The sequence below is a fragment of the Leucothrix mucor DSM 2157 genome (assembly GCF_000419525.1).
Taxonomy (GTDB): Bacteria; Pseudomonadota; Gammaproteobacteria; order Thiotrichales; family Thiotrichaceae; genus Leucothrix; species Leucothrix mucor.
On record NZ_ATTE01000001.1, the window covers coordinates 4,830,028 to 4,875,000 of the forward strand.

Annotated in this window: 40 protein-coding genes (2 of these 40 cut by a window edge); 22 read left to right on the plus strand and 18 right to left on the minus strand. The window is 47.8% G+C overall.

Annotated elements, in window-relative coordinates:
* On the plus strand, window positions 1-16 hold the 3' portion of the coding sequence (locus LEUMU_RS0122170) for a cytochrome b/b6 domain-containing protein (protein ID WP_022954494.1). 650 nt of this gene lie to the left of the window's left edge; 16 of the gene's 666 nt are visible here — the last part of the coding sequence; the start codon falls outside the window, past its left edge; its stop codon occupies window positions 14-16.
* Window positions 17-31: 15 nt separating this feature from the next.
* Here LEUMU_RS0122170 and LEUMU_RS0122175 read toward each other — a convergent pair whose 3' ends face one another.
* The 4 genes from LEUMU_RS0122175 to LEUMU_RS27325 form a co-directional block, all read right to left on the minus strand.
* Window positions 32-1,474 (minus strand): cryptochrome/photolyase family protein, encoded by a 1,443-nt coding sequence (locus tag LEUMU_RS0122175; protein ID WP_022954495.1) that lies wholly within the window; start codon window positions 1,472-1,474, stop codon window positions 32-34.
* Between the two features lie 54 nt (window positions 1,475-1,528).
* Window positions 1,529-2,014: a c-type cytochrome gene (locus tag LEUMU_RS0122180; protein ID WP_022954496.1), complete on the minus strand. Its 486-nt coding sequence runs from the start codon at window positions 2,012-2,014 to the stop codon at window positions 1,529-1,531.
* Between the two features lie 117 nt (window positions 2,015-2,131).
* A complete protein-coding gene (locus tag LEUMU_RS0122185) occupies window positions 2,132-2,923 on the minus strand; it encodes an SHOCT domain-containing protein (protein WP_022954497.1) in 792 nt (263 codons plus the stop codon).
* A 15-nt stretch (window positions 2,924-2,938) separates the two neighbouring features.
* Complete coding sequence (locus LEUMU_RS27325) at window positions 2,939-3,772, minus strand: proteasome-type protease (RefSeq protein ID WP_022954498.1); 834 nt, start codon at window positions 3,770-3,772, stop codon at window positions 2,939-2,941.
* A 375-nt stretch (window positions 3,773-4,147) separates the two neighbouring features.
* Here LEUMU_RS27325 and LEUMU_RS0122195 point away from each other — a divergent pair, with 375 nt between their 5' ends.
* The 3 genes from LEUMU_RS0122195 (at window position 4,148) to LEUMU_RS0122205 (ending at window position 10,034) form a co-directional block, all read left to right on the plus strand.
* Window positions 4,148-5,584 carry a circularly permuted type 2 ATP-grasp protein gene (locus LEUMU_RS0122195; protein ID WP_022954499.1) on the plus strand — a complete coding sequence of 479 codons (1,437 nt, stop codon included), beginning with the start codon at window positions 4,148-4,150 and terminating at the stop codon, window positions 5,582-5,584.
* An 82-nt stretch (window positions 5,585-5,666) separates the two neighbouring features.
* Window positions 5,667-6,662, plus strand: coding sequence for an alpha-E domain-containing protein (locus tag LEUMU_RS27330; protein WP_022954500.1), 996 nt, complete (start codon window positions 5,667-5,669; stop codon window positions 6,660-6,662).
* On the plus strand, window positions 6,663-10,034 hold the full coding sequence (locus LEUMU_RS0122205) for a transglutaminase family protein (RefSeq protein ID WP_022954501.1): 3,372 nt from the start codon (window positions 6,663-6,665) through the stop codon (window positions 10,032-10,034).
* Window positions 10,035-10,124: 90 nt separating this feature from the next.
* Here the strand turns inward: LEUMU_RS0122205 and cobB are convergent, their stop codons facing one another.
* Complete coding sequence (gene cobB, locus LEUMU_RS0122210) at window positions 10,125-10,838, minus strand: Sir2 family NAD+-dependent deacetylase (protein WP_022954502.1); 714 nt, start codon at window positions 10,836-10,838, stop codon at window positions 10,125-10,127.
* A 149-nt stretch (window positions 10,839-10,987) separates the two neighbouring features.
* On the opposite strand from cobB, the gene LEUMU_RS0122215 reads away from it, so the two are divergent.
* Complete coding sequence (locus LEUMU_RS0122215; protein ID WP_022954503.1) at window positions 10,988-12,352, plus strand: UPF0149 family protein; 1,365 nt, start codon at window positions 10,988-10,990, stop codon at window positions 12,350-12,352.
* A 12-nt stretch (window positions 12,353-12,364) separates the two neighbouring features.
* Here LEUMU_RS0122215 and LEUMU_RS0122220 read toward each other — a convergent pair whose 3' ends face one another.
* Together LEUMU_RS0122220 and LEUMU_RS0122225 are read right to left on the minus strand one after the other, a co-directional pair.
* The gene (locus LEUMU_RS0122220; RefSeq protein ID WP_022954504.1) at window positions 12,365-14,302 is read right to left on the minus strand and encodes a RelA/SpoT family protein; all 1,938 of its coding nucleotides are present in this window, start codon (window positions 14,300-14,302) and stop codon (window positions 12,365-12,367) included.
* 40 nt (window positions 14,303-14,342) lie between these two features.
* Entirely contained in the window at window positions 14,343-15,185 is an 843-nt protein-coding gene (locus LEUMU_RS0122225; protein WP_022954505.1) for a phytanoyl-CoA dioxygenase family protein, read from the minus strand.
* A gap of 95 nt (window positions 15,186-15,280) precedes the next feature.
* Here LEUMU_RS0122225 and LEUMU_RS0122230 point away from each other — a divergent pair, with 95 nt between their 5' ends.
* The 3 genes from LEUMU_RS0122230 to LEUMU_RS0122240 all read left to right on the plus strand — a co-directional run bounded on the left by LEUMU_RS0122230 (window position 15,281) and on the right by LEUMU_RS0122240 (window position 18,493).
* Window positions 15,281-16,084, plus strand: a complete 804-nt coding sequence (locus tag LEUMU_RS0122230; protein ID WP_022954506.1) for an RnfABCDGE type electron transport complex subunit D — start codon at window positions 15,281-15,283, stop codon at window positions 16,082-16,084.
* Window positions 16,081-17,370, plus strand: coding sequence for a DUF2330 domain-containing protein (locus LEUMU_RS27335; protein ID WP_022954507.1), 1,290 nt, complete (start codon window positions 16,081-16,083; stop codon window positions 17,368-17,370). The genes LEUMU_RS0122230 and LEUMU_RS27335 overlap by 4 nt, the downstream gene beginning before the upstream one ends.
* Window positions 17,371-17,545: 175 nt before the next feature.
* Window positions 17,546-18,493: a 2-hydroxyacid dehydrogenase gene (locus tag LEUMU_RS0122240; RefSeq protein ID WP_022954508.1), complete on the plus strand. Its 948-nt coding sequence runs from the start codon at window positions 17,546-17,548 to the stop codon at window positions 18,491-18,493.
* A 412-nt stretch (window positions 18,494-18,905) separates the two neighbouring features.
* Here LEUMU_RS0122240 and LEUMU_RS0122250 read toward each other — a convergent pair whose 3' ends face one another.
* The 6 genes from LEUMU_RS0122250 to LEUMU_RS0122275 form a co-directional block, all read right to left on the minus strand.
* Entirely contained in the window at window positions 18,906-19,262 is a 357-nt protein-coding gene (locus LEUMU_RS0122250; RefSeq protein ID WP_022954510.1) for an HVO_A0114 family putative DNA-binding protein, read from the minus strand.
* A complete protein-coding gene (locus tag LEUMU_RS0122255; protein WP_022954511.1) occupies window positions 19,259-19,624 on the minus strand; it encodes a toxin-antitoxin system TumE family protein in 366 nt (121 codons plus the stop codon). Before LEUMU_RS0122255 ends, LEUMU_RS0122250 begins: the two co-directional genes overlap by 4 nt.
* A gap of 205 nt (window positions 19,625-19,829) precedes the next feature.
* Window positions 19,830-20,777, minus strand: a complete 948-nt coding sequence (locus LEUMU_RS0122260; protein WP_022954512.1) for a dimethyl sulfoxide reductase anchor subunit family protein — start codon at window positions 20,775-20,777, stop codon at window positions 19,830-19,832.
* An 11-nt stretch (window positions 20,778-20,788) separates the two neighbouring features.
* The gene (locus LEUMU_RS0122265; protein WP_022954513.1) at window positions 20,789-21,484 is read right to left on the minus strand and encodes a 4Fe-4S dicluster domain-containing protein; all 696 of its coding nucleotides are present in this window, start codon (window positions 21,482-21,484) and stop codon (window positions 20,789-20,791) included.
* The gene (locus tag LEUMU_RS27340; RefSeq protein WP_022954514.1) at window positions 21,481-24,459 is read right to left on the minus strand and encodes a molybdopterin oxidoreductase family protein; all 2,979 of its coding nucleotides are present in this window, start codon (window positions 24,457-24,459) and stop codon (window positions 21,481-21,483) included. The genes LEUMU_RS0122265 and LEUMU_RS27340 overlap by 4 nt, the downstream gene beginning before the upstream one ends.
* A 191-nt stretch (window positions 24,460-24,650) precedes the next feature.
* Window positions 24,651-25,451: an autoinducer binding domain-containing protein gene (locus LEUMU_RS0122275; RefSeq protein WP_022954515.1), complete on the minus strand. Its 801-nt coding sequence runs from the start codon at window positions 25,449-25,451 to the stop codon at window positions 24,651-24,653.
* 136 nt (window positions 25,452-25,587) lie between these two features.
* On the opposite strand from LEUMU_RS0122275, the gene LEUMU_RS28390 reads away from it, so the two are divergent.
* Entirely contained in the window at window positions 25,588-25,947 is a 360-nt protein-coding gene (locus LEUMU_RS28390; RefSeq protein WP_022954516.1) for a transposase, read from the plus strand.
* A 118-nt stretch (window positions 25,948-26,065) separates the two neighbouring features.
* Here LEUMU_RS28390 and argS read toward each other — a convergent pair whose 3' ends face one another.
* A complete protein-coding gene (gene argS, locus LEUMU_RS0122285) occupies window positions 26,066-27,799 on the minus strand; it encodes an arginine--tRNA ligase (protein WP_022954517.1) in 1,734 nt (577 codons plus the stop codon).
* 180 nt (window positions 27,800-27,979) lie between these two features.
* Here argS and LEUMU_RS29360 point away from each other — a divergent pair, with 180 nt between their 5' ends.
* From LEUMU_RS29360 to hslO, 5 genes are all read left to right on the plus strand, one after another.
* Window positions 27,980-28,102, plus strand: coding sequence for a hypothetical protein (locus LEUMU_RS29360; RefSeq protein WP_281169942.1), 123 nt, complete (start codon window positions 27,980-27,982; stop codon window positions 28,100-28,102).
* A 101-nt stretch (window positions 28,103-28,203) separates the two neighbouring features.
* On the plus strand, window positions 28,204-28,491 hold the full coding sequence (gene gatC / locus LEUMU_RS0122295) for an Asp-tRNA(Asn)/Glu-tRNA(Gln) amidotransferase subunit GatC (RefSeq protein ID WP_022954519.1): 288 nt from the start codon (window positions 28,204-28,206) through the stop codon (window positions 28,489-28,491).
* Window positions 28,492-28,499: 8 nt separating this feature from the next.
* Window positions 28,500-29,957: an Asp-tRNA(Asn)/Glu-tRNA(Gln) amidotransferase subunit GatA gene (gatA, locus tag LEUMU_RS0122300; protein WP_022954520.1), complete on the plus strand. Its 1,458-nt coding sequence runs from the start codon at window positions 28,500-28,502 to the stop codon at window positions 29,955-29,957.
* Window positions 29,958-29,961: 4 nt separating this feature from the next.
* Entirely contained in the window at window positions 29,962-31,395 is a 1,434-nt protein-coding gene (gene gatB, locus LEUMU_RS0122305; protein ID WP_022954521.1) for an Asp-tRNA(Asn)/Glu-tRNA(Gln) amidotransferase subunit GatB, read from the plus strand.
* Window positions 31,396-31,422: 27 nt separating this feature from the next.
* On the plus strand, window positions 31,423-32,292 hold the full coding sequence (gene hslO / locus LEUMU_RS0122310; RefSeq protein WP_022954522.1) for an Hsp33 family molecular chaperone HslO: 870 nt from the start codon (window positions 31,423-31,425) through the stop codon (window positions 32,290-32,292).
* Here hslO and LEUMU_RS0122315 read toward each other — a convergent pair.
* From LEUMU_RS0122315 to LEUMU_RS0122325, 3 genes are all read right to left on the minus strand, one after another.
* Window positions 32,289-33,086: a DeoR/GlpR family DNA-binding transcription regulator gene (locus LEUMU_RS0122315; protein WP_022954523.1), complete on the minus strand. Its 798-nt coding sequence runs from the start codon at window positions 33,084-33,086 to the stop codon at window positions 32,289-32,291. The genes hslO and LEUMU_RS0122315 overlap by 4 nt on opposite strands.
* 118 nt (window positions 33,087-33,204) lie before the next feature.
* Window positions 33,205-34,500 carry an L-rhamnose catabolism isomerase gene (gene rhaI, locus LEUMU_RS0122320; RefSeq protein ID WP_022954524.1) on the minus strand — a complete coding sequence of 432 codons (1,296 nt, stop codon included), beginning with the start codon at window positions 34,498-34,500 and terminating at the stop codon, window positions 33,205-33,207.
* A 15-nt stretch (window positions 34,501-34,515) separates the two neighbouring features.
* Window positions 34,516-36,630, minus strand: coding sequence for a bifunctional rhamnulose-1-phosphate aldolase/short-chain dehydrogenase (locus LEUMU_RS0122325; protein WP_022954525.1), 2,115 nt, complete (start codon window positions 36,628-36,630; stop codon window positions 34,516-34,518).
* 268 nt (window positions 36,631-36,898) lie between these two features.
* On the opposite strand from LEUMU_RS0122325, the gene rhaS reads away from it, so the two are divergent.
* From rhaS to LEUMU_RS27350, 6 genes are read left to right on the plus strand one after another with little or no spacing between them, the layout of a single operon-like run.
* Window positions 36,899-37,894 carry a rhamnose ABC transporter substrate-binding protein gene (gene rhaS / locus LEUMU_RS0122330; RefSeq protein WP_022954526.1) on the plus strand — a complete coding sequence of 332 codons (996 nt, stop codon included), beginning with the start codon at window positions 36,899-36,901 and terminating at the stop codon, window positions 37,892-37,894.
* Window positions 37,803-39,515: a sugar ABC transporter ATP-binding protein gene (locus LEUMU_RS0122335; protein ID WP_211223052.1), complete on the plus strand. Its 1,713-nt coding sequence runs from the start codon at window positions 37,803-37,805 to the stop codon at window positions 39,513-39,515. Before rhaS ends, LEUMU_RS0122335 begins: the two co-directional genes overlap by 92 nt.
* The gene (locus LEUMU_RS0122340; RefSeq protein ID WP_022954528.1) at window positions 39,499-40,482 is read left to right on the plus strand and encodes an ABC transporter permease; all 984 of its coding nucleotides are present in this window, start codon (window positions 39,499-39,501) and stop codon (window positions 40,480-40,482) included. Before LEUMU_RS0122335 ends, LEUMU_RS0122340 begins: the two co-directional genes overlap by 17 nt.
* A gap of 10 nt (window positions 40,483-40,492) precedes the next feature.
* Window positions 40,493-41,485 (plus strand): ABC transporter permease, encoded by a 993-nt coding sequence (locus LEUMU_RS0122345; RefSeq protein WP_022954529.1) that lies wholly within the window; start codon window positions 40,493-40,495, stop codon window positions 41,483-41,485.
* A 3-nt stretch (window positions 41,486-41,488) separates the two neighbouring features.
* The gene (gene rhaM / locus LEUMU_RS0122350; protein WP_022954530.1) at window positions 41,489-41,803 is read left to right on the plus strand and encodes an L-rhamnose mutarotase; all 315 of its coding nucleotides are present in this window, start codon (window positions 41,489-41,491) and stop codon (window positions 41,801-41,803) included.
* Window positions 41,800-43,203: an FGGY-family carbohydrate kinase gene (locus LEUMU_RS27350; RefSeq protein ID WP_022954531.1), complete on the plus strand. Its 1,404-nt coding sequence runs from the start codon at window positions 41,800-41,802 to the stop codon at window positions 43,201-43,203. Before rhaM ends, LEUMU_RS27350 begins: the two co-directional genes overlap by 4 nt.
* Here the strand turns inward: LEUMU_RS27350 and bcp are convergent.
* A complete protein-coding gene (gene bcp, locus LEUMU_RS0122360; protein WP_022954532.1) occupies window positions 43,200-43,670 on the minus strand; it encodes a thioredoxin-dependent thiol peroxidase in 471 nt (156 codons plus the stop codon). The two genes, LEUMU_RS27350 and bcp, sit on opposite strands and share 4 nt — an antisense overlap.
* Before the next feature lie 175 nt (window positions 43,671-43,845).
* Here bcp and dapA point away from each other — a divergent pair, with 175 nt between their 5' ends.
* Together dapA and bamC are read left to right on the plus strand one after the other, a co-directional pair.
* Window positions 43,846-44,730 carry a 4-hydroxy-tetrahydrodipicolinate synthase gene (dapA, locus tag LEUMU_RS0122365; protein WP_022954533.1) on the plus strand — a complete coding sequence of 295 codons (885 nt, stop codon included), beginning with the start codon at window positions 43,846-43,848 and terminating at the stop codon, window positions 44,728-44,730.
* 18 nt (window positions 44,731-44,748) lie between these two features.
* Window positions 44,749-44,973 carry the beginning of an outer membrane protein assembly factor BamC gene (gene bamC / locus LEUMU_RS0122370; RefSeq protein ID WP_022954534.1) on the plus strand. 408 nt of this gene lie beyond the right edge of the window, so 225 of the gene's 633 nt are visible here — the first part of the coding sequence; its start codon is at window positions 44,749-44,751; its stop codon lies beyond the right edge, outside the window.

Here is a 44,973-nt window from a genome sequence, read left to right on the forward strand (position 1 = left end):
GTTAGCGGGCTACTAAAGCACAGCTCTACACTTATTCAGGCTTTTCGCTTTTACGAATCACTGCATACGCGTCTAGCGCTCGTTGGCGCGTAGCAGAGAGATCAACAATCGGTTCTGGGTACTTCGAGTTAGCCAATTGAGTGGCTGGAGCCAACCAAGGCTCATGAATAAACTTATCATTCATTGCGCGCAGCTCTGGAATCCAGCGGCGAATGTAATCACCTTTAGGGTCAAACTTCTTAGACTGAGTCACTGGGTTAAAAATCCGGAAATAGGGCGCAGCATCTGCCCCGCAACCTGAAGCCCATTGCCAGCCAAATGCATTACTGGCGGAGTCGGCATCAACCAAGGTGTCACGAAACCAAGCCTCTCCAACTTGCCAGCTGATCAGTAAATTCTTAGCGAGGAACGAGGCAACAATCATTCGAACCCGATTGTGCATCCAGCCTGTCGCCCAAAGCTCACGCATACCCGCATCAATAATTGGGTAGCCTGTTTTGCCATGCTGCCATGCTGCTAAATGCTCAGTAACTTCATCACCTGTTCGCCAAGGGAAGTTATTAAATTGCGGGTACATGGCTTGCTGTTGAGTTTCGGGGAAGTGGTATAGCACGTAGTAGGCAAATTCTCGCCACACAACTTCCTTTAAAAATGTCTCAGTGCCTTTATCCAACTCACTCAATGGTATTTCTTGCAAAGTGCGATAGATAATTTGGCGCGGACTGATTTCACCAAAGTGTAGGTGTGGTGATAAGCGTGAGGTCCCTGATGTTGCAGGAAAATCTCTTACATCTTTATAATCTTGAGCACCGGCTTTTTCCAGGAATTCGGTCAGGCGCGAATCTGCAGCGGCTTCGCCAATCTCCCAAGACTTAAGCATAGTGTCGCCCCAGGGTCTGTCGGGCAACAGCGATAAATCATCCAAGCTGATTGCTTCAATGATATCTAGTTTGGGTGGCTTAGGAATGTCACTTGGAGTAGGCGAGGGTAATCGCTCTAAGCCCGCAGCATGGACTTGCTTCCAGTAAGGCGTATACACCCGATACGGTGTACCATCCTTTTTTAAAATCTGCCAAGGCTCATTCAGTAAGGAGGCATTTTCACTATGGGCCAGAATCGACTCTGCCTTAAGCGCAGCCTTAATCGCCGTATCACGTTCAATGCTGTGCGGATCATAACAACGATTCCAAAGCACGGCTTCAGCATCCAGTTGAGAGACCAGCTCCATAAGAATGGCTTTTGCGTCACCTTGGAACAGCAGAAGGTCGCTGTGGTGATCTTGCAGCGAGTGCTTTAACTTATCCAAGCTATGATGCAACCACACACGACTGGCTTCACCGAGTGGCAAATCTTGCGTGGAGTAGTCATCAATATAGATCGGCAGAACCTGTGTATATTGCTCACAGGCTTGCAAAAAAGCGGGGTTGTCGCTCAGGCGTAGATCCTGACGAAACCAAAAGATAGCGGTACTCATAAAACAGCCGGACCTGCTGTTAAAGCACAAGTCCGGCGTTGAGCAGTGTGGTGCTTATTCTTTTTCACGGAAACCAGTATGGCAGCCTTTGCAGGTCTTTCCCGCATCAACGAATGCGGCTTTAGTTTTATCCATATCACCGGCTTTAGCGACTTCTGCTAGTGCTGCTGCTGCCGTTTGAAACTCAACCATCTGCTCATCAAAATCGGCTTTGTTATCCCAGATTGCTGCTTTCGCGCGAGTGTCGTCAGAAACGCCCGCTACCTCAAAACCAAAAGGCGCTAATTGCGATAGGGCAGCCAGTGCATCAGCATTTTTGGAGAATGTGTCTTTATCGAATTCAGTTTTTCCTTTAACCATGTCACCCATGGTGCCGAAGTGGTGGCCAACCATTTTATAGGTACTTTGGCGGTATTCAGCGGCATCTTCCTGAGCTTCTTTACTTGCGCCGTGGCTAGCGGCAAACGCGATGGTGCTGGCTGCGGCTAAGGTGCATAGAGTTACAACGGTAGCGATCGAGTGCTTGCGTAATGCGTTCATGTTGACCTCGGAATTGAATTAATTAAGAACAGATATAGCAACATTATTGTGAGCGTTTTACCAGCCACACAACCTTACCATTTAATGAAATCTAGAGAAAATTGTGTGGTTTTATACTTAGGATAAACGGCTAAGTAGCTCTGCCTTTTTGGTAGAGAACTCGTCTTCTGTCAGAATGTCCTTTTTACGCAACTCAGCCAATTGCTCAATAATTCTGAACACGTCATTGCTGTCGGTTGTGTTTTGTGGCGCTGCGTTTTGGGTCTGATTCTGTACCGGCTCAACATACGGTGTTTGTGTGTTGGCAGGTGGATTAACCGGTGGGTTATAGACTGGCTCCGGTGCGACAGGCGCTTGGCCATTCACAGAAATTAGCGGCAAGTTCAGGGTAGAGAACGACCCGTACTGACTGCTGAACGTCATGCTGTTATTGTCGCCTTGTTGCTGCGAAACGCCACCAATTTGGTGATCCAGCGTGTCATAAATACTGACTTCGCCATTCACATCAACCGCCAAGCGATGAGAGCTTGGGAAGTACGCATAGCGTGTGTTGTTCTGCCCGCCAGATGATGAAGGAGAGCCTAGGTCGGCGCGCCACCAGTTATCGTTTACAGAAGGTTGTGCGGGTGCTTCAAACATATTCTGTGAGCTAGCTAACAAGTTAGACAACTCGCTGCACAAGCCATTTACTTTCGATTTAATGCCATAGTTAAACATATCGCCAACCATGGTCATTCCGCCTTGCATCCACTGGCCTGAGCCACCCAGCTCCGGATGGCTGAATTGCGCCATCGTTCCGCCGCCGTTTATAACAGCGTTGAGCATGGTCAGGACGGCATCATAAGATAGCCCGTAACGCTGAGCTAAACCATTAATGATGTCGTGTCCCTGAGGGGTAAGTTGTTGCATAACAATTAGTCCAAATTAGTTTGGTAGTTGTACGGGCTCGATATCGGGCTGCGTACTATTTACAGGTTCTGAAACGGGTGCTGGTGGTGCAAAAGTGGGAGACAAGGAGGCTTTAGTCGGGCCGGATAGCTCGGGCAGCTTTGGCAATTTGCCGAAGGCTTCCAATAAGGTTTCACCCCAACGGGTCCGCAACAAACGTAAGTACGGATCACTGTTTCTGAAAATTCGATAGTCGCCTTGTACCAAGCTATTGCTGGTGTAGCTGAATATTTCGATCGGTGGCCCAACTGTCACATTACTGCGCATGGTGGAGTCCATCGAAACCATCGCGGCACGAATTGCGTCATCTTCTGAAGTATCTTCCTGAATCACCCGATCCAGTAACGGCTTGCCATACTTGATTTCACCAATCTGTAAGAAGGGCGTCATCGTTGGGCAAGTGATGTGATTACCTTGCGGATAAACCATAAAGATTTCAGGCGGGTCCATGCCAATCTGGCCACCAATAATAAAACTGGCTTCGGCATTAAAGCCGGAGTTCATTTGATTATTGTGCTTATTTTGCATCATTTGACTAACGCGCCCGATATAGTCGGCCGCATCAGATAAGTATTTGACATTGTGCAGGTTGGTTTGTTCACTTTCGCGTATATCGCGATTTACCTGCATCACCACATCTTGTGTTGTGGCAAGGTTTCCAGCACTCAGTAATACAAACTGCCGCTCACCCGGAATCCCCCAGCTAAACATTTTGCTATAGGCATTGACGTGATCAGGGCCGGCATTGGTTCTTGAATCGGATGCGAATACCAAATGGGTATGTGTTTTGATGGCTATACAGTAAGTCATGGAGTGCTTGTCGTTATAAGTTCTAAAAAGGTAGACCCTGAAGGGAATATCATCCACTTTGTATCATATTTGCAACAATCATGCTTCAGATCAAGAGTGCGCTGACCCATTCTGATATTGTTTTAACAATTGGACTTGAGATCATTGAGACAACAGGGTATTACTAGTAGTGCGGTTTCATTGCTAACCATAGTACCCGCAAATCCCCTATTTTACTCTATATATCTAGAGAGTTTATCGCAATAGTTTGATCTAATAAGCCAAGCTTAGACAAGTGGCATAAAGCTTGCTACTTTCTCTTAGCAGCCTACAAAACACCGATGGCGCAATTCATGGCCTCGCAGCCCAAAACAATATGAATAAGGAAATCGTTCTATGAAGTGGAATACGTACGACCCAACTCCTTTTTATGATGAGGTGCTCGAAAATAGCGAAGATCCTCGTCCAGTGGCTGACCAATTATTTACGTATTTAAAATCATTGGATAATCCAGAGCTTCAAGCGCGCAAAGCCGCGTCCAAGTTATGCATTGAAGAGATGGGAGTGTCGTTTACCATCTATTCAGAAGGAAACAATATTGATAGAGATTGGCCGTTTGACGTAATTCCTCGTCCGATACCTGCTGACGAATGGAAACTGGTCGGAGAAGGTTTGAAACAGCGAATGAGGGCGCTGAATCTTTTTATAAATGACGTTTATAATGAACAGAAGATTCTGGAAGTTGGCATTGTGCCACGTCACTTAATCGACGGTTCCACGAATTTTCTGAAAGCTTGTAAAGGTATTACGCCTCCGCATGGGGTGTGGGCTAATATCTCAGGCACCGATTTGGTGCGTGATGGTGAAGGTGTGTTCCGGGTGCTTGAAGATAACCTTCGAGTGCCGTCCGGCGTTTCTTATATGATTGAGAACCGTCAGGTCACAAAACGCATCTTCCCGGAGGTCTTTAATGAACAAAGCATTTTGCCTGTTTCAGACTACCCAACTCACCTGTATGAAATGCTGGCTTCGTTGTCGCCTCGTGAAATGGAGTTTCCCGTCATCGTCGTGCTAACACCGGGTATTTATAACTCCGCGTACTTTGAGCACTCTTTCTTGGCACAGGAAATGGGTGCAGAGTTGGTGGAAGGTGCCGATCTGTTTGTGGATACAGACGACTGTGTTTATATGCACACAGTGGATGGCAAACAGCGTGTGGATGTGGTCTACCGCCGTGTGGATGATACATTCCTTGATCCTGAAGTCTTTAATGAGCATTCCATGTTGGGTGTGCCGGGCATTATGCGTGCCTGGAAAAAAGGGAATGTCGCGATTGCGAATGCACCAGGTAGTGGCGTGGCGGATGACAAAGCCGTCTATGCTTATGTACCTGCCATGATTAAGTACTACCTTGGCGAAGAGGCCCTGCTGCCAAACGTTAAAACCTACCTTTGCCACATTGAAGAAGATTGCAAATATACCCTCGAAAATCTCAATAAGCTGGTTGTTAAGCCGGTGAATGAGTCTGGCGGGTATGGCTTGCTGATCGGACCTCGTGCCAGTGAAGAGGAGCTTGAGAAGTTTAGGAAACTGATTAAAGCCAATCCTCGTAACTATGTGTCGCAGCCGACGCTGGACCTATCCACTGCGCCGGTCATTACGGATGAGGGATTATCACCTCGCCATTTAGACTTGCGACCCTTCATTTTGCAAGGCAAGGATTGCTGGGTAACGCAGGGTGGTTTGACGCGAGTTGCAATGATCGAAGGTTCCTTAGTCGTTAACTCATCACAAGGCGGCGGCAGTAAAGACACCTGGATTGTCGAGACCTAAAGGCATTGCCTGAGTCAGTGACATTTTGTGGGGAGTCAAACAGTACTCCCGATCTCACACTTAAAGAATAAGGAAGACTGCAATGTTATCCAGAAATGCAGAACGCGTATATTGGCTGGGGAGATACATAGAGCGAACCGAGGATACAGCTCGGTTGCTTAATGCATTTTCGCACGTAATGATGGATTTACCTGCGTCCAGCAAGTTAGATTGGAATGTGTTACTCCAGATTCTGTCTGTTGAGGAACAATTCAAAAAGAAACATGGCGATGATGCCAGCGAAGAGAACGTGATTAGCTTTTTGGTCACAGACTCCGAAAACCCCGGCTCCATTCGCTCAGCGATTCGCGCAGCTAGGGAGAATGCCCGTACCGTGCGCGATAGATTGCCACTGGAAGGCTGGGAAATACTGAATGACCTGAACCTGTTTGTTAAAAAACGGGAAAAAAACCTGGCTCAAAACCCGGTCAAACTGCGTAATCGTTTTCAGTTTTTGAAGGACGTAGTCGCCAAAAGCCAGCAATTTAATGGCATGGTTCAGAGCACGCTGAGCCGTAATCAGGCGTATGACTTTATCTCCTTTGGCCGCTTTATTGAGCGTGCCGATATGACGACCCGTATGCTGGATGTGGTTGCTGATATTTTGCTGCGTCGTCCCGAAGATGTGAGCGCGTTTGACTCGCACATTTGGATGGAGTTTATGAAGGCGCAAAATGCGGTGATGATGTATCGCGCAGAGAATGGCCCTCGTATTTCGGCCAAGTCGGTATTACACTTCTTACTGGGGCAGGAAGATTTTCCTCGCTCGATTAAATCGTGTTTACAAGAAATGACCCGTCTATCTCAGCAGCTGCCTCGTAATGAGGCTTTCATTGCTGAAACACAAAAGCTGATGCTGACCTTAGAAGATTATCAAAAGCACGCTGAAATAGTGCCGGCTGAATTGCGCGTGATGTTTGACGACACTCAAAAAGGCTTGAATCAGCTGCACAGTGTTATTGCCGACACATGGTTTCTAGGGGCTGCGGCAGCGCCTGAATCCGAAACACAAACTCAAACCCAAACAGAGAGTTCATAGATGACTATTCAAGTCGCACTTAATCACAAGACGAGCTATGAATATGATCGGCCGGTGACCCTTTCGCCGCATGTGATCCGCCTGCGTCCGGCGTCGCATTCCCGTACACCGATCAAAGCATACTCGCTGAAAATAGAGCCTGCAGACCATTATATCAACTGGATGCAGGACCCTTACGGTAACTACGAAGCACGGATAGTATTCCCTGAGAAGACTAACCATTTCTCGTTTGAAGTGGATTTGCTTGCCGATATGACAGTAATCAATCCCTTCGAATTCTTCGTAGAGTCCTATGCTGAAAACTATCCGTTCACCTATGAGAAAACCCTCAAGGCTGAACTTGCGCCATACCTGAAGAAAGGTCGATTGGGCAAAAAGCTAAAAGAGTGGCTTTCGACGGTGGATGTGTCAGAAGTTCGCGTTCAGGATTTCCTCGTGGTATTGAACCAACGTCTGCAAAAAGACATTGGCTACAATATCCGTATGGAGCCAGGCGTTCAGAGCTGCGAAGAAACACTCACTAAAGCGACTGGCTCATGCCGTGATACGGCTTGGTTGTTTGTAAATATTTTACGTCAACTTGGTTTGGCTGCGCGTTTCGTGTCTGGCTACTTAGTACAGCTGACGTCAGATGAAAAATCATTGGATGGCCCATCCGGCCCTGAAGAAGATTTCACTGACTTACACGCTTGGTGTGAAGTGTTTATTCCGGGCGCGGGTTGGATTGGTTTGGATGCAACCTCTGGTCTATTCGCCAGTGAAGGCCATATTCCATTAGCCTGTACGCCTGACCCTTCAGGTGCTGCGCCAGTGACTGGCGGCATGGAAAAATGCGAAGTTATCGACTTTGAATTTAGCAATACCGTGCAGCGCTTCTTTGAAGATCCACGGGTTACCAAGCCGTATACCGAAAGCCAATGGGATGCGATTAACGCACTCGGCGAGCAAGTTGACCAAGAGCTGATTGCCGGCGATGTCCGCCTGACCATGGGTGGCGAACCGACATTCGTATCGATTGACGATATGGAAGATGAGCAGTGGAATACTGGCGCGTTGGGTGACGATAAGCGTCGCTTAGCCGGTGAACTGTTCCTGCGAATGAACAAGCGCTTTGCCAAAGGCAGCTTGCTGCATTACGGACAAGGTAAATGGTATCCGGGTGAAGAAATCCCACGTTGGGCGCTGAGCTGTTTCTGGCGTAATGATGGTGTGGATATCTGGAAAAATCCTGATCTGATCGCCCAAGACAATACCGACTACAAGCACGATGAAAAGACGGCTGAAGCCTTCGGTAATATGCTGATTAAGCATCTGGGATTGGATGAGAAATATCTGGTTCCTGCCTTTGAAGACAAGATGTACTTCTTGTGGAAAGAGGGTACCTTACCGGCAAATCTGAATTCTCAAAAAGCTGACCTGAAAGATCCGCTGGAGCGTCAGGCGATTGCTCGGGTATTGGCGCGTGGACTGGATACGCCATCCGGATACGCTCTGCCACTCAGCTGGGATTACAATCAACAGACTTGGCACAGTGGACCGTGGGAGTTCCGTAACGAAACGTTATTCCTGATCCCTGGTGACTCACCAATGGGCTTACGTTTGCCATTGGGCTCATTGCCTTGGCAGGCTGAAGAAGAGCGTGAAATTCAGGTTGAACGCGATGGCATGGAAGAGCTTGATGCACTGGGCGATTACGCCAGTGAAGTCGATGAGCGCTACAATGCTGCTACCGGCGCAAAAGCTAAGTCTAAAGGTAAAGCGAAAGCCAAGAAAACCAAGACTGAAAAGGTTTGGGTTGACGTTCCTCACACGGCTTTATCAATTGAAGCCCGCAATGGTTGTCTGACGGTATTTATGCCGCCTTTGACGTACCTTGAGCACTATCTGGATTTGATCGCAGCAGTAGAAGCGACCGCAGCTAAGCTTGAAACACCAGTACGTGTTGAGGGTTACCCGCCACCACGCGACTACCGTGTGACTTCATTTGCCGTAACGCCAGATCCGGGTGTTATCGAAGTAAATATCCATCCGGCCAGCAGCTGGAAAGAGTTAGTCACCAACACTGAGATTCTCTATGAAGAAGCGCGTCTGACGCGTTTGGGTACTGAGAAGTTCATGCACGATGGTCGTCACACCGGAACCGGTGGTGGTAACCATGTAACTTTAGGTGCCGCGCAGCCAACGGATAGCCCGTTCTTACGCCGCCCTGATGTACTGCAAAGTTTGATTACATACTGGCAGCATCACCCGGCCTTGTCTTACCTGTTCTCTGGTCTATTTATTGGACCAACCAGTCAGGCACCACGAGTGGATGAAGGTCGTGATGAAAAGCTTTATGAGCTGGATATTGCTTTCTCTCAAATGCCACAAGGTGGAACCAGCCAGCCTTGGTTAGTTGATCGTTTATTGCGTCATCTGCTGACTGATTTGACCGGTAACACGCATCGTTCAGAGTTCTGTATCGATAAGATGTACTCGCCGGATTCTGCGTCGGGTCGCCAAGGTATTCTTGAGTTCCGTGGTTTTGAAATGCCACCACATGCCCGCATGAGTTTGATGCAGGGTCTGTTGATTCGTTCATTGGTGGCTAAGTTCTGGCGCGAGCCTTATAACAAGCCATTGGTACGTTGGGGCACTGAGCTGCATGACCGCTTTATGCTGCGTCACTATATCGAGTCAGATATGCGTGATGTGGTTCGTGATCTGAATGATTCTGGTTACGACTTCCGCTTTGAGTGGTTAGCGCCATTCCTGGAGTTCCGTTTCCCACGCTTCGGTACGGTACAGCTAGATGACATCAGCATTCATGTGCATGGCGCGATTGAGCCTTGGCATGTATTGGGTGAAGAGTCTGGTAGTCAGGGTACGGCTCGTTACGTGGATTCCTCATTGGAGCGCGTACAGGTCATGATTCAGGGCGTCACCGATTCACGCTATATTTTGGTGTGTAATGGTCAGCGCGTACCGCTTAAGAGCACGGGTAAGCATGGTGAATTTGTGGCGGGTATTCGTTACCGCGCATGGAATCCACCCTCCGCATTGCACCCAACCATTGGTGTGCATGCGCCGCTAGTGATCGACTTGGTGGATACCTGGAATGATCGCTCGGTGGGTGGTTGTACTTACCACGTTGCGCATCCTGGCGGCATGAATCCTGAGTCACCACCAATCAATGCGTTGGAAGCTGAATCTCGTCGTATCAGCCGTTTCTGGGAGTTTGGACATTCGCCGGTTTCAGTGGTGAACCCTGGCTTCCAAGATGTGCGCCACGATATCGTGCCTCATCAGAACAGCCAGCGTAACTTCAGCAATCTGCCGTATAAGGATACTAAGGAGTACCCATACACGCTGGATCTAAGAAATATGCTGTAAGCATCGATTGATGTAGTCGCAATAAAAAGCCCGGCCAATTTGGTCGGGCTTTTTTGTATCCATTGAAAGCGCTAAGCCAATAGCTTGTGATTAGCCTTCCAGTAGATTTTTGACAAATTCAGGCACCACTTCACTGGCAGGGCCATGAATCGAAAGGTCAAACATCGGGCTGGAGTCTGTTGGGTCAAGATTCAGCTCCACCGTTCTGGTGCCTTGCTGGCGCGCATACTGCACAAAGCCCGCGGCCGGATACACTTGGCCAGATGTACCAATCGATATAAACAGGGCGCTATCTTCCAGCGTGTTGTAGATCTCATCCATTTGCATTGGCATCTCGCCAAACCAAACGATGTCCGGGCGCAGCTGTCCCGGTTTGCCGCAACACTCACACATGGTTTGCAAATCAGTATCTTCTTGCCACTGATAAACCTGATTCGTTCTCACGCAGCGCACCTTGTTTAACTCGCCATGCATGTGGATTAAATTCAAGCTGCCGGCGCGCTCGTGCAGGTTATCGACATTTTGAGTCACTAATAGCACTTCACCGGGGTAATGACGCTCCAGTTTGGCTAAAGCATGATGCGCCGCATTGGGCTGAACCTCGGGATCACGAAGTTGCGCGCGACGGCCGTTGTAAAAAGTGTGAACAAGTTTTGGGTTAGCCGTAAATCCCTCAGGCGTTGCAACGTCTTCAATGCGGTGTTCATGCCATAAGCCATCACTGGCACGAAAGGTTTGAATGCCTGATTCGGCAGAAATTCCGGCACCGGTTAGAATGACGATCTTGGATTTTTCCTTGCTCATGCGACTCTCTTTGGGAAACTGTTCGTGCGATTATTTTACACGGTTGTCAAATCAAGGGAATCAGATTGCACAGAGCGGTCAATTTATAGGTAGAATAGTCGGCGACACGATATTTTTCGTGATGCCTGATTTTCTGAACTGAGCCCAATATGCTGATTTTCAACTGTACACAAGCCGCGCAAGACTTTTTCACCGTGACCAAGAAAGGTGAGAAGCGGAGTATCGTGACTGCTCCGCCATCCAAAACCATGGAAGACGATGCTCAACACCTGCAGCGTGAAGATGGCGCGACGGTGAGGCCATTTCAGTGGGTGCTGCATTCAGTGACTCTCAGGCGTAAAAATTGCCTGATCGCGATGGAAGTTAACACTCGCTTCTGCGTGGTCATCACGGCGCTGAAAAAGGCAGAGCAGGGTAGTTATGCTGAACGGTTTATGGTGGCGTTAACGGCGCAGGTTTCTGCTTACGGTCAGTCACATGGTATCTGGAATGCAGAAGAAGCCTTGGAATCGGTGAAACAGGCGTTTACTGATATGACAGAGCCGAAGTTTTTCCGTCGTTCCGATCGTAGCGTGCAGGCGCATGTGAATGACGTAGCCAGGTATCTGGAAGCCTTAGTGGCGGAGGATCCTTCGTCATTGGGTGATGACACGTTAAACATGTACTGCAACCAATATGCGAATACCACTTTGCGTAAAAGCCGACGGGCATTCCCTGATCGTGAGTACATTGTGCCGGTTGAGGAAATGTTTGTATATTGGCAGCAGCGTTACCAGCAGGCTAGCCCTGAGCGCGTATTGGAAATCCGACAGCAATTAGCCGCCAGTGAAGAGCGCCAGCATCAGCTATTGCTGGAAATGGATAATGCCAATGAGCCCGGCGAAGATAATGAAGTCGATAGCGGCGATGCGCTGGTCTTCCTCGATACCATGTTGGAAAAGTACGAAACCGATACCTCATTGGAAAATGTCTCCAGCTTGCATGGCTTTTTGACGGCAATAGTCTCCGGACCAAACCTGATTCCGCTAAGCCGTTGGCTGCCGGAAGTGTGGGGTGGTGGTGATCAGCAGCCGTCTTGGGATGATATGGAGGAAGCGCAGCACTTCATCAATATTATTATGCAAATGATGAGCAATATCTCGCGTGAGCTAATCGATAACCCTGAAGCATTCACTGCAATCTTTATGGGTGATGATGACTACACGGATGTGTATGACTGGTGCTTTGGTTATTTAGCCGGTGTCGAGCTGGATGCGGACGCGTGGGAAAGTATGCCGGAGCCGGTGTTGAAGCAGCTCAATTATATTGATATCAATGGCTTTATGTTGGAGCCAGAGACTAAACGTTTGTCATCAAAAAAGATGCGCGAACGCGCTGATAAAGTGATTGATGTCGCGATTCACTTACACGGCTATTGGCTAAAGCAACGCAGCACTACAAAAGGAGCTTCAACGCAAAATGAAGCTTGCCCATGTGGTAGCGGCAAGCCATATAAGAAGTGCTGCTTACACTAAGCAGTTACTGAGTTAATGAATATCTTCAACCGCATTGGCTTTGAAGATATTCGGAATGTACTCAATGCGCTTCAGCAGGTGATTTAGCTCATCGGCTGAGCTCAGCTCAATCACCACATCCATCGACACCGACTGATCATCCGTATCGGTAATCGAATTAATCCCTAAAATATTCACCTGCGTCTGATTCATCAGTGTAGAGATATCCTGCAACAAACCTTGTCGGTCAAAAGCTTCGATATGGATCGTGCTGCGGATTTTGTCGGTTTTCTCTCCCCACTCCAAATCCAACACGGGCAAGTCATGCTTGTTCTTTGCTGCCAGCGGGCAAATCGCGCGATGCACGACAATAGAGGCATCAGGCTGATACACACCCGTAATGCGATCACCTAATTGTGGATGACAACAAGTTGCCGCCATCACCGCATGTGCGCCAACACCGGGTAGATTATCGCTGCTAATCAGCTGCGTATTATCGGTATCTTTATAGTGCGTTTTTAACCAGCTGCGAATACTGGAGCTAGCCCGCGTGGTGGTGGTGTAATTCTTTTGATGGTTAAGCCAACTGAGCTTAGGGTTCGAATGGTGATCAGTTAAGATCTCAACCCGCTCACCAGATTTCAACGGATAGCTCAGCGGCACCCGATGGCCATTAACCTTCGCGCCAATGCAATGATGACCGATTTCGGTATGTACAAAGTAAGCAAAATCCAGCGCAGTGGAGTTTTTAGGGAGATCAATAACCTCGCCCTTAGGCGTCAGCACATAGACCCGCTCACTTAGGAAGTCAGGTTTAAGCTCTTCCAGCAGGGTGTCATCATCGACCGGATTTTCCAGCAAGCTACGCAGCGCTTGAACCGTTTTCTCCATCGCCAGATCTTGACTGCTCCCTTCTTTGTAGCGCCAGTGAGCGGCCACACCACGCTCGGCAAATTCCTGCATGGCCTCGGTGCGCATTTGGATTTCAATGATCTGACTTTCTGGCCCGAGAATCGCTGTATGAATCGACTGATAGCCATTTTCTTTTGGATTGGCAATGTAGTCATCAAACTCTTGCGGCAAGTGCTTCCACAAGCCGTGCACAATCCCCAGTACCTGATAACACTGCGGAATGGTGTCGACCACAACGCGAACAGCTAGCAGGTCGGCCAGCTCATGGCATTCCTGATTTTTACGCTGCATCTTCTTCCAGATGCTGTAGAGGTGTTTGGCGCGCCCGTAAGCCATTGACTGAATGCCATTTTGCGCCAACAGATCCTGCAGCTGCTTTACAAAGCCTTGGATAATGGTCTCGCGTTTGGTGCGATTCACATCCATCGATTTGGCGATAGACATGTAGTGATCAGGCTCCATATAACGGAATGCCAGGTCTTCCATTTCCCACTTTAGCTCACCAATTCCTAAGCGGTTAGCCAGCGGCGTAAACAGGTCCAGCGTTTCCTTGGCAACCGCATATTGCGTTTCGCGCGACTCCTGCGATAACTGGCGCAAACGTTGCAAACGGTAGGCTAGTCGGATGAGTACCGCACGAACATCATTAACGGTCGCTAGTAGCAAGCGTCGCAGCGCCTCGGCTTGTTCCGGAATATAGTCTTCCGTGACATCCACTTCTTTGAAGGTATTTAGCCAGTTAACGTGCTTGGTTAAGTGCGCAATAGGCTCGTTAAACTGCTCTTCAAGATAGATTGGATCGGTGGTTTCACGTAGTCGCGGGTCGGTAAGTAGCGCCGCGACTAAGGTCTGCGCATCCACACCCAACTTTTTCAGGGTGTAAGCGATATCCAGAGATGACGGTCGGCGGTCATTTTCATCGTGCGCCTCAAACACAAGGTGGAGTGCCTTGTTTAGATAGAGCTCTTGCCGCGCACTCTTAAAGCCGTCGGACAAGAAGCGGTATACGTCATTGAAACTTTGATACTCGGGTTGACCGGTAAAATTAGTATGTTTCATGGATATCAACTACGGTTTGGGTAAAAAAATATAAAAGGTATCAGTCTATGATATCAAATCCGCGCAAGGGCAATGTTTTAGTTTGTAGCCAGTTCGATTCAGCATAGTGGCAGCGGCCATCGGTGACATGCAGCGTGTAGGCTTGGCGGGATTTCTCGGAACGGTTTGGCGCACTGTAGTGAGGCAGCTTGCCGTGGAAGCACACTAAGGTGCCGGCTTTAACTTCCAGAGGTACACCACTTTCTGTTGGCCATGGCGTGTCATCTAAAGCGTCCATCGTGGTGATATTGTCATCGCGGTTAAAGCGCTCGCGCAGTGGGCCGAGATGGCCTTTTGGCTCTACCCATAGACAACCATTTTCTAAAGTGGCATCTTCAATAGCAAACCAGAAGGTGATTACGCTGATGGGATCTGAATAGAAAAAAGTCGCATCCTGATGCCAGTTCACCACGCCACCAATGCGTGGCTGTTTGAAAATATACATCGACTGGCGCAGCTCAGGTTGCTCCAAACCAAGGTCTTTTGCTATTTCGCCAAGTAGCGGTAAATGGCTAATGGTCTGGAAGGTCAGATCAAGTTCATGCAGCGCATGGCCGATTTTATTAATGCAGTCTTCGCGCTTTTGAACGAATTCGCCATTCGCATCAAAGGCTTCTTCTTCGTAAAAGCAGCTGATGTTTTCAGCCGAGTTTAAGAAGTAATTGTTATTGCTGCGGTTGTTATCTTTGGTGGTGAAGATTGGGTTGTCTGCGTCTTCTTTCCATTCATTGACGATGCCGGCGGCACGGGTTTTCATTTGAGCTAGATGTTCTGGCGACAGCACATTTTCAATGACGGTATAGCCGTCAGTTTTAAACTGATCGAGTTGTTTGGGGGATAACATAGTGAACATTCCGCTAAGAATTGAGGTCAGTAAGAGTGTGTAGATTGAGTTTAGCACTAAACACCCCCCTTTAATCCAGTTACGGGGCATTGCTTATGAGCCTATCTTTAGGTCGGATTGACCCACGCTACTATCAGCTAACCGTGCAATGTGGGTTGCTATTGTGTGGCTGGCTAACACTGGAGTTTGTCATCCCGTGGCAAAATCTGCTGGCTGTATTGATGAGTGGACTGCTTGTGCAGGGTTTGTTCCTTCGCTATTACGATTTGCCAATGCAGTGGCTAAGCGCGCTAAATACCTGTCTTTCCATTATTTTATTACTGAATGCTGCTGCATGGTGGTGGCTGGCGCTGGCGGCGATGATTGCGATTACCAGTAAATTTCTGCTGCGTATAAAAGGACGACATGTCTTTAACCCCTCCAATATCGGCATTGTGCTGGTGCTGCTTGCGACCGAGCAAACGTGGGTGGCTCACGGTAAGTGGGGGCAGGGCTTGTGGCTAGCGCTGCTGATGGCTGGATTTGGTTTGGTTGCGATGCTGGGGTGGAGACGCATGTTAACGAGTCTGGTGTTTTTATCCACTTATACCGCTTTGCTGGGCGCTCGTGCGATATGGCTGGGTGACCCGCCGGATATCCCGCTGCATCAACTGCAAAATGGAGCCTTGTTGATCTTTTGCTTCTTTATGTTATCGGACCCGATGACGACCCCACAGTCGCCTAAAGCCCGTGTTTTATTTGGGGCCAGCGTCGCGTTGATTGGCTGGTCGCTACAATATTTTTGGTTTATACCCAATGCGTTTTTATATGCACTAGCCTGTTGCTCACCGCTAGTGCCGTTGTTGAATAGGCGTTTCGCCGGTACGCGCTTCCACTGGCTAATCAGGAGAGAATCATGAAATTAGGTTTGCTTAAACTTCCATTGCTATTGGGCTTGTTTAGCCTCTCAACACAGGCCAGCGCCTTCTGTGGTTTTTACGTGGGAAAGGCGGATACCGGCTTGTTTAATGAGTCTTCGCAAGTGGTGTACGTGCGCGATGGCGTGCGCAATGTGGTCACCATGGCGAGTGACTTTAAGGGTGATGCCAAAGACTTTGCCATGGTTATTCCTGTGCCTAGCGTGCTGCGAAAAGAGCAAATCAGCGTAGTGAATCCGGCGGTAATGCAGCATTTGGATGCTTATTCTGCACCACGGCTGGTGGAGTACTTTGACCCAGACCCTTGTGCGCCAGTGGTTCGGCGCATGATGGCTCCGACCGCAATGCCTAGCCCTGCCATGGCTCCGGCAGCTCCAACCCGTCGTGCCGCAGAGTTAGGTGTAAAAATAGAGGCGCGTTACACCGTCGCTGAGTATGACATTTTATTGCTGTCGGCTAAGGAAAGCGGCGGGCTGGTCACTTGGCTAAAGGAGCAGGGCTATAAACTACCCAAAGGCGCAGAGCCGGTCGTCGGCAGTTATCTAAAGCAGGATATGAAGTTCTTTGTGGCGAAGGTGAATCTCAAAGAGTTGGATAAATCCGGCTTTACTCGCTTGCGCCCAATCCGCGTAGCGTATGACTATAAAAAATTCATGCTGCCCATTCGTTTAGGCACGGTGAATGCGCAAGGGAAGCAAGAGCTGTTTGTGTATGCCATGACCCGTAACGGGCGCGTCGAAACCACCAACTACCGCACGGTTAAACTGCCGACCGATGTTGAAGTACCGGCTTATATAAAAGACAACAAAGAGTTTGCCAGTTTTTATCGGGATATGTTTCGCACGGCGGTTAATCGTGAGCGCGGCAAAGCGGTCTTTCTGGAGTATGCCTGGGATATGAACTGGTGTGACCCTTGTGCGGCGGACCCGTTAACGCCGCTTCAGTTACGCGAGTTGGGCGCGTTTTGGGTTGACCCCAAAGGCAATAGCCGTGGTGGCGCGCAGGATGTATATATCACGCGCCTGCATGTCCGTTATGACCGGGCGAATTTTCCGGAAGATCTGATGTTTCAGGTCACCGGAAATAAGGACAACTTTCAAGGGCGTTACGTGATTCGCCATGCCTTTAAAGGTGAAGCCTCATGCCCTGCGGGTAAGAACTATTTCAGCCGGACGTTACCGCAGCGCCAAGAGAAAGAAATGCGCACACTGGCAAACCTCACCGGACGCAATATCAATGATATTCGCAAGCGGGTTGCCGCTAAATAAGTGGCGATGGGGCATCAGGGGATAGCCTGATGCTCTACCTTGCGATCAATATCATCCAGTCTGTTTTTCATCACTTAGCTGCTGTATAAAGAAACCCTGACTAAATGGCCGCCATGCTGCGGTTTTTACGTAAACAGGAGGGCGTTCGGCTCTCTGTAACTAAGGATTTTTAACGATGAAGCCAGCGGTTTTACAACTGACTAAATACCCCGAATGGGATCAGGAAGTATTGGATGCTAACTACGTAGTACATCGCGGGTTCGAGATTGATGACATGGCTGCGTTTTATCAAGCACATGGCGCGTCGATTCGCGGCGTAACTGGCTCGGCGGGTGAGCTGATTGATCGTAAGTTAATAGAGTCGCTGCCTAATCTGGAAGTCATTTCGGTGTATGGCGTGGGCTTCGATAAGGTTGATCTTGAAGCGGCTCGTGAGCATGGCGTGCGGGTGAGTAATACGCCGGACGTGCTAACCGATGACGTGGCTGACCTGGCGCTGGGGATGTTGCTAATGGCATCGCGCCGTATGGGTCAGGCTGAGGCGTGGGTGCGCTCTGGTGATTGGTTAAATAAGGGCAGCTTTCCATTGAGTCAACGTGTGTATGGACGACGTGCCGGTATTCTTGGTTTGGGCCGTATTGGTGAGGCAATTGGCCAGCGTTTGGCAGGCTTTGATATGACTATTTCCTATAGCCGCCGCTCGCCTAAAGACACCGTTCTGGCTGATTGGACGTATGTGGCGGATGCTTTGGAGCTGGCAAAACAATGCGATATTTTGTTTGTAGGACTGGCGGCGAATGATAAAACTCGGCACATGGTCAATAAAGAAGTGATCGAAGCGCTTGGCCCGAATGGCATGCTGATTAATATTAGCCGTGCAGCAAATATTGATGAAGAGGCGCTATTGGATGCGCTGGAAGAGGGTACTTTAGGTGCGGCGGCATTGGATGTGTTTGAAGGCGAGCCAGATCTTAATCCAAGGTTTTTGGCATTGGATAATGTATTGCTACAGCCGCACCATGCCTCGGGTACAGTGGATACGCGCAAGGCAATGGGTAAGCTGATGTTGGATAATTTGCAGGCGTATTTTGATCGGGGTGAATTGTTGACGCCGGTTGTTTGATCGAGGCCGGTTATAGTCGTGTCCGCACTTTTACGCGCATAAAAGTGCGGAATATTACATTTTTATGCGCGTAAAAGTGTAGTAAGCAATAGTCTGAAGTTTATGGAAATAGATAAAAGCTATTAAAAACATACTACTAGAAGGTGGTTAACATGCCACTGAAGACATTCTTATGATCAGCCGCGCTGACTACCTCGCACAGGACGCGCAAAGCAGCCAAAAGCTGGAATTCTCTGAAGGCCAGATATTTGCTATGGCGGGTGGCACTTTCACCGTGTTGGGAAAGATAAGTGGTTGTTGCATGTTTACAGTGATTTAGCGGCAAAGGTAGTGCTAGAAAGTTTGGACGTGAGCTTGCCGTTAGAAGCAATTTATCAGGGGTAGTCTTCTAGTTTCATTGCTCATCAAATTGCTATGTGCCGTATTGTATAGAAAATTGACTAGCCTTTACCACCGGCTCAATTGACCGGCTAACTTTCTTTAGTTCCACTATTCCATACCGCTCCATTGTTTTCAGAGTCCTACTGAGATTGCTGACTTGTCGTCCACTCAATTCTGCTAGGTCTTTAAGCGTCTTGGGTTGTGTCTCTTCAATCATTTTCAGTAAACGAACGTTATTATCACTCAAAACTTCGCTAAGCGACTTCATAGAGCTAAACCAGACCTTAGGGTCATCCTTGTTTAGTTTTGTACGCCCAGCTGCTACATCTAGCATGCGTTTTTGGAATTGCTCACGGGGCATAATGCCGATTTTCAAAATGTTACTCATGATTTGTTTACCTCACTTAGTACTTCATTAACTCGTTGGAAGAAGTCTTGTAATAGTTGTTCTGGACTGCTGAAGGAGTAGGGTGTTCCTTTATCAATAGATGATTGATGTAAATGATCATAAGCAACTATGCGGCCACTAAAACGTCCTCGCTTTTTGGGTTTAACAGCGTGAGCATTATCAAACCCCATGATTCGTTTGTTGTAGTTATTATGAAGCGTTAGGTTATAACGAATGCCATGAGGAATATGTTCACTTGGCTCCACAGTCCATGCTTCAATTTTGTACCAGTAACCATTTTCTTCAGTGTACTCAGTGCCACTGAGTTCTAGTAATAGCCCAAGACCATCGATATTTGCCATAAATAAATACTTATCAGTAGATGATAGGTATCATATGTTAAGTCACTCTCACTTGCAATTCTGAGTATGATTCAGAAAGAAGTAACTCTTTCAGCTATATCTACAGTGATTTGAGTGTAAGAAGTTTCTTGGTCAGTGAAGCGATGAAGGTTGTTCAGTAGATAAGCAACCCCTACCAAGAGTATGTAAGGGTTGCTATCGATACTTAAGTACGCTGCGCCCCATGATAAAGATTCACCACATGATTAGCCTCAGCAAAAAACAACCAACGCTCAGCAGTAATCCCAACCATAGCAACCACAAACGCTAGCAGTGCCCAAAACACCGCCGCACTCGCACCAACCACCATCACCGTAGTCAGTAAAAACGGAATAAAGAAGCCACAAGCAAACACCATAGCTTTCAAGCTATTAATCTTCCCCTGCGCTGTTTTATAACCAAATTCCTCAGTCAAAAACGTGCCAGCGGTATGGCCAACATCCAGCAAACGAACCTTGCCACGTGCAAAGCCAGTTGCGGTATTAATACTTGAAGCGCTCGGTGTACGAATCCAGAAGTAGTAGATCCCTTTAGCGATCGTTGCGATAAAGATCAGTCCCAGCGTAATGCCGCCCATCATGCCGAGTGATTCATGACCATTCAAAGCCAGTAGCAGGTTGAACAACAACGCACCGGTAGCAAATGCCAGCAGGATATAGTTGGTTGGTGTTAGCGGTGTATTCCACTGCTTAATCGTCTTCAGGCAGCCATAAATCATGCCCTGACTAAACAAGGTTGCAAATGCCAGCATCACCCCAAATAAGCCCATCAGTTTACTGAAAAAGCCAATGCTGCCAGTATCGCTCAGGAAAACGCCCAGCAAATAAAACATGGCAAAGGGGAAAAACAATACCGCGAATACTCCTTCACGAGATAACCACGAGGTTCTGAAGCGGAAGAAAGCGCGCCAGGCATTTTTGGGATTCGCCAAATGCTGAGTAGAGGCTAGTAGTCCGGCGATAATCAGGACTAGGGCAAGTACCGTACTGCCCATAATCGTGCCGCGCTCCAATGTTACAAAACCAAATACATGTGCCATCACTAGCAGCATGTATAAACCAAATCCGGCACCTGAGGACACCGTAAACGCAATCACAGAAAAAGCGGGATGCATGAGGGGTCTCCTTAGCGTGCGATGGACTGATTAACCCAGTCTTTCACGGAACTGATTAATGATTTATTCGGTTTCTCAGCAACGGGCTGAGGCTTCATAATGCGCGGTGGCAGGTAGTGATTGGTTGGGCTGTAGCCCAGTTCCGGCATTAACTGATGGCCGCCACGTTCACGAACCAAAGTGCTGACATTTGAATTGGGATCATCAAAGTCACCAAAGTGGCGCGCATGCGCAGGGCAGGTGATCACGCATGAAGGCTGACGATCAATTTCGTTCAGGCTTTCATCGTAAATGCGGTCAACACACAGCGTGCATTTTTTCATCGTGCCGGTATCGCGATCCAATTCACGCGCACCGTAGGGGCAAGCCCATGAGCAGTAGTTACAGCCCATGCACTTGTCCTGATCAATCAATACAATGCCGTCTTCTTTACGCTTGTACGATGCGCCGGTTGGGCAAACATCGACACAGTCCGCTTGCTCACAGTGCATGCACGACATCGGCATATTGACGGTTTTACTGTTGGGGAAATCGCCGACTTCATAATGACGCACGCGGTTAAACCAAACCCCGCTGGGGTCTTCGTCATATGGCGCGTAGTCGGTCAGCGGGCCAGTGGTTCCCGAGGTATTCCACTGTTTGCAAGAGACCGCGCAGGCATGGCAGCCAACGCAGACATCCAGATCAACAACTAATCCTAATTTCATGATTTACTCCCGTCATTGTCGGCAGGCTTGCCCCGTTTGGTGTCGCCGCGCTTATGGTCTGCATCGTCGTGAACACTACCGCGTGACAAAATATCGTCCATCGAGCGGTGTAGCTGAACGGACTGGCCATTGGCGTGTGCGTTGTAGCGGAGAATGTCTGGTGTCTCGCCCATACCTGGTACTTTCTTCATATCAGGGAATTGTGGGTAAGCACCGGTTTCGCCGTTTTCAACCGGATAGATTTTGACGCGTAAGTCATACCAAGCGGCTTGACCAGTAATGGGGTCAGAGTTGGTAACGTTGTCCAGAGCATCACCTTTTTTCGGTAATAGTTCCGAGATCAGGTGATTCATTAGGAAGGCATCTTTGGCTTCATTCGCGCCTTTTTTCAGGCCCCATGCGCCGGATTGCTTAGCGATGGCGTTCCATGTCCACACCGTGTTTTTCACACAGCCTTCCATCAGTTTGACCTGTACGCGGATTTTGCCGTTATGTGACTCAACCCACACCCAATCTTTATCTTCAATGCCCATTTCCTCGCCTTGTTCGCGATTCATGTACAAGAAGTTTTGAGAGATGATCTGGCGTAGCCACGCGTTCTGCGAGTCCCAAGAGTGATACATGAACATTGGGCGCTGGTTGATGGCATGGAATGGGTATTCCTTTTCATCAATTCGCGTTTGCTCCAAAGGCGTGTAGAACTCCGGTAGCGGTTTGAAATATTTGGTCAGGCGATCTTTGTGATGTTGCTCGGTTGGCATCGGTCCATCGTATAAACCTTGTCCGGCTAAGTTAAACTTTTGCAGGGTTTCGGAATATAGCTCCATCACGATTTGATCGGTTGAGCCGACCCAGCCATTTTTCTTAGCCCAGGTCAGGTAGTCTTTATTAGCATGGCGGTAATAGCGGGTTTCAGGCGGGAAGGGAACTTCCATAAATGCGCCATTTTCCGCATAACGCTCCCATTGCTTAGGGTTTGGCTTGCCGCGAAGGTGAATTTCATTGCCATTTTCATCCAAGCGCCAGCCCGCCAGCAGGCCGATACCGGGTTCTTTTTCCCAGTTGATCACGAAGTCTTTGTAGTTTTTGTATTTACGCTTGCCTTCTTTATCGACAAACACTGGAAAGCCAAGTCGACTTCCAACTTCCAGCTGTACTTCCTGCCATGAGAGCACATCACGATCTGGCTCCAAAATCGGCTGACGAATTGCATCACAAGCCGCATGTGGTTCTGAAATCGGGCGATCCAGCATGGAAATCGTATCGTAGCGCTCCAGATAGGTCGTATCCGGAATCACCAAATCCGCGAAGTTTACAATCTCAGAATGATAAGCATCGGAGACTACAATAAACGGAATTTTATGCTCGCCATTTTCATCCCGCTCAGCCAGCATCTGGCGCACTTCTGAGGTGTTCATGGTGGAGTTCCAGGACATATTCGCCATGAACATCATCAAGGTATCGATGGGGTAGGGGTCGCCTTTAACCGCATTGGTAATCACCATGTGCATCAAACCGTGGTTTGAAATCGGCGCATCCCAAGAGAAGGCCTTATCTATGCGCAATGGCTTGCCGTCATCATCAATCACCAGATCTTCCGGACAAGTTGGGAAGCCGAGTGGTGGTGATTTCAGCGGCGTATTCGGGGCCGTTTCTTTGGCAGGTTTCAAGTGCGGCGGAATGTGCTTAGGGAATGGAGGCTTGGCCAAGTGCCCACCCGGACAATCCACCGAACCCAGTAGAATCTGTACAAAATGAATCGCACGACAGGCCTGGAATCCATTGGAGTGAGCAGAAATACCACGCATGGCGTGCATCGACACCGGGCGGCCGATAAATTTATCGTGCTTACGGCCTGCGTAATCGGTCCATTCTTGTTCGATTTCGATGGTTTCTTTGAAGGCAACGTGGGCCATTTCAAGCGCCAAGCGCTCGATAGTATCTGCTGGAATGCCTGTGATTTTAGCGGAGTGCTCGGGAGAGTATTTATCGTCGAGGTAGGTCTCAGCGAAAATTACCATGGAGCTACGAACGGGTTTACCGTTGACTTCGCCTTCGTAGAATAGGGCAGGGTTGATGTCGGGAAGCTTGCCGTTAACTGGTGCTTCTTTTTCCATATCCCAGACTAGCGGATTGCCTTTCTCATCGCGTAGGAATAAACCATCACCTTTTTCGCCCGGTGTGTTCTGCACTAAGTAGGCAGAGTTGGTGTAGCGAATCAGGAACTCCCAATCAAACTGGTCATGCTTCAATAGCACATGAACCATGGATAGGGCGAACTGCATATCGGTGCCGGGTGTAATCCCAACCCACTCATCTGCAATGGCTTGGTAGCCGGTGCGCGTCGGGTTGATCGAAACGAATTTCGCACCACGACGTTTAATCTTTTCCAGACCAATTTTGATCGGATTGGATGCGTGATCATCAGCAACACCCCACATCATGAAATATTTAGTGCGATCCCAGTCTGGATCACCGAATTCCCAGAAGGCGTGGCCCATGGTGTACAAACCACCAGCCGCCATATTCACTGAGCAAAAACCACCGTGGGCTGCCCAGTTGATGGTGCCGAACTGTGTGGCCCACATGCCGGTGAAGGCTTGCATTTGGTCACGGCCAGTGAAGTAGGCGAGTTTTTTGGGGTCAGTTTCGCGGATATTCTTTAAGCGCGCAGTGAGGATATCCAGCGCTTTTTCCATGCTGATGGCTTCGTATTCGCCATCGCCGCGTTTGCTGCCGGGTTTACGTAACAGTGGTGTGGAAAGCTTGGCAGGCGAGTATTGCTTCATAATCCCCGCGTTGCCTTTGGCACATAGCACGCCCTTATTGATAGGGTGTTCGCGAGTGCCTTCGATGTAGCGAATTTTTCGATCTTCGACGGTGACTTTGATGCCACACCGACAGGCGCACATGTAACAAGTGGAGTATTTCACCTCTTGTTTATCACGGTCCTCAAACTTGGGTAATGAGCTCATTCCTACCTCGACTGCAAAATGCCAAAAGAATTCTTATCAGAACATCATGCGCCTGATGACGGATTTGAGCTAATGGAAGTATCTAATAGTGGCATAAGCTTATCTTATAAGCTTAGCTTATAGGTGTGGCTAATTATAATTTATTTGTTGCGGTGCGGAATGGATTGGGAAAGTGCGTAAAACGTGGTCAGTTATGACAGCTGATCTAAGAAACGCATCAATCCACCATAATGAATCAATGAGTCTTTGCTCATTAGCGGCTTGCCATTGGCATCGCTACCACCAATTTTGACCCGCAAGTCACGTACGACATTCTCCACATAGCGCGGACTTCTGAATATTTGCTCGGCGATGACGGGTGTAGTTAAACCCAGCAGCAGGCCTTTGAATACGGCGCGCTGAGTAGGGTTGAGCTTGGGCAGTGACGGCTCCAAGAATTTACCGAAGAAATAGGCCTGATTCATAACGTGATTATGAAAGATTTTGCTGCAAGCGATCATTAGCTGCTCATTTTCCTGAAGCAACTGATCAAAGGGTTTGCGCGTGTCCGAACTGATAAAACTAGTGGCCGCAATGCCTTGAGAGCCTGTGAGGGTTGGAATTGTCAAGCCATTAGTCATTTTGAAATCATCGCGGGCAACACTAAATACCTCCATTGCCCCTTTGCTTATCTGCTTGGTCTCGGCGTCTTTCCACCAGTCAATGTGCGACATACGGCCATCGTTAATGCTGTTGATCATATGATCGTTCTTATAAAAGCCAGCCTCCATGTATTGCATCATGTAACGGTTATCGTAACTCTCGGAGGTGGAAAATACGGGTTGTGAGGCACTAGTACCGGATAACACAATCGATGGGATATGAGAGTATAAAACGCTATCGAAACCGACACTGGTTAGCAGTTGGTCAAAGGCTGAGAATGCCGCATCGTAGTTTTCGGCCTCGCAAAGTTCAAAGGCAAAATTTCCCAATTCTTTTGTTTTATCTCTCATTATACCATCCATTTATTATCAGCCATTTATAGCTGGCTAATACTCAATAGTCAAAGAAAGTGGGGATTCCTATCCTAAATAAAAAACAGCCTGGCTCTATCATAAAGGGTTCGATATTGTCTGGAAGGAGAGGGCTATGACACTCGATCACAATCATCAACTCTATAAGCTTTCAAAAACAGTTGATTGGCACTATTTGGAATCTGAACTCAGTGAGCTATTTGCTGGAAGAACGGAGTCCCGTTATCGCTTTATGGCGGGCGCGCTGTATCTTAAAACAATGTATGGATGGAGTTCTGAGCAGGTTGTTGAGAAATGGCTGGATTGTCCTTACTGCCGTTTCTTGTGTGGTGGGGAGCAGGCGCTTGCATTGACTGAGTTCCCGTACGCGCCTTGTTTGTTGGATATTTGGACAAGGGAGTTGTCGGGACGCGGCTACGATATTTTAACCAGTGCGTTGTTGAGGTCGGTTGCTGGTAATGCGGTGCTTCATTAAACCGCTGGAGGTTTTTGCATAGAAGAACTTAAGAGGCACGATCGGGGCCAAGAAATAAGCTTAGATCGAAATTCAATAAGCCGCTACCAACCCATCGTTGGTAGCGGCTTATTTGTTTCTACATACGCTCAGGCGCATCAATTCCCAATAACCCCAATCCGGTCTTCAGCGTATTCGCTGTCAACTGCGCCAACTGCAAGCGGCTATTCTTCATTTCAGGCGCGACATCATCTTTTAAAATCGGACAGGCTTCATAGAAGGTCATGAAGTTGCCGGCCAATTCAAACAGATAGTTACACAGCGTATTTGGCGTGCCATCTTTCTCAACTGTTTCCAGTGCTTCACTAAAGCGTAGCAATGTCAGCGCCAGTTGGTGTTCGGCGGCATGATCAATCAGTAACTCAGCCTTGGTATCCACTTCGCCTGCTTTGGCAAAAATACTGCGAATTCGCGCATGAGCGTATTGCAGGTAAGGTGCGGTATTACCCTCAAAGCTCAACATCGTTTCCCAGTTGAAGATGTAATCTGAGGTGCGGTTCTTGCTCAGGTCGGCATATTTAACCGAGCCGATACCAATTAGCTTAGCAATGTCACGACGTGATGCTTCATCCAAATCCGGATTTTTCTCGCTAACCAGATCAAATGCGCGTTGCTCAGCTTCTTCCAGTAGATCAACCAGTTTCACCGTACCGCCGGTACGCGTTGCAAATGGCTTGCCGTTTTGGCCCATCATCGTGCCGAAGGCCATGTGCTCTAGTGAGGTAGCTTCTGGTACAAAGCCCGCTTTCTTACCGATGGCAAATACTTGAGCCAGATGCGTACTTTGGCGCGCATCCACAAAATACAGTACGCGATCGGCATGTAAAGTATCGGCACGGTAACGCAGCGCAGCCAAATCAGACGTGGCATAGAGGTAGCCGCCATCTGATTTTTGAATAATGGCTGGTAGCAAGGTGTCATCACGGCCTTTGAACTCTTCAAGGAATACGCACTGTGCGCCGTCATGCTCAGTTAGCAAGCCTGCGGTTTTAAGGTCTTTAACCACTTCTGGCAGGTCATCGTTATAAGCACTTTCAGGCTTCAGATCATCGCGAGTCAGCAATACACCCAAGCGCTCATACACCGCATCGCAATGGCTTAAGGAGATTTCAATGAATTGCTCCCACAGCGCATAACACTCTTTATCGCCGGATTGCAGTCTCACCACATAGTCACGAGCTTTATTCGCAAAGCCATCTTCCTGATCAAAGCGAGTTTTGGCGTCGCGGTAGAAGTTTTCCAGATCGGCCAGCTGCATGGAAAGCGCTTCACCAGAGGTTTGCAGGCTGTTCATATGGGCCAGCAACATGCCGAACTGTGTGCCCCAGTCGCCAACGTGATTCTGTGGAACGATTTTGTGCCCCAGAAACTTCAGGGTACGCGCCATGACATCACCAATAATGGTGGAGCGCAAATGGCCAACGTGCATTTCTTTGGCTAAGTTCGGGCTGGAGTAATCCAATACCACCGTTTGTGAAGGCTGGCTTGGGCTGATATCTAGCGTGTCACTGTGTAACGTGGTTGCTGCTTGTGCGGATAACCATGAATTACTTAAGTGAATATTGATGAAGCCAGGGCCTGCAATCTCTGTTTTTTCGGCAATCCCTTCAAGGTCCAAGTGCTCCATTACCGCAGTCGCGAGCTGGCGTGGGTTCATGCCCAGTTTCTTCGCTGCGCCCATGATGCCATTCGCTTGATAGTCTCCGAACTCAGGGCGACCGGATGGCTTGATAACCGCAGGGGAATCTTTGGCGGCACCAGCGGCTTCCATGGCTTGGCGGACACGTGCTTCAAGAAGCTGACGAATGTTCATTACAGGTATTTCCTTGGTTCATTAGTTGCGGCGGAGTTTACCCGAATTTGCCGTTTCCGTCGGCAAAATATAACGTAACCGTAACAAAAAATAGGCGCCCAAACTGTGCAATTTGCGCCTAAACTACTTACACTGCTAAGCAATCATAGCAATAACAGTTTTATAAATAGGGGGTCTATCATGGTACGCACATCGTTTCTAATCCTTATGACCATCGTATTGGCTGCCTTACTGCTGGCGCAGACCAGTATTGCGGGTGAGCTTTTAACGCTGGCCGACCTGAAGCCAGTAATCTCACGCTAAGCTGAAAAAATCCGGCTGAAGCTTTTAACTGCAATGATTCCTTGTCAGGGTGCATTGTGGTAAATTCCCCTGCTTGCTAATTTTTCCCGGGAGCAGGTTCCATGTCTTTGACGGCCTCTGATGTAAAAAAAATCTCACACTTGGCCCGCCTAGCGATCGACGAAGCGGATATTGAGCAGTATGCCAGTAATTTATCAGGCATTCTGGACTTGGTTGAACAGATGGATGCTGCCGATGTGGCAGACATTGAGCCGATGGCTAATCCACAAGATTCTACTCAGCGCTTACGCGATGATGTCGTGACTGAAATCAATCAGCGCGAAAAATTCCAACAGATTGCCCCAACCACAGAAGCCGGTTTGTATCTGGTTCCTAAAGTTCTCGAGTGAGTGTAATCATGCATAACAAGACTTTGACTGAGCTGGCCGCAGACTTGCGCGCGGGCGCGTACACCAGTGTTGAATTAACTCAGCACTTTTTAGATCGTATCGCTAAATATGATGGCGAACTCAATAGCTTTATTACCGTCACGCCTGAGCAGGCGCTGGCCGAAGCTGCCGCTGCCGATGCACAAATCGCTGCTGGTACGGCTGGCCCGCTAACGGGTATTCCGATGGCGCATAAAGACATCTTTTGCACTGATGGGGTGAAAACATCCTGCGGCTCAAAAATGTTGGATAACTTTGTTGCGCCATACGATGCAACGGTAGTGACTAAGCTTAAGCAAGCCGGTATGCCAATGTTGGGTAAAACCAATATGGATGAGTTTGCGATGGGCTCATCCAATGAAAATAGCTACTACGGTGCGGTTAAAAACCCATGGGATACCGAGCGTGTTCCGGGTGGGTCTTCCGGTGGAAGTGCTGCTGCAGTTGCTGCGCGTTTAGCGCCGATTGCGACCGGTACTGATACCGGTGGTTCGATTCGTCAACCTGCTGCATTTACCGGTTTGACTGGGATTAAGCCAACTTATGGCCGTGTTTCTCGTTTCGGCATGATCGCTTATGCCTCTAGTTTGGATCAGGGTGGTGTGTTGGCGCGTGATGCCAGCGATTGCGCTTTGATGCTAACGGCAATGTCTGGCTTTGATGAGCGGGATTCCACCTCTTCACAGGTGGACGATGAAGATTTTTCTGCAAGTTTAGATAAGCCACTACAAGGTTTACGCATTGGCTTGCCAAAAGAGTATTTTGGTGATGGCTTAGATGCTGCGGTGAATACTTCGATTCAAGCGGCATTGGAACAGTATCGTGCCTTGGGCGCTGAGACCGTTGAAGTGAGTTTGCCAAACTCGCATCTGGCGATTCCATCTTACTATGTGATTGCGCCAGCAGAATGCTCGGCTAACTTGTCGCGTCTGGATGGGGTACGTTACGGTTACCGCTGTGAAAATCCAAAAGACTTGGAAGACATGTATAAGCGCTCACGCGGCGAAGGCTTTGGTTCGGAAGTGAAACGCCGAATTATGGTGGGTACTTATGCGCTGTCGGCAGGTTATTACGACGCTTACTACTTGAAGGCACAGAAAGTGCGCCGCATTATCAAAGAAGACTATGTGAAAGTCTTTAATGATGTGGATGTGATTATGGGCCCGGTTACGACTAATACGGCATTTAAGTTAGGCGAGAAAGTGGATGATCCTGTCAGCATGTATTTGTCTGATATCTACACGATTGCGCTGAACTTGGCAGGATTGCCGGGTATGTCTTTGCCGGTTGAGCCAGTTGAAGGCTTGCCTGTTGGTTTGCAGATTATTGGTAACTATTTTGATGAAGCCAAATTGTTAAACGTGGCGCATCAGTTCCAGCAAGCAACGAGCTGGCATAAGCAATCACCAGAAGGCTTCGGAGGTTAATACGATGGAATGGGAAACAGTAATCGGATTAGAAATCCACGCGCAGCTTTCGACGAAAAGTAAGATTTTCTCCGGCTCCTCAACCGCGTATGGCGCAGAGCCAAACACGCAAGCCAATGTGGTTGATTTGGCGATGCCGGGTGTTTTGCCGGTGCTTAACCGTGAAGCCGTTCGTAAAGCCGTGATGTTTGGTTTAGCGATTGATGCGGATATCGCACCTTACTCGGTATTTGCCCGTAAAAACTATTTCTATCCTGATTTGCCGCAAGGCTACCAGATCAGTCAATTTGATAAGCCGATTGTTGGGCTGGGTCATTTGGATATCGAACTGGAAAACGGTGAAACCAAGCGTGTCGGTGTAACTCGTGCGCATTTGGAGCAGGATGCGGGTAAGTCTTTGCATGAAGATTTTGCAGGACAAACCGGAATCGACTTGAACCGTTCAGGTACGCCATTGTTGGAAATCGTTTCTGAGCCGGAAATGAGCAATGCCAAAGAAGCCGTCGCGTATATGAAGAAGATTCATTCGCTGGTTCAGTATTTAGGCATTTGCGACGGCAATATGCAGGAAGGTTCGTTCCGTTGTGATGCGAACGTGTCTGTGCGCCCCAAAGGCCAGAAAGAATTTGGAACCCGTGCTGAGCTGAAAAACATCAACTCCTTTAAGTTTGTTGAGCGCGCTATCAATATAGAAGTGGAGCGTCAGATTGATCTGATTGAGTCCGGCGGTACCGTGGTGCAGGAAACACGCTTGTTTGATCCCGATAAGGATGAAACACGCTCCATGCGCTCAAAAGAGGAAGCTAATGACTATCGTTACTTCCCAGACCCTGATTTGCTGCCAGTAGAAATCACGCAGGCGTTATTAGCTGAAGTGCGTGCTGAGCTGCCAGAGTTACCAGAGCAAAAGAAGCAGCGCTTTATGGACGAGTTCAAACTGAGTGAGTTTGATGCGTCAGTACTCACTGTTAGCCGTGCTTTGGCAGAATATTTTGAAGTTGTCGCTGCGACGACGAATGAGCCTAAATTGTCTGCAAACTGGGTGAGTGGCGAGTTAGCCAGTTACCTGAATAAGCAAGATATGGCTGTCGAAGATTCACCCGTCAGTGCTGAGCAACTCGCTAGTTTGATTGCACGCATTATCGATAACACCATCTCCGGCAAAATTGCTAAAGATGTGTTTGAAGCAATGTGGAATGGCGAAGGTACACCGGATGAGATTATTGAGGCCAAAGGGCTGAAGCAAATCACCGATACTGGCGCAATTGAAACCTTGATTGATGGCATTATCGCAGCAAACCCTGGCCAGTATGAGCAGTACCGCTCGGGCAAGGATAAGTTGTTTGGCTTCTTTGTCGGGCAGGTCATGAAAGAGTCCAAAGGCAAGGCCAATCCTGCTGAAGTAAATCGCCTGCTAAAAGCTAAGCTGGATGCCTAAGCGCATCCGCTGATAAGAGAATTGAATATGGATAAAATTTACCGCTTCCTGATTGATGATGCCAATGTTCGTGGTGAATGGGTGCAGTTGGAAGAGACTTGGAAAACATTGAAGGCTTGCGCAGAGTATCCTGCGCCAGTTCAGCAAATGTTGGGCGAGTCGCTGGCGGCTGTGTCATTACTGGCAGCAACCATTAAGTACAAAGGCACGCTGGTGTTTCAGATCAGTGGCGGACATCCGATTAGCATGTTAGTGGTACAAGCTTCGTCTGATGGCAAGCTGCGCGGAATGGCGCGCTGGAAAGACGACTTCACAAAAGATGAGTCTATCAATGGCTTGTTTGGTGAGAATGGCCGTATCGTTATTACGGTTGAGCCGGAAGAGGGTAAAGGTGAGCGTTACCAGAGTATTGTTAATCTGGATGGTGAAACCTTGTCTGATTGTTTGGAAGCATATTTTGAGCAGTCCGAGCAGTTGAAAACGCGTTTGGAATTAGCGGTTGGTGAAACGTCAGTTTCTGGTTTGCTGGTTCAGCGTTTGCCGGGCTCTGTTGAAGATAAGGATGGCTGGAATCGCGTAAAAATGCTGACAGAAACGGTCACCACTGAAGAGTTGTTGACGCTGGATGTGGAAACCATGCTGCATCGCCTGTTCCATGAAGAAACATTGCGTTTGTTCGATGGCGAGCCACTCCGTTTTGAGTGCAGTTGTTCACAGTTGAAAGTGGATAATATGTTGCTTGGGCTAGGACGTGAAGAAGCAGAAGACACTCTGAAAACACAGGGCAAGATTGAAGTAGACTGTGATTTCTGTAATGCGCACTATGTCGTGGATGAAATCGACTTAGAGCGCATTTTCTCAGAAGGCTTGATCGCAGGAAATGATAGCGTGCATTAATGCGTTTGGTGCTCTGAGGAGGCGACGATTACTTCGATCCCAGCCTTCTCAAGCATCTTCACTGAATCTGGCTTAACGCCATTATCTGTAATCACGGTATCGATTCTATCCAGAGGGCATAGGATCAAACTTCCAAACGTTTCAAACTTACTGCTATCGACCAGTACGATTAATTGCTCTGCTTGCTTCAGTAGCTTCTGCTCCGCTTTAATCAGCAAAGGGTCTGCCTCAATTAAGCCCTGTTGGCGTATGGCATAGGCTCCAATAAACATTTTCGACGCGTAAAAATGATCAACTGCTGTGTCATCTTCATACGGACTCAGGATGATATTTTGTGCGCGATAAACTTCCCCGCCTGGCAGTGTGACTTGATTATTCGACCGGCGAAGCAAGTAGTCGGCCATCGTAAATGAGTTGGTTAGTATGTGAAGGCTGCGGGCCTCCAAAAACTCGGCCATGCGGTAGGTACTTGTCCCACCGTTAATAATAATCGACTCCCCATCCTGACACAGTGCCGTCGCTTCACGGGCAACCGCTCTTTTTTCTTCCACATGCAGCGTTTCATTATTATTGAATGAGTTGCCAGCTAAGCGGGGAGGGGCAGGTGTTTTGTCTGTTACAACTTCAATACCACCCCGGATTTTCTGAGCCAAATTTGCCGCTGCTAAAGTATTAATATCGCGACGGACCGTGGCAATCGAGGCATCGAGTGCAGTTTCTAATTCATGCACTGTCACAATAGATTGTTGTGAGAGCATGTTTAGAATTTTTTTGTGCCGCTGTCGTTCGTTCATTGTATGTCTCAGTCAATGCGAGTTGAAAATTGTAGCATATTGACGGAAGTTGATTCTAAATGATTTTATTCAGTCAATACTGCCAATGTAACGAATTACATTGGCAGTGTACTCGCGATTAAACGATGCCAGAGCTGGTTGTTTTACTGGCAGGACGTTCTTGTGCGCAGGTTTGACGGTAGCCACTGGCGCGGTAAGTGCCGAGTGTGTCGATTGCACCTCCAGAGCGTTGTCGGGCCATCTGCAAGATAGGCTCAACATCCAAGTTGTAGGCGGCTTTTAACGTCGCTTGAGCCATCATCGCATCATTTCCGTCCTGATAGTTACCCAGTGCTGTACGATCAACTATCAATGCTTTCAGGTATGCACGTTGCACTTCAGCAGCACTGTAAATCAAGCTCTCAATCGGGTCGGTGACATTATGTGATTGATCCAACATGTAGAAAGGCGAGAAGTCAGTAGACTCGTTTTCAATATCAACCAATTCATTAAATACAAGAAATAGCTGGTAAGGGTTGATTGAGCCACTATCTAAGTCATCATCACCATACTTGCTGTCATTAAAGTGGAAGCCACCTAATTTTCCGAACTGGGATAAGCGTGCCACAATCATCTCGATGTTCACATTGGGAGCGTGATGACCAAGGTCCACCAGTGACTTACAGCGCTCACCGATTTCCGTCGCCGCTAAGTAGCTGCTACCCCAGTCCTGAATGACGGTTGAGTAAAACGCAGGCTCAAATATTTTGTGTTCAAGTAGCATGCTCCAGTCTTCGGGTAGTTCAGCATAGATTGCTTTTGTGCTTTCAATGTAGCGAGCAAAGGCACGTGAAAAGTGTTGCTGGCCTGGGAAGTTGGAGCCATCCCCCACCCAAACTGTCAGCGCATTGGAGTTTAGCTTTTTACCTAACTCAATTACGTCAATATTATGCGTAATGGCTTGCTCGCGTGCCGCTTCTTCAGCATTGCAGAGGCTGCCGTATTTGTATGAGTGTGCCTGGTCTAGCTGATCCTGAAAGGTATTTGAGTTCATGGCATCAAAGTGCATGCCACGAGTTTGTGCATAATCCAACAGTTCCGAAGGATCTGAAGGGGTATCCCAAGGAATGTGCAGAGATATGCCCGGCGTTGCTTGGCTTAACTGCTGTACAACAGAGCAGTCTGATACCTTTTCAAAAATATTTCGTGGCTCACCAGGGCCAGGGAAGCGTGCAAAGCGAGTACCGCCGGTGCCCAAGCCCCATGAAGGTAGCGCAACGCTAAATGCTTGTGCCTTAGCGGTTAACTCCTCAATGTCCAGACCTTGGCGCTCCAGCTTGTTACCCATTGCGGCATAGTCATCATTGAGTGCTTGTTGTTGTTTTGCATTTTGCTCATCAATGAACTGCTGATCAATATGTGTCATGTTACTCATAGTGATTCTCTCCTCTTATCGTGTGAATGACGGTGCATGGCCTGCATCGACATTAAGAATATTTCCGGTGGATTTTGCTGAGGTGTCAGCCGCGAAAAAGTAAACGCCTTCAGCGATATCCTCAGGTAGAACATTAAGCTTTAGCAGGCTACGTTGACGGTAGTGCTCTTCCAGCTCATTGGTTTCCATATTATAGGCACTGGCGCGTTCTTCCTTCCATTTGCCACTCCAGATCTTGGAACCGCGCAGTACCGCATCAGGGTTTACGACATTGGTACGAATGCCATGCGGTGCACCTTCAAGGGCTACGCAGCGTGCTAACTGAATCTCAGCGGCTTTTGCTGTGCAATAAGCGGAGGCGTTAGCTGAAGCGACTAAGCCATTTTTGCTAGCAATAAAGACGACGGCTCCACCCATTTTCTGCCCTTTCATTAACGAGAATGCAGCGCGTGAAACTAGGAAGTATCCAGTGGCTAGAATATTTTGATTAAAGTTCCAGGACTCTAGTGTGGTTTCGTCTAATGGAGATGATGAAGCAATTCCTGCATTAGAAACTAGTATATCTAGTCCACCAAAGCGTAAGCTTGAGTATGCAAAGGCTTGCTGGACTTGCTCCTCTTTTGTGACATCCATCTTAATTCCGGCCACGACATCTTTGCCAAATGCCGCTTCAAATCCTGCGACTGTTTCTGTCAGGCTTGCTTCATCAATATCTGTGAGGAGTACACAAGCACCTTCCTTTAACAGGCGCTCGGCGGTTGCTTGGCCGATACCGCCAGCGCCACCAGTGATTAAGGCAATTCGACCAGCAAGTGCTTTCGGTTTGGGCATGCGCTGCAGTTTTGCTTCTTCCAGCAACCAATATTCAATATCAAACGCTTCTTGCTCTGGCAGGCCCATATACTCGCTCACACCCGATGCACCGCGCATAACATTGATGGCATTCACATAAAACTCGCCAGCAATTCGGGCTGTTGCTTTATCTTTAGCAAAAGTCAGCATGCCTACGCCGGGAATGAGATAAACAATGGGGTTGGCGTCGCGAACTGCAGGGCTATTATCATGCTTGCAACGATTATAGTAAGCATTGTAGTCGTCACGATACTGTTCTAAGGCAGCATCCAAGCCTTCAATTACTGAAGACAGGTTGGCTGTTTCCGAGTCAAATTGGCTAGGATCAAAGTCAACAACAAAAGGTTTGATTTTTGTGCGTAGGAAGTGATCAGGGCAGGAGGTGCCGAGTTCAGCTAGCGCCTGTAATTCCGCGCTATTAACAAACTCCAGCACTTCATCACTATCATTAAAATGACCTAGCTGACGTTGATGTTCGCTAGTTTTTCCACGAATGATAGGCATTAACTGGCTTGCCACTTGTTGACGTTGCTCTGCCTGTAGCGAGCTATGAACAGCACCACCAAAGGCTGCTTTGCCTTCTAACTGTTGGTCTAACCATACTTGCGCACGATTGATCATTTCTAGTGATGTCTCATAACACTCTTTGGCGCTATTCGCCCAAGTAAATAAGCCATGTGCTTCTAGCACGACACCTTTTAAATGTGGGTTTTCAGTGGCAATCTTTTCTAATTCAAGACCAAGTTGGTAGCCAGGTCGTCTCCATGGGAGCCAGCCAATGTCGCTGCCATAAATTGTTTCCGTTAGATCGCGGCTGTTTTTGCTGGCCGCAATTGCAATCACGGCATCTGGGTGTAAGTGGTCTACGTGGCTAAAAGGAACATAGGCATGTAATGGTGTGTCGATACTGGCTGCCCGTGTGTTTAAGTTGAATGTGCAATGCGGTAAATAGGCAACCATTTCATCTTCATGCTCTATGCCGCGATAGAGTTGTTTCAAGCCTTTGAGCTTGTCCATATAGAGCGTGGAAAACCCATCTAGCCCCATACTTCCAATATCGCCACCGGAGCCTTTAACCCAAAGCACCTCGGTTTGCTCACCTGTCAGTGGGTCGGTGCACTGTATTTTTGATGAGGTATTTCCACCGCCATAGTTGGTGACTCTCATGTCTGAGCCAAGCAAGTTGGACCGGTATTGTAATAGCTCAGGTTCATTAAGTTTTGCAGCGGCAGCGTCGTCCCATAGATTTGGAATTAGCTTTTCTGACATTGTGCTCATGATGATCTTCCTCTGTTTATCAATAGTTATCCAGATGGGCTGTCTCACAGTCCGATGGGTAAATAGTCGTTGCCAATTTCTTAGCGTGATCTAAATATACAGCAAATAAAATCAAAACCAATCAAAATAATTCATAAAAAATCAATTTTATCTTGTCATGCCAAAATGATTGAGGCATATTTATAAGCGGAAATTGTCGATGTTTAGGGTTAGCCACTAGGTTTTACGGGCTAGAGCTTAAGCATTTTTTATCTGGAGGAGAGTAACAATGAGATTGAAAAAACTATTTACAGCGACGACTTTGGCTGTTGCCTTATTTGGTACAACAGTGGCTCAAGCTGAAGATGTACGCATCGGCTTGGTTGTAAAAGCGCTAGGTATTGGCTTTTTTGAAGCGGCTAATAAAGGCGCTGAAGAAGCAGCTAAAGAGTTGGGTGATGTAGAGATTATCTATACCGGCCCAACGAGTACGACTGCAGAAGGTCAGATTGAGGTGCTTAACTCACTCATCGCTCAAAAAGTCGATGCGATCGCTGTATCAGCCAATGATACGGATGCGCTAGTCCCCATCCTAAAAAAAGCACAGCAACGCGGTATTAAGGTTGTTTCTTGGGATTCAGGTGTTGCAGAAGCGGGGCGCCAAGTTCACTTAAACCCATCCAGTAACTCGCTGATCGGCGAGATGAATATTAAGCTTGCGGCCGATGCGCTTAAAGCAATGGATATCGAAAAAGGCGAGATTGCCATTCTCAGTGCAACCCCAACGTCAACCAACCAGAATATCTGGATTGAAGAAATGAAAAAGGTGCTCCCTAATTATCCTGGGCTTGAGCTTGTAGCAACGGTCTATGGCGATGATTTAGCGGATAAAAGCTATCGTGAAACCAAGGGCTTGCTCCAAACTTATCCTAACCTGAAAGTTATTGTTTCTCCTACGTCTGTAGGAATTGTTGCGGCTGCTCAAGCGGTTGAAGATGCCAAGAAGCTTGGTCAGGTCTATGTAACAGGATTGGGCTTGCCGTCTGAATTGGCAGGTCATGTTAAAGCCGGCTCTGTTGAAAGTTTTGCGATCTGGAATCCCATTGACTTAGGTTATGCAGCAACCACCATTGCGTATAACTTGGTCAAGGGAAAAGCCACTGATACGGAAGTGAGTATGGGCCGTATGGGCGTTGCAAAACTGGAAAAAGATGGTAGCGCAGCGATGTCGGACCCGTTTGTCTATGACGCATCGAACGTTGATGAGTTTGCGGAAATATTTTAAGTCTTTTGATTTAATTCGATTGAGAATAAATGGGGCTGGCATGCGTATTGGTGGCCCCTTTTTCTCAGCTTCCTCAATTAAGACAAGGAACGACGGAAATACTATGAGTGATTCCCATCCTATATTTTCCCTTAGGGGTGTCAGTAAATCGTTTCCCGGTGTCAAGGCTTTAGATCAGGTTCAACTTGATTTATACCCCGGCCAAGTGACGGCTTTAATCGGTGAAAATGGTGCTGGAAAATCCACACTCGTGAAGTCAATGACGGGTATTTATAAACCTGAAGAGGGAGAGATCCGCTTTAATGGTGAGCTGATTAAGTTAAATAGCCCTGGTGACGCAAGGCGCTTGGGGATTACTGCGATTCATCAGGAAACTGTTCTGTTTGATGAGCTAAGCGTGACGGAAAATATCTTTGCCGGACATTATGTAACGGATAAGCGTACTGGCGCTTTGAGTTGGATGGTTATGCATAATCTGGCTCAGCATATTTTAGATAGTATCGAAGCACCGATTAAGGCGAAGAGCTTATTAAAGAATCTCAGTATTGGCCAGCGTCACATGGTCGCCATCGCCCGCGCATTATCATTCGATGCGGAAGTCGTGATTTTGGATGAGCCAACGGCTGCGCTTTCTCACCACGAAATAGAAGAGCTTTACAAAATTGTTAACCGACTAAAAAAATCGGGTCGGGCAATTATGTTTATCACACATAAATTTGACGAAATATTTACCATTGCTGACCGTTACACCGTCTTCAGAGATGGCACTTATGTTGGTGAAGGAATGATTAAAGATGTCACCGAGAAAGAACTGGTGACAATGATGGTAGGCCGCACAGTTGACCAAGTATTTCCTAAAGAACAGGTTGAGATTGGTGAGGTGGTTCTTGAGGTTGAAGCATTAAGCCATCCTACTGAGTTCGATGATATTAGTTTTAATTTACACCGTGGAGAAATTTTAGGTTTCTATGGGTTAGTTGGTGCAGGGCGCAGCGAGGTCATGCAGGCACTATTTGGTGTGGCGAAAAACGTTACCGGAAAAATTTCAGTCAAGGGTGAGGCGGTTGATATCAAGTCGCCCGCAGATGCGATTAAGGCTGGAATTGCTTATGTACCGGAGGAGCGGCAAAGTCAGGGCGTGATTCTGGAGTTACCCATTTATCAAAACATTGGGTTACCGCAATTATCGGGCATTAACGCTAAAGGCTTTTTAGATAATACCGCAGAGTATTCATTAGCGAGTCATTACGCCCAGCGCTTACAAGTTAAAGCGCCAAATTGGAATGAAAAAGTTGAAAACCTCTCGGGAGGTAATCAGCAAAAGGTGGTGATTGGGAAGTGGCTTGCCACAAAACCAGCCGTCATTATTCTGGATGAGCCAACCAAAGGAATCGATATTGGTTCAAAAGCAGCGGTTCACGCCTTTATGTCGGAGCTTGTGAAAGAGGGGTTGGCAGTGATTATGGTGTCATCGGAATTACCCGAAATAATGGGGATGTCAGATCGCATTATTGTTATGAATGAAGGTTTGATGGTTAGCCAGTTCGAACACGATAAATGCACTGCGGAAGCTATCGTTCATGCAGCTACAGGAGGGAGTCATCATGCTGAGTCTGCTTAAAAGTCGTGAGCTTTTATTGGGGCTGCTCATCGTAATGATGACTGGTCTCATCGGTATGGTTGCGCCGAAATTTATAGCGCCCGGAAACCTATTATCTGTTTATACCGATACCTCGATATTGATCATTCTAGCCCTGGGTCAGATGTTGGTGATTTTGACACGTTGCATCGATTTGTCAGTTGCAGCGAACTTGGCGATGACCGGAATGGTGATGGCTATGTTGAACCATAGTTATCCGGATCTGCCTGTTTTGCTATTGGTGCTCGCCGGGTGCTTGCTAGGTTTGGTGCTGGGAATGATCAACGGCCTGATGGTTTGGAAGCTAGGCATTCCCGCTATTGTGGTGACCTTGGGAACCATGAGTATCTACCGAGGCATCATTTTCTTATTTAGCGATGGCGCGTGGGTGAATGCGCATGAAATGTCAGAGGACTTCATCGCTGCGCCCCGAGCCGTGATCTTCGGTCTGCCTGTTTTAGGTTGGATATCCCTGATCTTCATTGCCATCATGCTCTACTTTGTGCGATATCGCCGCCTTGGTCGTGAGATTTATGCGGTAGGAAACAATCCAACAGCAGCCTTTTATATCGGTATTGATGTCGGTAAAACGCAGTTCATTGCATTCAGTATTTCAGGTCTGTTAGCAGGGCTTTGCGGTTATCTTTGGGTGTCACGCTATGCGGTTGCTTATGTAGATGTTGCCAATGGTTTTGAGTTGCAGGTAATCGCAGCGTGTGTGATTGGCGGCGTTAGTATTATGGGAGGGATTGGTACGGTTTTAGGTTGCGTGCTTGGCGCATTATTTTTAGGTGTTATCAATAATGCCTTGCCAGTCATTGGCGTATCACCTTTCTGGCAGATGGCCATTTCAGGCTTGGTTATTATTCTTGCAGTTATCGCCAATTCGCGCTCAGAGAAAAAGTCTGGCCGGATCATTTTGAAAAAAAATACTCAAGCGAAGCAATAAGGAGTTTGCGATGGAAACGAACGTCAATATAAGTGATCGCTTACCTAAAGTGGGTTTTGCCAGTCGCATTCTTTCATGGGAGTTTTTCCTATTACTATTTACGCTGTTGGTATTTGTATTAAACAGCTATGCCTCACCGTATTTTCTTGATCCCTGGAACTTATCCGATGCAACCTTCAACTTCACTGAAAAGGCGATAGTGGCATTACCTTTGGCAATGCTGATTATTTGCCGGGAAATCGATTTGTCAGTGGCGTCGATCATCGCACTTGCCTCTGTGAGCATGGGGTTGGCAGCGGAAGCCGGTATGGGAACGCCAGCTCTGGTATTGATCGGTTTAGTGGTTGGAACACTTTGTGGTTTAGTCAATGGCTTGCTAGTTACGCGTTTTGAAATCCCATCCATTGTTGTCACCATTGGTACTATGAGCCTATTTCGTGGGCTCACTTATATCATTTTAGGGGATGATGTACTGAAAAATTACCCTGATAGCTTTGCTTGGTTTGGTCAAGGTTATGCCTGGGGGATGCTTAGCTTTGAGTTTGTGCTGTTCTTGGCACTGACGGTTGTGTTCTATGTGTTGCTTCACAAAACTAATTTTGGTCGCCGCACTTATGCTATTGGCAATAACCCGACCGGTGCATTTTTCTCGGGGATCAATGTTAACCGTCACCGCTTAGTGTTGTTTGCTTTGGTTGGTCTTATTGCCGGCTTGGCTTCTGTTTTGCTCACTGCTCGCTTGGGCAGTACTCGTCCTACCATCGCGCTTGGCTGGGAGCTGAGCATTATCACTATGGTTGTGCTGGGTGGCGTGAGTATTTTGGGTGGTTCGGGAACCATCATCGGCGTGTTTATTGCTGTGTTCCTTATGGGGTTAGTGACCTTTGGCCTCGGGCTGTTAAATGTTCCGGGTATTGTCATGTCTATTGTGGTTGGAGGTATGTTAATTGGTGTCATTGCGACGCCCATCCTCCTAAATAAATTCATTAGAGCGAGGCGGTGATATATGCAACAAGCATTTGTGATGCAGCTTCGAGCTGGTTTTGAAGCAGAGTACCAGCAACGACATGATGAGATTTGGCCTGAGTTGACGGCATTATTGAAACAGTATGGCTTTAGCCACTATTCGATTTATTTACACCCGGAGACTTTGCAGTTATTCGGCACGGTGACCATTCCGGATGACTTTAATCCCGAGTTATTGAAGCAAGAACTGGTGATGCAACGGTGGTGGAAATGCATGGCTCCTTTGATGGAAACACGAGCCGGTAGTAATGAGCCTGCTTCGACTGAGCTCACACGAGTGTTCTTTATGTTATGAGTATTAAATCTACTGATGTGATCGCGGTGCTGGATATTGGGAAAACCAATGTTAAATTCAGTATCGTGGACAGTGTTTCCCAAGCCGTTTTGGATATTCAAAAGACGAGCAATAGTGTGCTGACTGATGGGCCTTATCCCCATGCAGATGTTGAGCGAATTTGGCTCTGGTATTGCGAGTGTCTGAAGCAGGCGGCTACTCAATTTACGATTCGTTCCTTAGGCTGCACAACGCATGGTGCGACTGGTGTTTGTTTGGGTGCAGGTCAGTTGGCGTTTCCGGTCGTTGATTACGAGGCAGACTTATATGACTCGATTGATGCGGAATACTCGTTACTGCGGCCTGACTTTCAAGAGACATTTAGCCCCGACCTTCCTAAGTCGGGCTTAAACCTTGGTAGGCAGGTTTACTGGCTTTCTCAAACGTTTCCTGAGGAGTTTGCTCAGGTCGATACGTATTTAATGTATCCACAGTATTGGGGGTGGCGACTATCTGGCAGAGCAGTTAGCGAAGTGACTTCATTAGGTTGTCACACTGATCTTTGGAATCCGTCAAATAGTAGGCTTTCGTCATTAGTGGCATCAATGGAGTGGTCCGGGTTATTTCCTCCGTTGTTAATGGCAGGAGAGAGCCTTGGGACTGTTAAGCCTGAGCTGGCAAAAGCATTGGGTCTGCCAGCTGACTGTCAGGTAATTAATGGTTTACATGATAGCAATGCCTCTTTAGTCCCGTACTTGCTGGAGAAGCAAAAGCCGCTAACGGTGATCTCTAGCGGCACATGGGTTATTATGGCGGGGATTGGCCTCCCGTTGGATTGCCTGAAAGAGCAAGATGACATGTTGGCAAATGTCAGTGTGCTTGCTGAGGCGGTCCCCTCAATCCGGTTTATGGGAGGTAGGGAGTGGGATCACTTAAAAGAATCCATGATTTGCGACTTACATGATTTGGAGCGGGTGTTGAGTTTGGAAGTCTATGCTTTGCCTGCTTTTAGCAAGCAGGGCGGCCCGTTCAGAAATTGGGAGGGTGAAATCGTCGGCCCTCATCACTTGTTGAGGGCCGATGAAAAAACGGCATTGGCTTCTTTATATTGTGCTTTAGTCAGTCATTATTGTCTTGATCTTTTAGGTAGCTATGGAGCTATCTATATTGAGGGGAGTTTGGCAAAAAATGAAGTGTATAAAGTAGTAATTGAGGCGCTGCGCCCCACGCAGCCATTGTTCATTAGTGAGGACAGTACAGGTACTACTCAGGGTGTGGTGCAACTGATTACCAGACAAACTGCCGAAAATGAAATTATTCGGCAGAATGCGCTTGATGAGTTTGGATCTAAGGTTCAATTGATGAAGTATAGTCAGCGTTGGTTAGAGATGATCAATCGCAGATTGGCTAGTTTAACTTAAAGTGCCTTAACAGCCTCAAGCACAGCATCAGCATGTCCTTTTACCTTCACTTTATCCCAGTGCTCACGCAGTACGCCTTCCTTATCGATTAGGAAGGTGCTGCGGACAATACCCATGTATTCTTTGCCGTACAGCTTCTTTAGCTGAATGACATTAAACAGCTGGCAAACTTCCTCATCGACATCTGAGATTAATTCGAAGTTAAACTCTTGCTTAGCTTTGAAGTTCTCATGACGACGCATGGTATCCTTGGAAACACCAAATACTAATGTGTCATGCGCATCGAATTGATCTTTTAAGTCTCTAAAATTTTGGCCTTCAGTCGTGCAGCCCGGCGTGCTGTCTTTAGGGTAGAAGTAGATCACCAGATTGGATTTACCCTTATAGTCAGAGAGTGTGAAGGTCGTTTCAGAGGTCGCTGGGGCTGTGAAGTCGGGTACCACTTGACCGATTTCCAAAGCAGGCATAATAAGTTCCTTGTTCGGTTTTTGAATGCCGCTAAATTAGCGGATTGTCTTGTTAAATGCCAGAGGCCTTTATTTGTCTTGTGTTTATGATAGGGCACTATTAGACTTTATTTGCTTTATATCTGTATTTTAAGCTCAGCCAGTCTTGGCCGAGTTAACCATGTTGGAGGGTTAGATGTTTCAAGGGAGTATGGTCGCGCTGATTACGCCGATGACAGCTTCAGGTGATGTGGACGAGGCAGCATTAGAAGCCTTAGTCGGTTTTCACCTTGATAATCAGACGGACGCGATTGTGGCTGTTGGAACCACGGGTGAGTCGGCGACGTTGTCACACGAAGAGCACCGACATGTAATTAAACGCGTCGTTGAAATTGTAGCGGGTAAGATTCCGGTCATTGCTGGAACGGGTTCAAATAGCACCGCTGAGGCACTGGAGTTAACAGAAGCCGCTAAACTAGCCGGTGCAGATGCCGCCTTGTTGGTTGCACCTTACTATAATAAACCCAATCAAGAAGGTTTGTTTCGTCACTTTGAAGCGCTGGCTAAAGGCGTGGCGATGCCACAGATCTTATATAATGTTCCAGGGCGTACTGTTAGTGATATTTTGCCCGACACAGTTGATCGTTTAGCCAGTATCAGCAATATCGTTGGTATTAAAGAAGCAACGGGTGATATGGCCCGTGCTAAAGAGTTGATTGATCGCTGTAGTGATCGTATGGCTATCTTTAGTGGTGATGACCCGACCGCATTCGAGCTGATTTTGCTAGGTGGTAAGGGTAATATTTCAGTCACCGCGAATGTTATTCCTCAGTTGATGCATGATATTTGTGCCGCTGCTCTGGCTGGTGATCGCGAATTGGCGCTAGCACTGGATAATAAAGCGAAGCCTCTGCACAAGGCGCTGTTTACCGATCCTAATCCGATTCCGGTTAAATGGGCCTTGGCTAAAATGGGCTACGGACATGTTGATGGAATTCGTTTGCCGATGGTGCCACTAAACCCGTCGTTTGAGGCTGGTTTGTTAGAGGCGCTGCGACTGACGGGTGTCAACATAGATTAATTCTGATAGGTTGCAATTATGAAATATACCTCGCTGCTTTTAGCGACAGGCTTACTGACTGGCTGTTCAGGTTTGAACAATGCCATGGATGTAACGAACCTGATTGACTACAGTGATAATAAATCAGTGAAGGTGTTAGAAATCCCCGCTGATCTTAATACGCCTGATTTTGATAAAACGTATCTGGCAGAGGGCGTTGGTAATTTGCCGCAGTCGACTGTGAGAGTCAGTGATCGTGTGCCG

Excerpts from the sequence above, each read along its gene's own strand:
- LEUMU_RS0122230 (WP_022954506.1), top strand. The coding sequence starts at position 15,281 with ATGAGCCTATCTTTAGGTCGGATTGACCCACGCTACTATCAGCTAACC.
- LEUMU_RS27335 (WP_022954507.1), top strand. The coding sequence starts at position 16,081 with ATGAAATTAGGTTTGCTTAAACTTCCATTGCTATTGGGCTTGTTTAGC.
- LEUMU_RS0122185 (WP_022954497.1), bottom strand. The coding sequence starts at position 2,923 with ATGCAACAACTTACCCCTCAGGGACACGACATCATTAATGGTTTAGCT.
- LEUMU_RS0122315 (WP_022954523.1), bottom strand. The coding sequence starts at position 33,086 with ATGAACGAACGACAGCGGCACAAAAAAATTCTAAACATGCTCTCACAA.
- dapA (WP_022954533.1), top strand. The coding sequence starts at position 43,846 with ATGTTTCAAGGGAGTATGGTCGCGCTGATTACGCCGATGACAGCTTCA.
- LEUMU_RS27330 (WP_022954500.1), top strand. The coding sequence starts at position 5,667 with ATGTTATCCAGAAATGCAGAACGCGTATATTGGCTGGGGAGATACATA.
- LEUMU_RS0122220 (WP_022954504.1), bottom strand. The coding sequence starts at position 14,302 with ATGAAACATACTAATTTTACCGGTCAACCCGAGTATCAAAGTTTCAAT.
- LEUMU_RS0122240 (WP_022954508.1), top strand. The coding sequence starts at position 17,546 with ATGAAGCCAGCGGTTTTACAACTGACTAAATACCCCGAATGGGATCAG.
- LEUMU_RS0122225 (WP_022954505.1), bottom strand. The coding sequence starts at position 15,185 with ATGTTATCCCCCAAACAACTCGATCAGTTTAAAACTGACGGCTATACC.
- gatB (WP_022954521.1), top strand. The coding sequence starts at position 29,962 with ATGGAATGGGAAACAGTAATCGGATTAGAAATCCACGCGCAGCTTTCG.
- LEUMU_RS27350 (WP_022954531.1), top strand. The coding sequence starts at position 41,800 with ATGAGTATTAAATCTACTGATGTGATCGCGGTGCTGGATATTGGGAAA.
- rhaI (WP_022954524.1), bottom strand. The coding sequence starts at position 34,500 with ATGAGTAACATGACACATATTGATCAGCAGTTCATTGATGAGCAAAAT.
- gatC (WP_022954519.1), top strand. The coding sequence starts at position 28,204 with ATGTCTTTGACGGCCTCTGATGTAAAAAAAATCTCACACTTGGCCCGC.
- rhaM (WP_022954530.1), top strand. The coding sequence starts at position 41,489 with ATGCAACAAGCATTTGTGATGCAGCTTCGAGCTGGTTTTGAAGCAGAG.
- LEUMU_RS27340 (WP_022954514.1), bottom strand. The coding sequence starts at position 24,459 with ATGAGCTCATTACCCAAGTTTGAGGACCGTGATAAACAAGAGGTGAAA.
- LEUMU_RS27325 (WP_022954498.1), bottom strand. The coding sequence starts at position 3,772 with ATGACTTACTGTATAGCCATCAAAACACATACCCATTTGGTATTCGCA.
- LEUMU_RS0122325 (WP_022954525.1), bottom strand. The coding sequence starts at position 36,630 with ATGAGCACAATGTCAGAAAAGCTAATTCCAAATCTATGGGACGACGCT.
- LEUMU_RS0122175 (WP_022954495.1), bottom strand. The coding sequence starts at position 1,474 with ATGAGTACCGCTATCTTTTGGTTTCGTCAGGATCTACGCCTGAGCGAC.
- LEUMU_RS0122195 (WP_022954499.1), top strand. The coding sequence starts at position 4,148 with ATGAAGTGGAATACGTACGACCCAACTCCTTTTTATGATGAGGTGCTC.
- LEUMU_RS28390 (WP_022954516.1), top strand. The coding sequence starts at position 25,588 with ATGACACTCGATCACAATCATCAACTCTATAAGCTTTCAAAAACAGTT.
- LEUMU_RS0122260 (WP_022954512.1), bottom strand. The coding sequence starts at position 20,777 with ATGCATCCCGCTTTTTCTGTGATTGCGTTTACGGTGTCCTCAGGTGCC.
- cobB (WP_022954502.1), bottom strand. The coding sequence starts at position 10,838 with ATGAGCAAGGAAAAATCCAAGATCGTCATTCTAACCGGTGCCGGAATT.
- LEUMU_RS0122340 (WP_022954528.1), top strand. The coding sequence starts at position 39,499 with ATGCTGAGTCTGCTTAAAAGTCGTGAGCTTTTATTGGGGCTGCTCATC.
- bcp (WP_022954532.1), bottom strand. The coding sequence starts at position 43,670 with ATGCCTGCTTTGGAAATCGGTCAAGTGGTACCCGACTTCACAGCCCCA.
- LEUMU_RS0122250 (WP_022954510.1), bottom strand. The coding sequence starts at position 19,262 with ATGAGTAACATTTTGAAAATCGGCATTATGCCCCGTGAGCAATTCCAA.
- hslO (WP_022954522.1), top strand. The coding sequence starts at position 31,423 with ATGGATAAAATTTACCGCTTCCTGATTGATGATGCCAATGTTCGTGGT.
- gatA (WP_022954520.1), top strand. The coding sequence starts at position 28,500 with ATGCATAACAAGACTTTGACTGAGCTGGCCGCAGACTTGCGCGCGGGC.
- LEUMU_RS0122345 (WP_022954529.1), top strand. The coding sequence starts at position 40,493 with ATGGAAACGAACGTCAATATAAGTGATCGCTTACCTAAAGTGGGTTTT.
- LEUMU_RS0122255 (WP_022954511.1), bottom strand. The coding sequence starts at position 19,624 with ATGGCAAATATCGATGGTCTTGGGCTATTACTAGAACTCAGTGGCACT.
- argS (WP_022954517.1), bottom strand. The coding sequence starts at position 27,799 with ATGAACATTCGTCAGCTTCTTGAAGCACGTGTCCGCCAAGCCATGGAA.
- LEUMU_RS0122265 (WP_022954513.1), bottom strand. The coding sequence starts at position 21,484 with ATGAAATTAGGATTAGTTGTTGATCTGGATGTCTGCGTTGGCTGCCAT.
- LEUMU_RS0122180 (WP_022954496.1), bottom strand. The coding sequence starts at position 2,014 with ATGAACGCATTACGCAAGCACTCGATCGCTACCGTTGTAACTCTATGC.
- LEUMU_RS29360 (WP_281169942.1), top strand. The coding sequence starts at position 27,980 with ATGGTACGCACATCGTTTCTAATCCTTATGACCATCGTATTGGCTGCC.
- LEUMU_RS0122275 (WP_022954515.1), bottom strand. The coding sequence starts at position 25,451 with ATGAGAGATAAAACAAAAGAATTGGGAAATTTTGCCTTTGAACTTTGC.
- rhaS (WP_022954526.1), top strand. The coding sequence starts at position 36,899 with ATGAGATTGAAAAAACTATTTACAGCGACGACTTTGGCTGTTGCCTTA.
- LEUMU_RS0122215 (WP_022954503.1), top strand. The coding sequence starts at position 10,988 with ATGCTGATTTTCAACTGTACACAAGCCGCGCAAGACTTTTTCACCGTG.
- LEUMU_RS0122205 (WP_022954501.1), top strand. The coding sequence starts at position 6,663 with ATGACTATTCAAGTCGCACTTAATCACAAGACGAGCTATGAATATGAT.